General features: G+C 32.7%; 55 protein-coding genes and 1 pseudogene (1 of these 56 cut by a window edge). 42 read left to right on the plus strand and 14 right to left on the minus strand.

Going from position 1 to position 50520, the window contains the following annotated elements; all coding sequences use genetic code 11:
• The 30 genes from EKQ63_RS00670 to EKQ63_RS00815 all read left to right on the plus strand — a co-directional run.
• Positions 1-1471, plus strand: partial view of a pLS20_p028 family conjugation system transmembrane protein gene (locus EKQ63_RS00670; protein ID WP_143880548.1) — the end only. Its footprint begins 1799 nt before the window's first position; the window shows 1471 of its 3270 coding nt (coding positions 1800-3270); its start codon lies off the left edge, out of view; its stop codon occupies positions 1469-1471.
• Positions 1472-1488: 17 nt separating this feature from the next.
• Positions 1489-1749: a hypothetical protein gene (locus EKQ63_RS00675; protein WP_000862939.1), complete on the plus strand. Its 261-nt coding sequence runs from the start codon at positions 1489-1491 to the stop codon at positions 1747-1749.
• A 4-nt stretch (positions 1750-1753) separates the two neighbouring features.
• Entirely contained in the window at positions 1754-1951 is a 198-nt protein-coding gene (locus EKQ63_RS00680; RefSeq protein WP_143880549.1) for a hypothetical protein, read from the plus strand.
• On the plus strand, positions 1948-2319 hold the full coding sequence (locus EKQ63_RS00685; RefSeq protein WP_143880550.1) for a hypothetical protein: 372 nt from the start codon (positions 1948-1950) through the stop codon (positions 2317-2319). Before EKQ63_RS00680 ends, EKQ63_RS00685 begins: the two co-directional genes overlap by 4 nt.
• Positions 2320-2321: 2 nt before the next feature.
• Complete coding sequence (locus tag EKQ63_RS00690; protein WP_000425580.1) at positions 2322-2636, plus strand: DUF5592 family protein; 315 nt, start codon at positions 2322-2324, stop codon at positions 2634-2636.
• Between the two features lie 62 nt (positions 2637-2698).
• The gene (locus tag EKQ63_RS00695; protein ID WP_142303208.1) at positions 2699-3367 is read left to right on the plus strand and encodes a TraC-like domain-containing protein; all 669 of its coding nucleotides are present in this window, start codon (positions 2699-2701) and stop codon (positions 3365-3367) included.
• A 14-nt stretch (positions 3368-3381) separates the two neighbouring features.
• Complete coding sequence (locus tag EKQ63_RS00700) at positions 3382-5319, plus strand: VirB4 family type IV secretion system protein (RefSeq protein ID WP_000239785.1); 1938 nt, start codon at positions 3382-3384, stop codon at positions 5317-5319.
• Between the two features lies 1 nt (position 5320).
• On the plus strand, positions 5321-6460 hold the full coding sequence (locus EKQ63_RS00705; RefSeq protein WP_143880551.1) for a bifunctional lytic transglycosylase/C40 family peptidase: 1140 nt from the start codon (positions 5321-5323) through the stop codon (positions 6458-6460).
• Between the two features lie 24 nt (positions 6461-6484).
• On the plus strand, positions 6485-7093 hold the full coding sequence (locus tag EKQ63_RS00710; protein ID WP_001057071.1) for a hypothetical protein: 609 nt from the start codon (positions 6485-6487) through the stop codon (positions 7091-7093).
• A 76-nt stretch (positions 7094-7169) separates the two neighbouring features.
• Entirely contained in the window at positions 7170-7412 is a 243-nt protein-coding gene (locus EKQ63_RS00715) for a hypothetical protein (protein ID WP_000664690.1), read from the plus strand.
• 56 nt (positions 7413-7468) lie between these two features.
• Entirely contained in the window at positions 7469-7747 is a 279-nt protein-coding gene (locus tag EKQ63_RS00720) for a DUF5513 family protein (RefSeq protein WP_000926961.1), read from the plus strand.
• The gene (locus tag EKQ63_RS00725; protein ID WP_001237286.1) at positions 7738-8595 is read left to right on the plus strand and encodes a hypothetical protein; all 858 of its coding nucleotides are present in this window, start codon (positions 7738-7740) and stop codon (positions 8593-8595) included. Before EKQ63_RS00720 ends, EKQ63_RS00725 begins: the two co-directional genes overlap by 10 nt.
• A 320-nt stretch (positions 8596-8915) precedes the next feature.
• Positions 8916-9203 (plus strand): hypothetical protein, encoded by a 288-nt coding sequence (locus EKQ63_RS00730; RefSeq protein WP_143880552.1) that lies wholly within the window; start codon positions 8916-8918, stop codon positions 9201-9203.
• Positions 9204-9220: 17 nt separating this feature from the next.
• Positions 9221-9829, plus strand: a complete 609-nt coding sequence (locus tag EKQ63_RS00735) for a hypothetical protein (protein ID WP_000312930.1) — start codon at positions 9221-9223, stop codon at positions 9827-9829.
• A 19-nt stretch (positions 9830-9848) separates the two neighbouring features.
• Entirely contained in the window at positions 9849-11405 is a 1557-nt protein-coding gene (gene mobP2, locus EKQ63_RS00740; protein ID WP_143880553.1) for a MobP2 family relaxase, read from the plus strand.
• Between the two features lie 35 nt (positions 11406-11440).
• Positions 11441-11869 carry a DUF5514 family protein gene (locus EKQ63_RS00745; RefSeq protein WP_143880554.1) on the plus strand — a complete coding sequence of 143 codons (429 nt, stop codon included), beginning with the start codon at positions 11441-11443 and terminating at the stop codon, positions 11867-11869.
• Positions 11870-11891: 22 nt separating this feature from the next.
• A complete protein-coding gene (locus EKQ63_RS00750; RefSeq protein WP_143880555.1) occupies positions 11892-12098 on the plus strand; it encodes a DUF5511 family protein in 207 nt (68 codons plus the stop codon).
• Complete coding sequence (locus EKQ63_RS00755) at positions 12098-13867, plus strand: LPD25 domain-containing protein (RefSeq protein WP_143880556.1); 1770 nt, start codon at positions 12098-12100, stop codon at positions 13865-13867. Before EKQ63_RS00750 ends, EKQ63_RS00755 begins: the two co-directional genes overlap by 1 nt.
• A 65-nt stretch (positions 13868-13932) precedes the next feature.
• Entirely contained in the window at positions 13933-14913 is a 981-nt protein-coding gene (locus EKQ63_RS00760) for a hypothetical protein (protein WP_143880557.1), read from the plus strand.
• Positions 14914-14938: 25 nt separating this feature from the next.
• Positions 14939-15490: a metal-dependent hydrolase gene (locus EKQ63_RS00765; RefSeq protein ID WP_143880558.1), complete on the plus strand. Its 552-nt coding sequence runs from the start codon at positions 14939-14941 to the stop codon at positions 15488-15490.
• Positions 15491-15647: 157 nt separating this feature from the next.
• Positions 15648-16673 (plus strand): DUF3991 and TOPRIM domain-containing protein, encoded by a 1026-nt coding sequence (locus EKQ63_RS00770; RefSeq protein WP_143880559.1) that lies wholly within the window; start codon positions 15648-15650, stop codon positions 16671-16673.
• Between the two features lie 248 nt (positions 16674-16921).
• Positions 16922-17518, plus strand: a complete 597-nt coding sequence (locus tag EKQ63_RS00775; protein WP_143880560.1) for a type III toxin-antitoxin system ToxN/AbiQ family toxin — start codon at positions 16922-16924, stop codon at positions 17516-17518.
• 193 nt (positions 17519-17711) lie between these two features.
• Positions 17712-19019, plus strand: coding sequence for a hypothetical protein (locus EKQ63_RS00780; RefSeq protein WP_143880561.1), 1308 nt, complete (start codon positions 17712-17714; stop codon positions 19017-19019).
• Between the two features lie 202 nt (positions 19020-19221).
• Positions 19222-21369, plus strand: coding sequence for a type IA DNA topoisomerase (locus EKQ63_RS00785; RefSeq protein ID WP_143880562.1), 2148 nt, complete (start codon positions 19222-19224; stop codon positions 21367-21369).
• Between the two features lie 53 nt (positions 21370-21422).
• Positions 21423-21761 carry a hypothetical protein gene (locus EKQ63_RS00790; RefSeq protein ID WP_143880563.1) on the plus strand — a complete coding sequence of 113 codons (339 nt, stop codon included), beginning with the start codon at positions 21423-21425 and terminating at the stop codon, positions 21759-21761.
• A 451-nt stretch (positions 21762-22212) separates the two neighbouring features.
• Positions 22213-22665, plus strand: coding sequence for a CPBP family intramembrane glutamic endopeptidase (locus EKQ63_RS00795; RefSeq protein ID WP_143880564.1), 453 nt, complete (start codon positions 22213-22215; stop codon positions 22663-22665).
• Between the two features lie 49 nt (positions 22666-22714).
• The gene (locus tag EKQ63_RS00800; protein WP_000809480.1) at positions 22715-23464 is read left to right on the plus strand and encodes a S1 family serine peptidase; all 750 of its coding nucleotides are present in this window, start codon (positions 22715-22717) and stop codon (positions 23462-23464) included.
• Positions 23465-23998: 534 nt separating this feature from the next.
• Complete coding sequence (locus EKQ63_RS00805; protein WP_143880565.1) at positions 23999-24364, plus strand: hypothetical protein; 366 nt, start codon at positions 23999-24001, stop codon at positions 24362-24364.
• A gap of 51 nt (positions 24365-24415) precedes the next feature.
• A complete protein-coding gene (locus EKQ63_RS00810) occupies positions 24416-24688 on the plus strand; it encodes a hypothetical protein (RefSeq protein WP_143880566.1) in 273 nt (90 codons plus the stop codon).
• A 287-nt stretch (positions 24689-24975) separates the two neighbouring features.
• Positions 24976-25845 carry a hypothetical protein gene (locus EKQ63_RS00815; protein WP_000401886.1) on the plus strand — a complete coding sequence of 290 codons (870 nt, stop codon included), beginning with the start codon at positions 24976-24978 and terminating at the stop codon, positions 25843-25845.
• Between the two features lie 410 nt (positions 25846-26255).
• Here the strand turns inward: EKQ63_RS00815 and EKQ63_RS00820 are convergent, their stop codons facing one another.
• The 3 genes from EKQ63_RS00820 to EKQ63_RS00830 form a co-directional block, all read right to left on the minus strand.
• Complete coding sequence (locus tag EKQ63_RS00820) at positions 26256-27236, minus strand: tyrosine-type recombinase/integrase (protein ID WP_143880567.1); 981 nt, start codon at positions 27234-27236, stop codon at positions 26256-26258.
• A gap of 17 nt (positions 27237-27253) precedes the next feature.
• Entirely contained in the window at positions 27254-27865 is a 612-nt protein-coding gene (locus EKQ63_RS00825; protein WP_000023351.1) for a recombinase family protein, read from the minus strand.
• A 675-nt stretch (positions 27866-28540) separates the two neighbouring features.
• Positions 28541-30304 carry an SIR2 family protein gene (locus EKQ63_RS00830; RefSeq protein ID WP_143880568.1) on the minus strand — a complete coding sequence of 588 codons (1764 nt, stop codon included), beginning with the start codon at positions 30302-30304 and terminating at the stop codon, positions 28541-28543.
• A 132-nt stretch (positions 30305-30436) separates the two neighbouring features.
• On the opposite strand from EKQ63_RS00830, the gene EKQ63_RS00835 reads away from it, so the two are divergent.
• Complete coding sequence (locus EKQ63_RS00835) at positions 30437-30694, plus strand: helix-turn-helix domain-containing protein (protein WP_143880569.1); 258 nt, start codon at positions 30437-30439, stop codon at positions 30692-30694.
• 22 nt (positions 30695-30716) lie between these two features.
• On the opposite strand, the gene EKQ63_RS00840 is transcribed toward EKQ63_RS00835, so the two are convergent.
• Positions 30717-31058, minus strand: coding sequence for a YolD-like family protein (locus EKQ63_RS00840; protein ID WP_143880570.1), 342 nt, complete (start codon positions 31056-31058; stop codon positions 30717-30719).
• On the minus strand, positions 31055-32320 hold the full coding sequence (locus EKQ63_RS00845) for a Y-family DNA polymerase (RefSeq protein ID WP_143880571.1): 1266 nt from the start codon (positions 32318-32320) through the stop codon (positions 31055-31057). Before EKQ63_RS00845 ends, EKQ63_RS00840 begins: the two co-directional genes overlap by 4 nt.
• A 275-nt stretch (positions 32321-32595) precedes the next feature.
• Here EKQ63_RS00845 and EKQ63_RS00850 point away from each other — a divergent pair, with 275 nt between their 5' ends.
• Positions 32596-33231: a GIY-YIG nuclease family protein gene (locus EKQ63_RS00850; protein ID WP_143880572.1), complete on the plus strand. Its 636-nt coding sequence runs from the start codon at positions 32596-32598 to the stop codon at positions 33229-33231.
• Between the two features lie 140 nt (positions 33232-33371).
• Here the strand turns inward: EKQ63_RS00850 and EKQ63_RS00855 are convergent, their stop codons facing one another.
• On the minus strand, positions 33372-33743 hold the full coding sequence (locus tag EKQ63_RS00855; RefSeq protein ID WP_143880573.1) for a DUF2538 family protein: 372 nt from the start codon (positions 33741-33743) through the stop codon (positions 33372-33374).
• Between the two features lie 244 nt (positions 33744-33987).
• Between EKQ63_RS00855 and EKQ63_RS00860 the strand changes: the two genes are divergently transcribed.
• Positions 33988-34623 carry a DUF3967 domain-containing protein gene (locus EKQ63_RS00860; RefSeq protein ID WP_143880574.1) on the plus strand — a complete coding sequence of 212 codons (636 nt, stop codon included), beginning with the start codon at positions 33988-33990 and terminating at the stop codon, positions 34621-34623.
• A 76-nt stretch (positions 34624-34699) separates the two neighbouring features.
• Here EKQ63_RS00860 and EKQ63_RS00865 read toward each other — a convergent pair whose 3' ends face one another.
• Positions 34700-35530, minus strand: coding sequence for a hypothetical protein (locus tag EKQ63_RS00865; RefSeq protein ID WP_143880575.1), 831 nt, complete (start codon positions 35528-35530; stop codon positions 34700-34702).
• A gap of 384 nt (positions 35531-35914) precedes the next feature.
• On the opposite strand from EKQ63_RS00865, the gene EKQ63_RS00870 reads away from it, so the two are divergent.
• The 3 genes from EKQ63_RS00870 to EKQ63_RS00880 all read left to right on the plus strand — a co-directional run bounded on the left by EKQ63_RS00870 (position 35915) and on the right by EKQ63_RS00880 (position 39485).
• Positions 35915-37561 carry a peptide ABC transporter substrate-binding protein gene (locus EKQ63_RS00870; protein WP_143880576.1) on the plus strand — a complete coding sequence of 549 codons (1647 nt, stop codon included), beginning with the start codon at positions 35915-35917 and terminating at the stop codon, positions 37559-37561.
• Between the two features lie 383 nt (positions 37562-37944).
• Positions 37945-38907 (plus strand): hypothetical protein, encoded by a 963-nt coding sequence (locus EKQ63_RS00875; protein WP_223290747.1) that lies wholly within the window; start codon positions 37945-37947, stop codon positions 38905-38907.
• Between the two features lie 263 nt (positions 38908-39170).
• Positions 39171-39485 carry a hypothetical protein gene (locus EKQ63_RS00880; RefSeq protein ID WP_223290748.1) on the plus strand — a complete coding sequence of 105 codons (315 nt, stop codon included), beginning with the start codon at positions 39171-39173 and terminating at the stop codon, positions 39483-39485.
• A 128-nt stretch (positions 39486-39613) separates the two neighbouring features.
• On the opposite strand, the gene EKQ63_RS00885 is transcribed toward EKQ63_RS00880, so the two are convergent.
• The 6 genes from EKQ63_RS00885 to EKQ63_RS00915 all read right to left on the minus strand — a co-directional run bounded on the left by EKQ63_RS00885 (position 39614) and on the right by EKQ63_RS00915 (position 42437).
• Entirely contained in the window at positions 39614-39943 is a 330-nt protein-coding gene (locus EKQ63_RS00885) for a hypothetical protein (RefSeq protein ID WP_001089595.1), read from the minus strand.
• Between the two features lie 26 nt (positions 39944-39969).
• Positions 39970-40257, minus strand: a complete 288-nt coding sequence (locus EKQ63_RS00890) for an ArsR/SmtB family transcription factor (RefSeq protein ID WP_001109992.1) — start codon at positions 40255-40257, stop codon at positions 39970-39972.
• Positions 40244-40474 (minus strand): hypothetical protein, encoded by a 231-nt coding sequence (locus EKQ63_RS00895; RefSeq protein WP_000154974.1) that lies wholly within the window; start codon positions 40472-40474, stop codon positions 40244-40246. The genes EKQ63_RS00890 and EKQ63_RS00895 overlap by 14 nt, the downstream gene beginning before the upstream one ends.
• A gap of 283 nt (positions 40475-40757) precedes the next feature.
• Positions 40758-40985: a hypothetical protein gene (locus EKQ63_RS30090; protein WP_001259506.1), complete on the minus strand. Its 228-nt coding sequence runs from the start codon at positions 40983-40985 to the stop codon at positions 40758-40760.
• 197 nt (positions 40986-41182) lie between these two features.
• A complete protein-coding gene (locus tag EKQ63_RS00910; RefSeq protein WP_143880579.1) occupies positions 41183-41578 on the minus strand; it encodes a hypothetical protein in 396 nt (131 codons plus the stop codon).
• Positions 41571-42437, minus strand: coding sequence for a ParA family protein (locus tag EKQ63_RS00915; protein ID WP_000769532.1), 867 nt, complete (start codon positions 42435-42437; stop codon positions 41571-41573). Before EKQ63_RS00915 ends, EKQ63_RS00910 begins: the two co-directional genes overlap by 8 nt.
• An 893-nt stretch (positions 42438-43330) precedes the next feature.
• Between EKQ63_RS00915 and EKQ63_RS00920 the strand changes: the two genes are divergently transcribed.
• Positions 43331-44887: a replication initiation protein RepS gene (locus EKQ63_RS00920; RefSeq protein WP_143880580.1), complete on the plus strand. Its 1557-nt coding sequence runs from the start codon at positions 43331-43333 to the stop codon at positions 44885-44887.
• A gap of 201 nt (positions 44888-45088) precedes the next feature.
• Positions 45089-45841 (plus strand): hypothetical protein, encoded by a 753-nt coding sequence (locus tag EKQ63_RS00925; RefSeq protein ID WP_143880581.1) that lies wholly within the window; start codon positions 45089-45091, stop codon positions 45839-45841.
• A gap of 176 nt (positions 45842-46017) precedes the next feature.
• On the opposite strand, the pseudogene EKQ63_RS00930 reads toward EKQ63_RS00925, so the two are convergent.
• Positions 46018-46755, minus strand: a pseudogene (locus EKQ63_RS00930) (transposase); the annotation flags it as partial.
• A 636-nt stretch (positions 46756-47391) separates the two neighbouring features.
• Between EKQ63_RS00930 and EKQ63_RS00935 the strand changes: the two are divergent.
• The 4 genes from EKQ63_RS00935 (at position 47392) to EKQ63_RS00960 (ending at position 50383) form a co-directional block, all read left to right on the plus strand.
• The gene (locus EKQ63_RS00935) at positions 47392-48042 is read left to right on the plus strand and encodes a CPBP family glutamic-type intramembrane protease (protein WP_000008261.1); all 651 of its coding nucleotides are present in this window, start codon (positions 47392-47394) and stop codon (positions 48040-48042) included.
• A gap of 63 nt (positions 48043-48105) precedes the next feature.
• Complete coding sequence (locus tag EKQ63_RS00940) at positions 48106-48417, plus strand: YbjQ family protein (RefSeq protein WP_000637511.1); 312 nt, start codon at positions 48106-48108, stop codon at positions 48415-48417.
• 531 nt (positions 48418-48948) lie between these two features.
• On the plus strand, positions 48949-49413 hold the full coding sequence (locus EKQ63_RS00955; RefSeq protein ID WP_000604767.1) for a 2-thiouracil desulfurase family protein: 465 nt from the start codon (positions 48949-48951) through the stop codon (positions 49411-49413).
• 379 nt (positions 49414-49792) lie between these two features.
• Positions 49793-50383 (plus strand): TetR/AcrR family transcriptional regulator, encoded by a 591-nt coding sequence (locus EKQ63_RS00960; RefSeq protein ID WP_143880582.1) that lies wholly within the window; start codon positions 49793-49795, stop codon positions 50381-50383.
• Positions 50384-50520: the final 137 nt, after the last annotated feature.

The raw sequence follows: 50520 nt of genomic DNA on the forward strand, positions 1-50520 counted from the left end.
GAATTCAGGTACAGAACAAAGCGCTAATCCAAAAGTGGAAGATGTTTCTGTAGGAAATAAACAGCAAGTAGAACGAGAATTGGAAGTAGCTAATCGAATAAATAACCCAGGAAGAAATGAAGTGCCAAACGATCAGGCAAAAGGTGATCGTCAGCAAGTAGAACGAGAATTGGAAGTAGCTAATCGAATAAATAACCCAGGAAGAAATGAAGTGCCAAACGATCAAGCAAAAGGTGAACGTCAGCAAGTAGAACGAGAATTGGAAGTAGCTAATCGAATAAATAACCCAGGAAGAAATGAAGTGCCAAACGATCAAGCAAAAGGTGAACGTCAGCAAGTAGAACGAGAATTAGAAGTAGCAAACCGAATAAATAACCCAGGAAGAAATGAAGTGCCAAATGATCAAGCAAAAGGTGAACGTCAGCAAGTAGAACGCCAAGTTGAAGTGGCGAATCGATTAAATAATACAGGAAGTAAAGAAGTACCAAACACTCAAGCAAAAGGCGAGAATCAACGGGTGGAACGCCAGGTTGAGGTAGTGAATCGATTAAATAATACAGGAAGCAACGAAGTACCGAACACTCAAGCAAAAGTTGAGAATCAACAAGTAGAACGCCAAGTTAATGTAGCAGATCGTTTAAATAGTGTAGGGGCTTCTTCTGTATCACAAAATAATATTAAACCTGAAGCAAGTACAGTTCAAAGGGAAGTGAACATCCAGGACAATGTGAAGAGTCAAGGATCAGTAAATAGCGGAAATGTGGGCGTAAATGGAACGACAGTTCAACGAGAAGTGAACGTACAGGATAATGTGAAGAATCAAGGGTCAGTAAATAGCGGAAATGTGGGCGTAAATGGAACGACAGTTCAACGAGAAGTGAACGTACAGGATAATGTGAAGAATCAAGGGTCAGTAAATAGCGGAAACGTGAGCGTAAATGGAACGACAGTTCAACGAGAAGTGAACGTACAGGACAATGTGAAGAATCAAGGATCAGTAAATAGCGGAAACGTGAGCGTAAATGGAACAACAGTTCAACGAGAAGTGAACGTACAGGACAATGTGAAGAATCAAGGATCAGTAAATAGCGGAAACGTGAGCGTAAATGGAACGACAGTTCAACGAGAAGTGAACGTACAGGACAATGTGAGAAGTCAAGGAACAGTAAGTAGTGGGAATGTGAGTGTAAATGGAACGACAGTTCAACGAGAAGTAAACGTACAGGACAATGTGAGAAGTCAAGGAACAGTAAGTAGTGGAAATGTGAGTGTAAATGGAACGACAGTTCAACGAGAAGTAAACGTACAGGATAATGTGAAGGATCAAGGAACAGTAAGTAGTAGAAATGTGGGCGTAAATGGAGCGACAGTTCAACGAGAAGTGCATGTTCAAGAAAAAGAAGTAAGAGCATCTGGTTTAAGACAAAGGGGTATTAAGCGGAATCGAACAGATCAATTACGAAGAAACTAATATTAGGAGGGATTAGGTTGAAAGTAATTGATATTGCCGACAGAAGAAGAGTTTATTTTGAAATGAAACAAAGAGAATTACAATGTAGTATTTTAATAACTTTAGCTGGATTTGTAGCGGCAGTAGTTTTATTGGTTTTTCAAATTAGATTTGAATGGGGGCAGCTATATCATTACATTTGCATTATGTTCCTTTTAGTATATTTTTCTTTTAATCTGTATTCGAATAATAAATTATCAAAAGAATGCTCAAAAATAAATAGATATCGGCAGGGATAACAATATGAGTAATTGGTTGTTTGCTATCTGCATGTTAGGAGTTGCGATTGTGATAAGCATGATCGCAACTTTTTTTAAACAGATTTTTAGATTATTAAAGCGAAAAAAGAAGAAAGAACCTGAATGGGTTACGGTAATGAGTGCGGAGTATATTGATAAAGACTTTTTAGGTAGAACTTTTAGGGAGGGGGATGATAAATGAATTTAAACGGTGAGAAACAAGAGGTTTTTGATTTAGGCATTGAGTTGTATGAATTTTATGCGGCGGAAGAATTGAAAAATACAGATCCATTTTTTGCTGCAGCAAGGATGAAATTATACAAATCAGTATTAGCATTGGCTGTTAATCATGACGATTTGAATGAAGAAGAAATGACAAAGATTGAAAGCCTTGAGGATTATGAAAAGATATTGAGCACATTGCCAAATAATCATCTTGCTAGAAGATACTATCAGGGATTTCAAAATGTTACACCTATAATCAAATCATGTGTCATGGCTGATTTTAGAGTGAGCATGCAGCAGTTTTGGAGCTTAATTGAAAAAGTACTTGAGAAGGACAGTGATTAATAATGGAAATGCTACGTAATCCCAAAAATACAAAACAAGAAATTAAAATAGCATTCTTTTATCTGATTGATGCTGGGATTGTTGGTCTGATGCTGCTTTTAGCAAGTTACATGCCTAAATTTATTCCAGTTGGCGGCTTTGCGAGAATTATGTTTTATGTGTTATTTGGAGCTTTTGGACTATTTTTATGTATTAAGCCAGCTAATAGTCCTACAAATCGAAACATGATGGTTATCATAGATATGTTGAAACAAGATAATAAAAATTATCATCCAATTGAAGTAAAGAGAATAAGCAGTGAAACGGAAAATAAATAAAAAGCTTAAGAGAGTGCTTAAATAGTACTCTCTTTTTATATTTCTTGAAAGGGAAGATGAATATGAAGGTTGCAACAGTTGAACCGAAAAAAATGAAGCAGAAAAAACAGGTTGATTCAGCGGAGAATAATGAAAAACAAGGCTTTATATCAACAATTTTTGCATCGTTTAAAAATGCGGATGTACCAATACTTGATGTGTCCCCCTATAAACGAATTGATAAAGATTCCGGTATTTTAATAGATTGTAGGGACAATTTACAAGTGTATCTGAAGGTGAGAACAACAGACTTGTATTCTATGAATGATGATGATTTGAGACGTTTTATGAACCAATTAACTAATCTATGTAAAGTTTATCATGAGCCATTTAAAGTCTTATCCTTAACATACTCTACGGAAACAACGGAACAGCAAGTTTATTGGAAGCGTATGGCGTTACGATTTCAAGCAAAAATGAATCGGGAGGAGGTGACAAATGAAGAAGCTCGTGTGTGTTATCAGAGATATTCGTTAGCGGTTGAAAACCTAAATCGGGCGCTTTGGGTAGAAAAAAACTTAAAGGAACTAGCATTCTTTATCGTTGTTTATGGAGCAAACGAAAAAGAGTTGGTAAAGAACGTAAAAGACATGAAGCGCTATGGTGGTAGACAATTTGACTTACAGAACATGAAAGCAAAAGAAGTTGAAAAACTAATCTTTAAAATGCAAAACATGAACTCGGAAATGTAAAAGGAGTGATAATAATGGTGAAACTAGGAAGAAAAGAACAGCAAAAATATCAAAAAAAGGGTTATGATTTAGAGTTCATACAGAGAGTGCAGCCGCAAGGTGGGATAAAGTTTAACGAGAAATATATAGCGCAGGGAGATTGCTATGTTGCTTGTTTACATGTTTATTCTTTGGCCGAAGATATACCTCCATTATGGTTAACATCTCTTATGAATAATAAGGATACACTTTCAAGTTTGGATATAGCAACTGCAAATAAGGAAGAAGTAATTAAAGATATTAACCGTTCCATTTCTGAATTAAGAGATCGTTCAGAAACGGAACGTCGTGCAACTGATCGTGATGATGCAAACTGGGAATTACAAAACTTAAAGCTATTTGCAAATGCAATTACTCAACAAGGGGAGATTGTAAAACTTGTAGCACTAAGAATTTTTATTTACGATCCAGTTTTAGAACAACTAGAAAAACGGATTGGTGATTTGAAAAAAGAGATTGCAGGACAAAATTATAAAGCGCAGGTGTATGTATTTAAGCAAAAAGAAGAGTGGCAATCTTTGTTTGCAAGTTACGATCAGCAAATTGAATACTTGGGAACAAAAGCAGGTATTCCGCTACCATCTACAAATATTGGGCATGGATTACCGTTTCATCATCAAGATTTAAAAGATCCTAGAGGGATTTATTTGGGTCAAACAAGTACTGGTGGAGCATTTATTTTAGATCCATTTTATTCTACGAGCACAAGAACATCATTTAGTGGATTCGTATTTGGTAAGATGGGTGCAGGTAAGTCTACTTTCTTAAAACAACTTTTAGAAGGTTTATTAGCAAAAGATTGTTTTATTAGGGGCTTTGATAAAGCAAAAGATTATTACACAATCGTACAACAACAAGGTGGTAAGATTATTGATTTAAGTGGTGCAAAAAGTAATGGCATTGTTGAAACTGGAATGATTAATCCTCTTGAAGTATTTGCAACAATTATCAATGAGACATCAGGGGAAGTTGATGAAAAAGGATCATTCTTGCAGCATTTATCTAAATTAACAAACATGCTTAGGTTTTTAAGTGTAGATATTTCGGAAACGGTTGTAAAAGAATTCCGTAATTATCTCTTAGAATTTTATATTCAGTATGGGCTAATCCCGAAAAGAGGGGAAAATAAACCGTTTAAAATTACAGGTCTACCACCTAAAGAATATCCAATCATGGAAGAGTTTCTTAAGTATTTGAACGAGGTAGAACTTGAAAAAGGTTCAACAGCACAAAGACTTCGAGATTTAGAAACTTTAAGAGTACAGGTACGTGATATGGTTATCGTATATGGCGATATTTTTAATGGGCATACAACATTAAGAAATTTTGAAGATGAAAAAATTGTTTTCTTTGATATAGATGGAATTTCAAAAATAGATAAACCAATTTTCAACTGTCAATTGTTCACTGCATTAACGCTTATTTGGAGTCATGCATTAAAGAATGGACGCAGAATGAAATACTTGCGAGAAGAAAAGAAATATCCATTTGAGGATCTTACTTACTTTATGGTGTTGTTGGATGAGTGCCATAACGTTATAAATTCTGAGAATAAATTTGCGAACAGATATATTTTGGAGTTTGAGAGAGAGATGCGTAAATTCTTTGCTGGTATCTTCTTTGCAACTCAATCACCACAAGAAATGTTACCGCCACCAGGTAGTAATGTAGATGTATCAGATATGAAAGCAATTTTTGAATTAACTCAGTACAAGATGTTTTTAAACATGGATAACTCTGTACTAGAAACCTTAAAAAGTGTTTTGGGTGAGAGTTTAACAGAGTCAGAGTTTCGTATTTTACCAGAATTAAAACGAGGGGAAGCAATTGTACAGGTTAGCTCTACTGAAACATATAACGTTATGTTTGATCCTGATGAGAAGCAATTAGAACGCTTTAAAGGTGGTCAGTAATATGCAAACTGCACAAAAAACACAAGGAACGGTAGTAGATAAATATAAAAAAATTAAACGATTGAAAAAGTTATATAGCTTATTAGGTTCTTCAGGAATACTAGTTATTGGAGCGATTATTCTTTCCTTAGTTGTATTAATAGCGGTACTTGGTGGTGGAGATTCAAAAAAATCAGGTAGTGGTAGCCTTATTAGTGGAACTGCATCAGTAAATAATTTACCACCAGAAGTAATGCGTTGGAAGGACATGGTTGAAAAGGAATGTGCAGCACAAGGAGTGCCTGAGCTAGTTCCTTATGTGTTAGCGATCATCATGGTTGAAAGTAATGGTATTTCAGAAAAACTGCCTGATATTATGCAGTCAAGTGAGTCACAGGGTTGGCAAATGAACACCATTTCTAACCCGAAAGATTCTATTTATTATGGTGTTATGCATTTAAAGGGAGCTTTTGATGACGCAAAAATGCTAGGGATTAATGATTTATTAGCCATTGTACAAACGTATAACTTTGGTCGTAATTATGTACATTGGTTAGCAGCAAATAATAAAAAGCATTCCTTAGAAACTGCTGATAACTATTCCTTAACGGTTGTTGCACCTGCTGGTGGTAATAAAAATGGAACAAGAATTGGATATAGTCAAGCTGTAGCAGTTGCTTACAATGGTGGTTATCGCTATATAAATGGCGGTAACTTTTTTTATGCAGAAATGGTTAAACAGTATTTGAGTTTTGATAATGGAACTGCACCAGTTAATGGATCAGAAACTTTTAAGGCAATAATGAATGAAGCTTTGAAATATAACGGAAATCCTTATGTTTGGGGCGGTAAAACTCCCGCACAAGGATTTGATTGTAGTGGATTAACTTCGTGGGCATTTAGGGCAGCAGGGGTTAATCTAAATGGTTCAGCAGCAGAACAATACGCTGCTACTGTTCCAGTTGATCCGAAAGATGCACAACCTGGCGATTTGGTTTTCTTTAAAGGTACATATGGTGGGCCAGATCATGTAAGTCATGTAGGGATATACGTTGATGCAAATACAATGTATGATTCTGAAAATGCAGGGATTGGTTATCACCAATTTACCTCACCAGGATGGCAAAAATACTATGCAGGAATTAGAAGAGTTGCAAGATAAAAATAGAAATGGAGTGCGGAATATATGAATATGCCAACAAAAATTTTAACGGGATTACTAAGTATATCATTAGTTTTTAATGGGATTGTTATTTATAGCACCATAAAAGAGTTTGATAAGAAAGATAAAAAACATCAAGTTGATATTGCCAAAAAGGATAAGGCTATAGGTGAATTGAAAGCGAAAATGGATCACTTAAATTCAAAAGCTATGACGAATAATGCTGATTCAAATAAAGAAAATACGAATCCTGTAGTGGATTTACAAAAACAGTATAAAGAAGTATCTAATCAATTTATTCAAGCTTATTTAAACTATTCAGTGAAAAATAAAGGGGAAAGAAGAAACAATCTATTAAAAATGACAGATAAAAAAGTAGTGGATATGGTAGCGCCTGAAACAGAAGATATTGGAGATCCGAATTTTAAATCTACTGTTAATCAAATGGCAATGTTTGTGGATTCAGCGGATGATATTTCTAATAAGTGTAACGTCTTAATAGATGTTGATTACACAATTGAAGGATTGGAAAATAAACATACAAAGATTAAAAGTTTATTGAGAGTGACATTAGAGAAGAAGGGAAATGAAATTAAAGTAGTAGATTATAGTCCGTATAGATTAAGTCGATAACTTAAAAGTGAAAAATCCCCCGCATGAAAGAATGTATCAAGCGGGGGATTTTATTTTAGAGGGGGGAGATATCAAAATGAAAGAACGTGTATTAGAAATGCAACCGTTACGGGAAAATTTCAAGTTAATAGGAAAAGAAAAAGATTATATTTTTCAAGCACTTACTTACATGGGAGAAGCTAGTGCTCAAATAAGTTGGGCAAATACGGTGCTAGAAGATGTCGATAAAGTTCCGAGAGAATTAAAAGATGCAATGATACAAGTGAACCAAGTAATACATGATTTGCAAGAAAAATTAAGAAAAATAAACGCTGGATAAGGAATTTTTCCGTTGGAAAACAATTTTCACATTCTAACAGAAAGGGGTTATATGTCATGCTTTTGAGTGAATTAAAACCAAGTCATGATTATTCGAAAGAAGGAAAATATATAGTTATTAAACTTTGGAAACGCAAAAATGATTATCAAGAAATTATAATAGATTGGTTTGATTACAACCCAGGTAATAAATTTGAGTGGTTGATTGTACGTGAATGTCAACTTAATCATGGAGGAAAAAAGAAGTACACAAATTACAAATTGAAAAATATCCATCCAATAGTTAAGGTGCAAGTTCAGGTTTTTAGAAAGGGAGGAAAAGAAATATGCGTTTAAAATTTTGGGAGAATAAAGATGTGCGAAAGCCAGCTAATGCAAAAAGAAAAGCATATTTATTAACCCTGGGAAGCTTTGTGACAATGTTTTTTGTACTTTGTATTTCGCCAGTATTTAGCGGTGCAACATATAAATTTGAGGAAATGAAACCAGGTGAGTATAAAAGTATCACAACATTAGTGAAAATATCAGTTGCAAGAAAAGAGTATAATCCAGCTAATAAAACACTTCGCATTGATTATGAATTAAGGTCTGATAACGATCCTCAACTTTTAAGTAATATGAAATATAAAGTAGAAACTAAATACATTAATCAAAAGGATAATAACGTGAAAACGAAAGTATATCGTGCAAGCGATAACTACATTGTTGTAATTAGTGAGAATGTACCGGAAGGGTTTGGTGCACTTTCATCTATCGTTAAGCCAGAATACATACACCCTGAATTACAAACAGATCCAAATGATTTAAAAGATAGAAGCATAAAAACGTATGTCTTAGAGGGAAATAAGATAATTAATAAAGATTTAAAAGTAGAATCAAAAGACTTCTATGAAAAAGATTATCTTACTTTCTCACAAAAAGGGCTTAATAAAGAGATTAAAGATATGAAGCAAAAAATTGAGAATAAGAATTTTGCTATTGAACAATTAAAGATTAAGAATGACAAGCTAACAAAAGAAATGAACTTCCAAACTGAAGCTGAAAAAACAAAAACAAAAAACATAATAAACTCAAATATATCAACAATTAATAGAAATGAAAAAGAAATCAATGAGTTAAAAGAAGAAATAAAAATGAAAGAAAAGAAAATTCAATTGTTGAATGAAAAGAAAAAAACGGTCTAAAAAAGCGAGTTTTAGACACATACAAAACGCATACAAGCACATACAAAACACATAAAAAATACCGAAAAACGCATACGAAACGCATACAATTCAAAAAAAGACGTACCAGTTAAAGAGCTTTAGAAACCCAATAGGCACAGCCTATTTCACCACTTTGACCTCAAAGTGGGATGGGGTTTCCTTATGCTCTTTCTTTTATTTAGTTTCTTGTCATTGGAAGTGTGATCTTACTGTACTATTTAAATAGTAGTTTGAGGTAACTTGTTCACCTTTAGCGTTTAGGTATGTGTATTAATTAGTCTAATAAAAGTGGTGAGTATATGGATATTCATGTTCGTAATACCAATCCGAATCATATAGCTGAAATTGATAAAAGATGTAAAGAAATTGGTAAGAAATTAGGGAGACGTTATTATCGTTGGGAATATATCAATATGATATTCGAAGAGCACTTTGATCGAGAATATAGAAGGAATAAAGAAGGTAAATTTGATGAAGCGGTAACAAATGTTTCTGTAACATTGGATAGACAGAGTGATAAATTACAAGAATATATCGATGCAACGAATGAGCTTGTTGCTTCTATGATGAAGTTACATGAGGGATAAGAATGGCGGTGTTTTAAGTGGCATATGAAAAGTTATTTCAATTTAGGGGAAATAAGATTCATGTTGATATCGTACAAGATTTTCAAAAACAGTACCCTGAGTATTCAAGAGAAGCGGATGTACTACGACATGCAGTAGTACTATTGGATGAAGAGATGCGTGAAAAAAAGGGTGAGGATGATCTATCACTTTTGAAAAAAGAGGTGAAAAATTTAACGCAATCAGTTAATGCCATGAAGCAACAAATGGATGTGCTAATTAAATTGAATATGGAACTTATTTCACGATCAGGAAGTGATTTTAGTATAGAAGAAATGCAGCAAGAAGTTAAAAAGAAAATCGGAGCTGCTGTTACAAAAAAATCGGAAGGGAAGTTCTCTCGAACTTCAAAGCGTGTACCTATGGAAGTAGAGAAAGAAGAAACGGTGCAGCAACAAATGGAAGTGCAAAATGAAATTAAATCATCATATAAAACAGTGAGAAACTTACCAATGATTAAAGATGATGAAGAAATATTAATGATAAATGATAAGCCACATAAAAAGATTTGGAAGTTCGGAAGTCAGTTAAATGAAGAGATAAAGTGGGAACAAATACCTGAACATAGACTTGATGAATTGAAATAATCTGAAGGAGAGATAAATCATGGGGAAGTCACCAGGTATTATTTTAACGTCTCAATATACGATTCCAAAACAAAAAAGTTTTACAACATACATTGATTATTGCACAAGAAAAAAAGCGCTTTTGCAGGATGGACACACTTTAACAAGTACAGAATTACAAGAGTTAAATCGTCTTGAATTCGCTTTAGATTCTTTTGAAATGGAGATCGATAGTACATCTTCTAGTAAAGGTAAAAAAGATATTTCAAATAAAGAAGGTGAAGCGAAAGCTATTTTGACTTCACCTGAAAAATTCAATACGGAATCGGATTTTGTGAAATATGTTAGTTATATGGGGAGAAGGTATGCGTTAGAAAGTAAAAAGAAAATGACGAAAACTGAAGAAGAGGAATTGAATCTACTGAACAAACATATTGAAGATCTATCTCCAGAAAAAAATAAAGATGATCAGGAGATTGAAACTGAAGAAGAGGAAATATTACCTGGTGTTTTTTCAAAAGAAAAAAATATAATTACACAAAATGATTTAATAGATATTAAAAAGTTGATGGAGAAATCCCAAAATAGCGGTTCAGTTTACTATCAAGATGTTATCTCTTTTGATACAGATTTTTTAGTGAAGAATAAACTTTATGATCCTAAAACGGATACTTTAGATGAAAATCGCATCCGAATTGCTAGTCATAAAATGATGCAGCAGTTATTTAAAGACGAACAAATTGAAGAAAGTAATGGTTTTTGGTTTGCATCGATACATAGGAACACTGATCATATTCACATTCATTTTGGGACTGTGGAAAAAGAAAATAGAAGGAAAGTTGTAAAGAAAGAAGTGAACGGAAAAACGTATTATGAACCGAAAGGTAAACGAAAGCAAAGAACGTTGGATCATATGAAAACCACTTTTGCAAATTCCTTAGTAGATCGGACGAGTGAATTGAGTCGGATTTCAAATTTAAGAAATGATTTAGTACAAGAAGTTAAAGAACAGTTCCAACAATCAAAAGAAAAGAAACAAGATAGAAAGCTAGTTTTATTACAGGAGATATACGATGGGTTACCAAGTAACAAAAAAGATTGGACGTATGGCAGTAAGAAAATGCCGAAAACGACTAGGGATAAAATTGACGAACTAACAGAATTGTTAATGAAAGATAACCCTGTTTTAAAAGAATATAAAGAAGCGGTGGAGAAAGAATCTAATTTCCAAAAAGAGTTATATGGGGAATCAGGTCGGGAAGATAAGGATTATGCTAAGAATCAAATGAAAGATATGTATAAACGTATGGGTAATTCCTTACTAAAAGAATTGAAGAAAAAGAAACCTTATGAAGAGAATCCATTGTATAAATTTCAGCAAAAAAATGAACAGATAAAAAAGAAATATGAAAGGGGGCGATCAGAAAAAGGGGGGGAATATAGCAAATACTCTAAGTACAAACCACCGTTAATACGTAAGAAAGATGTTCGAAACATTGAAGCAGCATTGAATGATGATTTAACGAAATGGCGTGCAGAAAGGGAATATGAAATTGTACAACAACGTATTGCAAGACAACAAGAAATGGATTATTAGATTTTAAAAATAGATGTACCAAAGGAGTGTTTTGAATGAGTGAAAAAATTTATTATTCGATTGTCTCAAGTGTAAGATTTAGTCGGAATGAGGAGAATAGAAAATTAATAGAAGAATATATACAAAAGGGTGAAATTCATTTTCTAACAAGAGAAGATGATTATGGTGATTGTTTCGAAGTTGATTTTGAAAAAGTAGTAACTGAAGAAGTAAATGAGGATTGGATACTGGAAACGGTTATTGATTTTGTTAAAAAATATAAAATTACAGAGTTTGAATTGTGGAAAAAACATGAGAGTGAATCTACTTATAACAAAGGTTTTGGAATTGCAATTGAGGGATTTATGGAGAATCCAATTATAAAATTTAAAGAAGTTTATTCAGGATCATTAGAAGATTGGAACTTATCCTGGAGCAAAGGGAAACAAACTTATGAAAAGATATATTTTAAATTAGCGCTTTAATATTAGAAAGGTAGTGTAGAAAATGTACCAACAAACTCTATATATGATTAACCATGTGGATCAAGTGAAGAATGAGATTCATCTAAAAAAGTATTTATTTAATAAACAAGTAATCGTAAATGTTTCTAGAGAAGAAGTGGCAGCATATGTCCAATCCTTAAATGAAGCAGTTGAACATGGAAGTGTACCATTTGTTGAATATGATGAGGAACGAGGGGTAATTTGTTAATGGCTTACACAAAAAAGAAATATACACCTAAGACAAAAGAGCAAATAAAAGAAGAAACAAAAGAAATTATGGATAAGGTTCTAACTGATATAACTAAGTATTATAGATCCCCTGAGGACATGTTAGAGTTAGCAAACTTTATGGCGAAGTTTAGTAATTATTCTCCTAAAAACATGCAGTTAATTAGATCGCAATTTGAGAGTGCGTATGCATGTGCGAATTTTAAAGCTTTTAAAGATGCTGGATTTCATGTAAATAAGGGTGAAACAGCAATGAAAGTTTTTCATCCTTATGTAAAAGAATATGTGAGAGATCCTAAAACAAAATTAGCAATTCCTTTAGGGAAATTAACGGAAGAACAAAAGAAGCAAGTAAAGAATGGAGAATTAAAAGTAGAAAAACAAACAAATTATTACTTGAAAGCTACAGCGTTTGATATTTCGCAAACGAATGCCAAACCTGACGATTTGCCGAAAATATTCCCAAATCGTCAGTTCAACTTTGAAATTAATGACGAAAATAAAGAACTATTAAAGATCGGTATCCAAGCATTAGCCGAAAAAGAAAACATCAAAATTAAAACAATGGGACAAGGTGCATTGGTGAAAGAATTAGGAAATGTTCATGGTGCATATGTTCAAGTTTTGGATTCATCTTATTCTCAAATTGTGATGAATCCAAGAAATACCGAGACGAATGAATTATCTGTCGCTATACATGAATTAGCTCATGCGAAGTTACATGGCAACAAGATAGATCCTTTAGAACATACACCGACTAAAGAATTTGAAGCAGAATTAACATCCTATATTGTGTGTAAGCATTATGGAATGGATACAAGCGAATCAGCAGTACCTTATATCGCCCAATGGACAAAAAATGGACAAGATATAGAAGAGAAAGATAAATCCATTATGCGTGTTCATGAGACAGCAAGTAGCTTCATAAACACGATTGATAAGAAAATTTCTGAATTACAAAGGGAGATGGAAAAGAATATGGAAAAGAGCAAAGGAGAAATAGAGGATGTGTATTTAGTGCGCTATGGCGCTTTAACAAGTACTGAAGAAGAAATTGTAACTGTGCGTGAATTACGTGAAAGAGCAGGTAGAGACAAGTCTTATAATGATGTGGAAAATGCTAACACTTTAAACGATAGAAAGTACATTGAAGAGTTCAATAATAACAATAAAGTAAATTGTATTGCACTAGATCATAAAGAAATTGATAAACCTATGGTTGTTATCCAGTGGTCTGAAGCCGATTTAGAAACAAATAAAGCAATTCCTTTTGGTGAAGCGAATGCAATGATGAGTAAACGAATTGCAGAAATAGATATTGAGTCTGAAAAGGCAAAAGAGAAAGGAGAATATATTCCTTATGAGAAAACTCGCTATCATTTAATTCTTCCAAAAGAAATGGACAAGGTTTTTAATCGAATGGAAGTCATTACGATGGATCGATTAGATTTAGGTGATGGAGGATATAAGTCTCCATATGAGCAAATATTAGATGAAAAAAGATATTTATCGGATGAAGTAAAACAAGCGTTGCATCAAGAAATAAATGAATATGAACAAACAAAAGGTCAATCTAATCCTGAAAAACTAAGAGCAGTAAATCCTACTGTAATTGGTGAGATTCAACAGGATAAGGTTGACCATTTTTCTTCTAAAGAAACAGAACAAGATGAAGATACAGCAGCTGCTAATAAACAAGAAGCTAGAAGAATGGCACGTATGGTTTACATGCAGCAGATGGAAAGATAAAAAGGACACTTTAACCGGTGTTCTTTTTTTATTGAAATATTAATTGATAAGGAGAAGAGAAAATAATGGATAACTTTGAAGTAGTAACCGATATACAGCAGAAAACAAACCAGGAGATATATGAAAAAGTAGGAATAGATCTAGAAAGACATTGGGAGGGGTATGAAATTCAATTATCTGAAGATAATCGAGTCATAGAAGAAATTCATCCTAATATGCGTTTAAATCTTGGTGAATTATATGCTGTTGTTAATAGATATGGGACAGAAAAAGAACAGAAAAATATAGATGATATTGACAAGTACCTTGAACCATATTATCAGGCAGATCTTATTAAAACAGAATTTTATGAGACACCTATTGTAAAAGTTTCAACAGACAAGCAGCAGAATATGAAAGTGGAGTGTATTTCTGAGTACATATCAGATAGTGATATTGACTTTGATTTTAATCAATCTGTATTTGAAGCGGTGAATCAGATAAATCACTCTATTAACGAAGCACATAAAGAAACAATGCAAGGTGATGTCGAATATAAAGGGCTTTATCCTGTAGATGAAAATGAAGTGGTCTATTGTGAAACAACAGGGAAACCGCTACAACAAGATGAAGAAGTGTTTTATAAAGAAGGGCATGGTTATATTGTACCCGAAAAGGTAGATCCAAAAGATATTGAAAATGGAAATGTGTATTTTACAACGATTGGCTATGAAGATGTTGAAGAGAAACGAATTGCACCGATTCAATATATAGAAGAGAAGACATATCAAGATGGAGATATTTCTTTTAATCCATTAGATGGGATATCCAATGATTATGAAGATGAAACAGAAGTTTATCGAATGGAGTCCACTAAAACTGTTGGATCGGTAAAGAAAGGATATGGCGCTATGCAGGTAAAAGAAGCAAAAAGCAACTCTAGTGCTGGGAAACGGTATATTGGAAAAGATACAGTCCATCATGAGGAGCATCCACATGTTTCTCCGGAAAGGGAACAAGCAAAAAGACAACATATGATGCGACAAATGAATGGTCGAGATTATTAACTAATAAAAGGGGTGTAAAGTACAAATGAAGTATAAAACTCACCTTACAACGAGCCTAGCGGTCGCTCTGCCTGTTTTAGCTTCAACAGGTAACCTTACGGTTGGAAATGTTATAGCGGTTAGTTTTGGGGCATTATTGCCTGATATAGATGAACAGCATTCTTGGATCGGCCGAAGAACTCGTGGAGTATCAGATCTTATGAATACTGTATTTGGTCATAGAGGAATCACACATTCGCTATTTGGATTAGTGCTTGTGCTGATTCCTATTTTATTTGCAGTAGGAATGACACCTCTATCATTTACAAACGGTATGTGCATATTTGCTGGCTATTTTCTACATTTGGTGGAAGATAGTTTCTCTAAAAAAGGTATTAAGTGGTTGCTGCCATTATCAAATAAAAATTTTCAAAGTGGCTTTAATGTCTTTTATTACAGCTATAACGGTATAGCTGAGAAGCTAATTTTAATGATTAGCACAATTGTGGTTGTATATGAGCTTTATTCATATGGAATAGCAAGCTTCCAACCTGGGAATTCAGAAATCTTAGGAGCTGTTAAATCATTATTTGATTGAGTGGTGAAATTTATTCTTTAGAACTGAAAAGGAGGTGATGTTTAGTTTTAGCCAGCAATTATTGAAAATGATTTAACAAACGTTTTAGAGCAGACAAAAAATATTTAGAAAAGACCTTGTGAATGATACAAGGTCTTTTTTTATTGGAGGAATCGCTTTGGAAAATCAAACGAAAAATACAAAAAAATATACAAAAGAAGATATTGAAAAAGCCGCAGCACTTGATATTGTTGATTATTGTATGCAAAATGATATTCCTGTAAAGAGCGACAGCGAGCGTTATTATCGTCTTGTAGATCATGACAGCCTAATCATTGATAGAAAGAAAAATCAATTCTACTGGAACAGCAGAGGTGTTAACGGTAATGTTATTAATTTCGTTCAGGAAGTAGAAGGAGCATCCTTCCCAGGAGCTATGCAGCGTTTACTTGAAGGAGAAAAAGATTATGAGAAGGCTTCAGAGGTTAAATACGTAAGTGAGCCGTATGACTATGAACATTTTTCTAATAAAGAGGTATCTCATTTTGACCGAGCAAAAGAATACTTGGTGAATGATAGGAAAATTGATCCTCAAGTAGTAGATGCATTGCATAATAAAGGCTTGATTAAGCAAGATAAGTACAATAATGTCTTGTTTTTATGGAAAGATCGTGAAACGGGAGCGGTAATGGGTGGATCAGAGCAAGGTGTGGTTAAATCAGATAAATATAAACGTGGAGCGTGGAAAAATATCCAAAAAAACTCTACAGCGAACTACGGCTTTAATGTACTAAATGGTGAACCTCGAAATTTAAAGTTTTTTGAATCATCAATTGATTTATTAAGTTATGCATCACTACATAAACGTGACCTTAAAGATACACATTTAGTGAGTATGGAAGGGCTAAAACCACAAGTAGTATTCAATTACTATATGAAATCTCGTGAGAGACTTGGTGATGAACCTGATAGTGTGTCACTATGTGTAGACAATGATAATGCAGGTAGAGCCTTTGTGGACAGATTAATACATTTACGTTATGAGAAAAATGATGGCAGCGTTGTTTTAATAAAACCTGAATATCCTAAAGCTCCGGAGGGAGAGAAAAAATGGGATTGGAATGATGAATGTAAACATGTTATTAAACAGCAAGAACTAGGAAGAAAGGCTGCTTATTTACAACAAGTCAGTAGAGAAAGATAAAATCATAAATTATGGAAAGTTTATAAAAAACAAGCTTGAAATATTGAATTGTTTTCATGTATTATGTATAATCTAAGTAAGAAAGATAGGAGCAGTTTTTCGGAGTACGCTCGGCTAAATAAAAAAACCGATACTTGATAGGAGCAGTTTTTCGGGGTACGCTCGGCTAAATAAAAAACCGATAATGATGTATGCGAAGACACTTACAAATTAGTAAGTGTCTTTTTTGCGTTTAAGGGGCGAGAATGATGAAGACAGGGGATTATGTCCAAATAAGAGATACTTATTTTACAGATCATGAGGAATTGAAAGAATTTCTTATCAATAAAGAAGAAAGAAGATTATATATTGGGGTTATTGTGAAGATTGATGATCAAAATGCATGTATTCCCTTCCGCTCAAAGACACCCAATAATGGTCGGGTAGCTGCAAGAGGGACATTTCCAATCCCTTCTAGTACAAGACCTGAAGCGTGTTTAGATTTAACTAAGACTTTAATTATTAAAGAAGAATCTTATTTGAAAATCCTGGATGAAAAAACAATTAAAATACCTGAGACACAAAAGAAAAGAATTAATGAAAATATAGATGAGATACAAAAAAAACTTGATAAGTACCTGGAAGGATATAAAAAAGCAGAAAAGTCTGGTCGTATATCAAGGGATGCATTATTTAAATTTAGTACTCTTCAAAATTACCATGAAGAATTAGGGATAAAAAAAGAATTTAAAGTAGAAAACGAGAAAGAAAAAGATAGAAATGATTCCAAAGTAGAGAATGTGCAGAAGGATCAGGAGAGACAAAGAAGATTAGCGTACATGCGGCAAATGGGGCGTGAGAGATAAAAAGGACAACATAGCGCTATGTTGTCCTTTTAAGTCCGATGTGTAAATGTACACAAATACACAAATACACAAATACACAAATACACAAATACACAAATACACATTTACACATGTTCACAATGTTATTAGGAGTAGCATAATCAATGCTGCTCCTTTTTTAATTTGAAATTTTAATAATGAGAGGAAGAAGAAAATGAAATATCAATTAGAGTACGATAAAGTTTTAATAACGAATGAAGATTTTGTTTTAGAGAAAACAGGGGAAATTATTTCGAGCGTCTCAATGTGGATTCGTTTCGGTAAAGTTTTTGAAGGAAATCCTTCAGATGGTTTATATACATACATTGAAGAAGCAGATTCAACGTTGTTAGGACTATTAAGAGTTTCTTATGACTCTGAAACAAAAAAGTTTAGTTATCATCCACATGAAGTTCTAGGTGATAATTATGAAGTTGTTAGATATACGAAGGATGTTGGAGTAGGGGTAGGGTTTGCTGAGGAACATATTATTAGTAAAGAAGAATTTGATGAGATTATTGAGAAATACGGTCATTTCTTTGCTACTGATAAATCCTTGCAAAACTGTGCGTATTGGGTTCATAAAATTGAAGAGAATGATAATCAAAATAATGAAGTAGAAACAATCGAGGAATATTTTTCTATGGCTTTGGGAGTATCTAAATCAGAGACGTATGGATATATTGCAAGATATAGTGAGGAAGTTCCAGTTTGGTGTTTCCTTTTAAAACGTGATGGTGCTAAAGGGGAAAAATATTATGGTGAGCACTGTCCTTTAAATAATATAAATCTAGAAGATTTAATAAAAGTGTTTTCTTTGTTTTCTAAGCAAAATAGAAAAATATTTGTAGATACAGAAGGTTATTTATACAAAGACAGGGACTACTTATTCAAAAATGAATTTGTATTAAATCCAAAACCATTAGAAAAGAATGCTCTGAATTTGGACAACTGTACACTAGAAGAATTTATTATTGAGGAGAATTTGTATGACTCTGATAAAGAGGCTTATGGATATATTGCAAGAGCCAGCGAGGAACAACCAGTTTGGTGCTTATTCTTAAGTAGTGAGGATTCTGAAGGGGAGAAATATTGCAGTGGTCACTACCCTTTGCATATTACGGATATGGAAGATCTGATCAAAGTTTTTTCCTGGTACTCAAAACATGAGAAAAGTTTAATCGTAAATACAGAGGACTACTTTTTTGCAAGAGAAATAAAGGAAATGAAATATCCAAATCGTGTAGAAAATAATCTTTCAAATTCAACTAACTATTTAATTGAAAAAGAGTATGATAATCGTTTTTTAATTCATCGAGAATTAGAAGATAAAGAAATTAGTCAGTATTCAGAAGATGAAATATGTGTATACAATGGCAAACGATACTTAGGATCAATTATAATTTGCTCTTCAGAAGAGGAAGCGATAGCTGTTGTAAAGAGTTATTGGAGAGCAATTGATATTTTAACTGAAGGTGATTGAAGATAGAGCAGTAATACAAAGCAAAGAATCAATAACAATAGTAAGAGCAGCATAACTATATGTTATCTTTACGTAAAATGTGAACATGTGTAAATATACACAAATACACATGTTCACGTGTTCACGATGTTTTCAAGGAGTAGCATAATCAATGCTGCTCCTTTTTTAATATAAAATTTTAATAATGAGAGGAAGTAAAAACATGTCCGTATTAATCCTAGCAGAGAAACCGAATCAAGCGAAAGCCTATGCTGAAGCATTCCCGAAAGTTGAAAAGAGGGATGGTCATTTTTATGTTCCACCATGTTCTTTATTACCAAGTGGAGGAAATATCACTTGGGCTTATGGTCATCTTGTAGAATTGAAATCCCCTCAAGATTATAAAAAGGAATGGGAAAAATGGGATTTATCACAATTACCTATTTTACCTTCACGTTATGAATATAAAGTGTCGGTTGATAAGAAAAAGCAATTTAATATTATTAAGAAATTAATGAAGGAAGCGGAAATAATACAAATTTCGACAGATATCGACAGGGAAGGGGAAGCGATTGCAAGGTTGATAATCCAGGAAGCTGGATGTACACATAAAAAGATTAAACGCTTATGGATCAACAGCTTAGAAGTAGATGAAATTAAAAAGGGTTTTCAAAACTTGAAACCAGGAGAAGATTTTGAAAGCATGTTTGAGGAAGCACAAGCACGTCAACTCAGTGACTGGATTGTTGGGATGAATGCTAGTAGGTTGTATACGCTCCTTTTACGTAAGAAAGGCGTTCAAGGGGTCTACAGTGTGGGACGATGCCAAACGCCAGCATTATGCTTAATAAATAAGCGACAACAGGAAATCAAAAACTTTAAGCCAACTCCTTTCTTTGAATTAGAAGCACAATTTACTTCTCCAAACGGTGTATACATGGGACGTTATAAAGAGAGATTTTCCACTAAAGGAGAATTAATGAGCTTGCTGCAGCAACATAGTCTTTCTGAAAATAACAATCAACAAGGCATGATTAAATCTGTAGAAGTAAAACCAAAACAACAAGAAGCACCCAAATTATTCTCTCTTTCTTCTATACAAGCTTTGGCCAACAAAAAATATAAGTATTCACCAGCTGGTGTTTTAAAAGGGATTCAGGAGTTGTATGAAGCGAAATTAGTAACATATCCTCGTACAGACTGTAATTACATTACAGAGGGTGAATTTGAGTATCTAAAGAATAATTTAAACGGTTATCAATCCATTGTAGGTGTAAATTTTCAACCATATTCATTAACTGCAAACAAGCGCTATGTCGATAATAAAAAAGTCCAGGAACACTATGCAATTGTATTAACTAAAAATGTACCTTCAAAAGAAACGATCGCAAAGTTGACGGATGTACAAAGAAATTTATATATGGAAGTTTTAAAAAGTGTATTAAGCATGTTCCATTCGCCTTATATGTATGAAGAGACAGTTATAACAAGCGATTTGAATGGTCTGTTGTTTATCACAAAAGGAAAAGCAGAAAAGTCCTTAGGTTGGAAAGAGTTATATGTGACGGATAAAATTGAGGAAGAGGATGGTCAAGAAAAAGCATCCATGTTACCTGTAGTAACACAAGGTGAATTTGTCCAGGGATTAGTAAAATCAAAAGAAGGTGTGACTACGCCACCTAAACCATATACAGAGGGTCAATTGATTACTATGATGAAAACGTGTGGTTCTTCAGTAGAAGATGAGGAAAGCAAAGATATTCTTAAAGAAGTAGAAGGATTGGGTACTGAAGCAACTCGTGCCGGTATTATAGAAACACTAAAAAATCAAGGGTATATAGAAGTGAAGCGTAATAAGGTAAATGTTACAGCGAAGGGAGAAATACTTTGCCAATCTGTTCAGGGGACGTTATTAGCAAAACCTGAAATGACAGCGAAGTGGGAAGGGTATTTGCGTAAAATCGGTAAAAAACAAGGTTCTAAGGATGTGTTTGTTAGTCAAACTAGTAAGTTTGCAAAGGATTTAATTGAAGGGGCTACAAAGTCCATTGCTGGGTTGGAAATAGATAATAAAATTCAAGAAATGAAATCAAAAGATACGGTTGGTAAATGCCCGAAATGTGGGAAGGACGTTGTAAATCGTAAAACTTTCTATGGGTGCAGCGGTTATAAAGAAGGATGTAAATTCTCAATTCCAGGAGAATATTTAACTAAGAAAATTTCAGAAGCAAATGCAAAGAAATTATTAGAAGGAAAGAAAACAGGATTAATTAAGAAAATGAAAGGGAAATCAGGGAAAGAGTTCGATGGTCACTTGAAACTTACAGCATCAGGGAGACTGGATCTTGAATTTGCAAGTAAGGGTAAATAAATAAGATAGTTCTTTACTCATTCAAAAATACAATGATGGAAATGAGAATCTGCATGTTTGTAAAAATTAATTTAAAAAACATTGAGAACGGTGATATAAGTATAAATTTAGGGAGCGCAAACCATGATTTAAAACATGTCATAGAATGTTTTAAAGGAGAGGGCTTTGACCTTTCAAACTGGCATTTAACTGAAATAGCTGCTATTGAAAGCACAAGGGTTTATTGCTTCAAAGATTGGGATGGCTATTATGTAGATATGCTAATTGATGTAAATAATCAGGTGACTCCAAATTATTTTAAAAATCATAACGTGGATCAATATAGTTTGTTTCAAGCCAAATCAATACGAGAAGCAATGCGATTATATGAAGTTATTTACAATCCAATTTAATATAAAGACAATAAAAAATAAGTAGATTAGAAATAGCAAAAAGCTGCAACAATTGTTGCAGCTTTTTATTTAAAATAATTTAAAAAATGCTTTTACTAATGTAGAAATTATTTTTTCGAAGTCGCATGAAAAATCAAATTCTATATTATCTTTACTTTTTTTAAAACAAAGTTTTAGCATTTTTTCTCCTTTCCACTACTTTACAATTAAGAGTAGGGTAAAGGTATAATGTTTTCGCAAAAGAACCTAATAAACCATAAAACACATATAACGTCATACTACTAAACTAATTCATATTAGTCAATAAAATCTAATGATTTTTTCGATATATTGATTGTTAATAGGTTATTGAATCTATATATTGTTAATGAAAAGGTTGCTAGCAAAAAACTTTTTAGACAAGGACACAAAAAATAAACAAAAATCAAAGTAGGTAAGGGGAGAAGAAAAAGTGAATATGAAAGCTGTCTTACAAAAAGGTAAATGGGTGTTAATAGCAACTGTACTAGCTATTTTATCCAGTATGCTTTTTTCTTACATAAAAGCCAGTCTATCAATTGGAACTGGAAATGTGGCGAATGTAAATCAAAAGATAGAAATTAATCTCTTATATGTATTGATACCTGTATTGGTTGCTCCTGTAATAGAAGAATTCTTATTTAGAAAGATTTTGCCACTTGGATTAGAGAAAATATTGGATCGAATCAACCGAACAACAGCGATTATTATAGCTAACGGTATCTTTGCAGCAGTTCATTTTGACTGGTTTTTCTTCCCTTACTTTGTAAATGGTTGTTTATATGCATGGAGTTACGAAAAGACCAAAGATTTGAAAGTACCAATGTTAGCTCATATTTTGTATAATTTATTTGTCTTTCTCACTACAAGTTTTATAGTAGGTTAGAATGATGCAAATTATCTGTATACAAAAAATATAAAAGAGGGTTGGAAATATGAAGCAAATCAAAATAGAACAAGAAGAGTTGTTAAAACAATTTACAGAATTTATACCGTGGTCTGGTAGACATTTAGTAAAGCTATTTGAATTGAAATCTGGCTTGCACCCACTAGGATCAGGAGGTTTACTGAAATATAAAGACAGATATTTTGTGCTAACTAATGCCCACGTTATTAAGGATGTAGAAGATAAAAATGATATAAGAATTCCGTATATGATAAACGACAGTCAAACTCATAGTATGAACATTATAGATATAAAGTTTAATATACCAGATGATATTGCTATATTAGAAGTTAACCTTGATGATAATTTAAATAGAAGTAACTACAGATTTTTGGATTCGAGTTTTATAGATATAAATTTAAAAGAGTACACTGATAACACAAATATTTTATATTTACATGGTTATCCATCAGGTAGAACGAATATTGATGAGAAAAATAAAGAAGTGGATATGGAAACATTACCGTATTGTACGTTTGTAGCTAAATATGATGATAGTATCGGCTCTTTATTAGCTATTATAGATGATGAAGTTATTGATGAACATCAAACGACTATATTAACACCCGTGGTTAGTGGCATGAGCGGTTCATTTGTATATGGTTACTATTTAGAAGAACCAAAATTCAAATTGATTGGCGTGTTAACTAATTGGTATATCACAGATAAAAGGTTAGAGATTTATCCTATTCAAGAATTTATAGATTATATCGATCAGAATTGTTTTAGTAACAATTAAGCTGAAAAGTAGATTTTAACTTAAATGATTTATTAGTATTTTTGACACTGACGTTCTAGTTAATTAGAGCATAGCATTATGGAAAGTATTACTTTTAAAGACCTCACATCGATGTGAGGTCTTTTTCATTCAACCAATTTTATGTGTAAATGTGTAATTGTGTAAATTTACACATGTGTAAATTTAATGTTGATATATAAATTTGATAGCTATATAATAACATTAACGGACAAAAAAATGTGTAAATGTGCAAATGTGTAAATGTGCAAATGTGCAAATGTGCAAATGTGCAAATGTGCAAATGTCCACATTTACACAAGGTGGAGGAATATGAAGTTGGATACGAAGAACTATATGCATGTGAGTATTGTGGAGCTGGGTTTATGGAAGGTGCGTATAACAATGAGATTTGTGATAACTGTGCGATAGAACAAGGTCATTTAGACTAAATAAGATACATAAAATTTCAAACGGTACTATAGTCTGATGGTAAAGAAATTAGGCTATAGTATTTAAAGTAAAGGAGTGGGTGAAATGAGTACGCAATATCATTTTGATAATATGATTTATACATCGAGAGAAGATCTGAAGAAGGCAATGGAAAATGATTGGTATAAAAAGTATAACAAATATATGATTAGAGAATTTTTCTACATAGGAAGGCAATTTGAATTTGATGGGATTACATATGAGGTCTTAAATAACAATGCCCAAGAATCACATGTAGAAGGATGGTTATATCTTAAAGCGATAGGAGAAAACTCATATAAATGTTGGATAAGTCCTAGAAAAATATTGTTAGATGAACCTATTTTTAGAAAAGAACTAGATGAAAGTTTGGAAAGAGCGGATATATCTTTAGAAATAAACAAAAATCATGTGCAAATGCAATTGTTTTAATTGAATTTTATTTAGGATATATCTATTAAAATAGAGGAGAAATTGAAGTTATTGAGAGAAAACCTTTTGCTTAATAATTATGAAGGTCATATAGAAGCCACTGAAATAGAAACCTCACATGAATTGATTTACTTTTTATGTTGGGAATCTTTAGAAATATTTAATGGTTATATAATTATTAGTGAACATGGTAAATGTGGTGGGAGTATGGATGTATATCAAGTAGCTGAAAGGATTCCTGTCGATGAATTTAAAAAGTTAGCAGTATTGAAGCTATTGAAATTAGAATATCTAATAGACCTCAAAAATAGTAATTGTTCATAGAAAGATCACTTGTCTTGGAAACAGGTGATCTTTTTATTAGATAAATTGCTACTTGCCAAAAGTAGGTAGTTGTTATCCTATTCATATGTTCTGTAAATATTATAACATAATTATTTTGGATAAAGTGACAACATAGCGCTATGTTTTTGCTCTTTTATTAGTCATAGAAGTTAATTTTTAGGGGAGAAGTTTGTATTGTTAGTGAGTGCTAAAGTTTATATACTAGGAAAGATTAAAGGATTAATAGTAAAATAGAAATATAAAGTATAGACAAAAGGGGATTATTCATGGAGATTGATTGGACAATTATACTCTCAATTGGAGGAGCGTTTGGTGCAGCATCAACAGCACAATATGTTTCACATCATTTAACTGGCAAAAGAGAGGATCGGAAATATAAAAAAGAGAAATATCAAAAGTTTTATTCGCCGCTAGTGTTTAAAATAATCAAGTATATTGAAGCTGAGGGTTCTAAAATTAGTGAGATTAATCGGAGTCTTAATCCCGATCCAGATCTTATTTTTGCTAGTATTATTGCCTCAGTAGAAGAAAATATTCAGTATGCAAATTCCGATTTTATCAGAATTTATGAAGAAACTAAAACGTTAGAGATGATTCTTAATTCAGATGATGATGATAATGAAAGAAGAGACTTTATAGATTTTAGGAAATTCGATAGTTATCTAAATGCCTTTGAACAATTTCTTACTGATTATTTAATAATAAGTAAAGATTTAAGGGTTTTGTCTAGTAAACTTGAGGGAGAAGTAAAGCAGTCAATTGCAATAATAAAACTTTATAAATTGTTTTATAAATATTGTTTTTGGGATATAGCTAAAATTTTATTCGCTTTTGGAAAATTTATTGTTCATCCAGTTAATACAAGTAACATAGATATTTTCATAAAAAATATAGATGATGTGGAAGAGATTACAGACAGTAATTTCAAACCATATGAACAAACCGGGGATAAAATTCATAACGATTGCTTCGATGAATTGTTTGTCTTGTTACAAAAAATAACGGAAATAAGACCGAATGTGTTTAATGGAACTAAATATTCAATTAAAGCTGCGTTGGAGGGGGATATCATATTCATGAATTGGAGGATGGGGACAAGAATTAATATGAGTAGAATAGAGGATTTTAACATCTGATATATACCTAATGAATTTGTAGCTATGTGCGTGGAGTTATGAAAAACAGTAAACCTAATAGTGTCAATTATGGGACATATTCTGTTGGTGTGATAGAGGGTTATAATGCTTAAAAGAGCTTCTGTTTGAAGCTCTTTTCTATTTTGTCCATTGTTATAAGAAAAGTAACATAGTGCTATGTTACTTTTTGTTTGGTTCTATCTCTATCATTTGAATTTGAAAGATGTCACTGTCTTTTATACCTAGGATTCGCATTTCTTCTTTTAGTGACCGCCAGGATTCAATTTTGATTGATTTAGTAGTTCTATCCAGTAAAGTGTATTGGTGGATATAATATGATTCCTCATTTTTCTTCATTATTAAACCTCTGTTTTTATTAAATTTATTGATCTTTTGTAGATGTGTAAAAATTATATATTAAGGGGAGAGTGTGAGTCTGTAATTGACTCGGTTCGTTTATAGTAATCGTAATATCTTTTTAAGGATAAATTAGATTTGAATCCTATTAGCTGCATGATTTGTTCAGGTGTGCTGTTCTCTTGAATTCTTCTTAAAATATAAGTGTTTCGAAAATGTTGAGAAGAAATTCCCTTTCGGAGATTAGCACGTTTCACTTCTAAACGAATCATTTTTTGTATTGATATTTCAGTTAGAAACTTTGGTGCATCATTATCATAACTCCAATGATAAGTCCCACGTGTAAAATCAAAAGCAATAAATAGTGGGTCATTGCTGTGATATTTAGGGCGTACAGGTTCAGGAATAGTTTTATAGTAATTGTATAAGTGTAATTTATCTTCTTCCTTCAAATGAATGGTTCTTTTTACTTTTGAGTCTTCAGGAATCGATAAAGTGTTATTTTCAAAATGAACATGTACCATTTGCAAAGAAACAAGTTCTTTTAAGGATAATCCATAGTCCAGGAGTAATGTAACGATAGAAACGTTTCTTTCTAATATCATTGGGCGAGTTGATAGTTGTTTTTCTGTAAGTCCTTCTAGAGAAGAAATGACTTCTTTTAAGCGCCTTTCCTCCTGGAATGAAACAAAATCTTCTTTACGTAATGCCCGATCAGGTGGATCTATTTGAATAACTCCTTCAATGGGGCTTGGTAAATCTAAGTATTCGTACAACCTATTTAATACAATATATATACGGTGTACAGTTTTGTCAGAGTACTGCCGATCTTCTTTTAAGTATTTGAAAAAGGCTTCAAAATCTTTTTTATGAAGACATTCAAAAGTATTACTTTCACTGAATTTTTTTGAATGGTGCAGCCATTGAATGAAACTTTCTACATCATATATATATCGCTTAATTGTTGAGGGCTTCCTTCCCTTACTTAATAAATAAGAAGAGAAGCCTTGTATTATATCCTGGTTTCTTTGCATGAATATTATCCCCTCTATTATTTTTTAAATTGCCCCTCGTATTCCTTAACAACTTTATAAAAGTGAGTTTTTTTCATATTACACATCTGCATAGCTTGTACCGCTGTAATATTACAAGCTTTCCACAAACGGTATGCTTCATAAAATTCTTCTGGAATCTCCTTTGGTTTTCTCCCTAATGGTCTACCTTCTTTTTTTGCCAGTTCAATTCCTTGCCTTTGGCGTACTTTGTTTTTTGTTCGCTCTTCTTCTGCAAGCCAGGACAATATTTGTAGTACTAAATCAGTAATTAAATTCCCAAGACTATCTTTATATTTCGTTGTATCTAGCAATGGCATATCCAATACGATAATATGCGCCTTAATATCTTGCGTGATTTCTTTCCATTCTTTTAAAATTGCTTCTTTATTTCTTCCAAACCTATCTAATGAATGAATATATAAAATGTCGCCTTCTCTCAACATCCTTTTTACTAATTGATACTGATCTCTGTTATAATCTTTACCACTTTTTTTATCTATAAAAATATCACGTTCACTTTCAACATGTTTTTTAATATCTTCAATTTGTCTTCCCTCATTTTGGTCTTTGGTACTTACACGAACATAACCAAATTTCTTAATACTCATTATATTCTTACTCCTATCACTCTCTTTTTCATTAATTATATCATTTTACGTTCGTTAATTCCTATTAGAAAAAAGAACGTTCATTATTATAGGATGTAGGCTTTTATGAACGTTGTTTTTGTATGTATTAATACTGTACTTTAAAGTGTACCTTTTAGGAATGTTAAATTTTATATTTTTATGAACTTAATACCATATTATTGCGTTCATTCCTTTTTTAGGGGGGAGATTGATAGGCATAGGGTGATATTAAATATGTATAGGTGATAGTAGTTTATAGGGGTGATAATAGCTTGTAGGGGTGATAGTAGCTTGTAAGGGTGATAATAGTTTGTATAGGTGATAATGAATGTGCTCATGTGATAGTGGAGTAACATTAGATAGTAATCTATTACATTGAAAGATTAACGATCTTTACGATGTAATAGAAAGGGTTTTTAGGATGAATAAAAAATTCAAACAACAGAAGAGTAAGAAGAATACTAAAAATGTAAAAAAAACAAAAAAGACTTCTAAACTGGAGGTTTTGATTCAATGGGGGATGTTAGTGAAATTAGTAATTGAGATTATTAATATGTTTTTTTGAATTAGTGTAAGAGTCCTAATATAAGCAAAAAGAATGCAGATTAAAAGCTGCATTCTTTTTATTTAATATTAATTAATTTTTATTTACATTTATTGTATTATAATTGATTGATAAGATTCTAGTAATTTTACCATACCAGAATGATTCCTATAGCCATCTATAGAACTAACTAACACACCTAATATGCTGTTGAATTTCTCTACACTATTATCAAAGAGTTCTAGTACCTGCCAATTCACATCCTCTTGCGCTCCTGATTTTAAGAAATGTGAAATATATGATTTATCATCTTTGTAGACAAAAATACCACTGTAATAATAACTAGATCCAATGTATCGATGTTTTAAAGCCAATAGAAACTCAAGAATATCATAATGCTCAATCAATTCTTGTTCATCAAATGTAAGTTTACTATCGGCAAAGATTTTACACATGTAAGGTAGTATAATCATTTCTTGTAACGGCATATTGTAATTCGTTTTTGGGTATAATTCTTTAAAATATGTATGTATTTCACCGCTAGTTCCGGTGAATTCTAGGAAGTTCTGTTGAGGGTATGTGTTAATCTTAACTCTTACCTCTGTTAAAACTTTGTTTAATAGTTTGTATTTTTTCTTCATAATTGCAGATATACCGATGCTATATAGCCCGATTATTGTTGGTAATTTTGAGCCGTAACGATAAAATCTTGTCCCGGTTATGTTTGTTGCAGTAGTGAGTCTTTCTAAGGTCTCGCAAATAAGTGACTCATGAGTTTCTTTGTTTGAATAATAAGTAAGGATCGTTAACATTGTAGTTAATGTACTTGCTTTTTCTTTTATGGTTTCTATATGTTCTTGTGTGTCTTTGGAAGTTATTTCTTCGGGTATCCTGTATGATTTTATAAATTGAACTAAATTTTGAGTTTCTTCTGTTATCATCTCACGTAATTCAATTTCTAAATCATTTGTAATATACTTTTTTAATTTGTTTATCTTAACTTGAATGTTTTCTTGATTAGTTTTTTTAAGTTTAGAGATGCTTTCCACATTTTCAGCAAGTGAACTAAAAAAGCTGTCTGCTCCATTACTGTCTATTATTTTAATTCCATCCCTAATCTTTAGTATTTCTTCTGCTGGTTCACTTAATTTTTCATTAAAAGCATGCCAATACCAAGAATAGCGGCGTCCTTTTACAGAATTTATAGTGTTTCTTAATGCGATATCCCATTCCGCAGACCAACCAGATGTAATGATTCCATATTCGTCAAATACTCGTATTAATAAATTTGATAAGTCTTTATGGTAGACTTCTAATTCATGGGTAACATTTTTGAATCTCATGTCTTTATAGTCACCATGAACTTTTATAATTGTGCAGTTTGCATGAACTATTGGTTTTATACCATTTATATTAGACACATCGTGTAAAGTTTGAAAATCAACATTCAGCTCTTCTAGGGCTTGTTCCATTAATCGATCAAAGTTTGTAGTTACTATTACTTTGATGTATCCGCTTTTAACTAACTTCGCTATTGCTCTGTGTGCTTTTGTTGGTTTTTTTATATGTTCTTCATCTTCTTGTTTTGGTTCAAGGAATTCTGTTAATAAACCTAGTCTATCAGCAGGAGTTTTAGCTAGTCCTTCAATTACTTTGTCGTATGAGGGTTCTTGTCCATAATGCTCTTGATACCACTGTGTTGGATTATTATGGTCTTCGTTTTCTAATACCATTATTCTTCTGCATAATTCTTCAACGATTTCCCAGCCAGTAGGGATATTAGCGGCACGTGATATTCCAGATCCTAATAACAAAGCATATACACCTTTATTTGCTTCCATAGAAAAAGATAGTGACATTAAGTGGTTATCCATGTGTTTCTCCTTTGATTATATATTCTATAAATAATCGTACCATATTTTAACTTATTCTGGTTGAATGTTACTTATAGGTAACTTATAATTTTACTTGATGTTACTTGTAAGTAATGAGATGAGGTGATAGTTATGTTGTTTATGCTAGATGAAGTCATGACACCAAGAGAAGCATGCGATCGTTGGGGGATAACACAAGATGCGTTGAGAATGAAAATAAAGAGATATAAAAAGGAAGGGATGATGAATAAACTAATTGAAGATGGAAAAATAAAATACTATAAACCTGAGGGGAAACAAAGGGGAGAGTGGATTTTAACGGTTGAAGCAATGAATCTACTTTTCCCTAAAAATATAATAGAAGAAAAACAAAAAAGCCATTTCCTTTAGAGAATTGGCTTTTTTAAATGAATTATTTGACGTCTATTATATTTTGGAATTGCAGTTTCATCTTGTTATAAAAAGCATCGGTACATATGACAGCGCTGTTTTGCTGATCAATACCAATAACAGTCATATAGCTAGAGAGTATATAACCATCTTCGTAATATGTAATCAGTATTTCTTCTTCAGCTAATAAGGAGCATAATAACATGTTCTCAATTAGTTCTTTTTCTTCTGCGGTTAAGATCGGCCGAGTTACTTTATTTTTCTCCTTGATGATTTCACGAATACCAGCAAACTGTTCAGGCATTGCTGCGAACGGAGACCATTTGACCATACCTCTTCCTTTCGGCATATTAGCGTTATTCATGATCTGTGTCCTCCTATTAGTGTGTTTCTATGTCTAGCTGTAGCGCTATGCGTGTAGGAAATCCCTCGTAATATACTGTTCCTCCCAAACTTTGTTCGTATTTCATCCATTACTTTTGTTAACTTCACTTCTTGTTCTCGTTTCGTGACATTATCAAAAAGAGAAATCTGTTCTTCCCCTTCTTGAATTAGGTTTGTTAAGGATATGTTTATGCTGCGAATGGGTTCGCCAGTATATTGTTGATGTAAAAAGTATGTACAGATATGATAAATATCCATTGTTAAATTTGTCGGGCGGTTTAAAGTATGTGTTTTTCTAATGCCACCGGTATAACTCTTGCTATAACCGACAGAAAAATGAACGGTTTGGGCAAGTTTATTTTGTCTTCTAAGCCGATAACAAACCTCTTCTATATGTTCCAATAGAATAATTGGAAATTCTTCTATTGTGTAGTCACGCATTAAAATTTGGCTTTTCCCAACAGAAGTTGTGGCAGGAACATATTTTTCTGAAATGCGACTAAAGTCGATTCCGTGGCTATGTAAGTGTAATTCTTCTCCAATCTTGCCAAAGCTCTGTTTTAAGTATTTAAGGGGATAATTGGCTAAATCTCCAATAGAGTATATTCCCTTTCTATTTAACTTTTCTTCTGTTTTATATGATATACCCCAAAATTTATTAAGGGGTCGTATGCTCCATAGTTTGGTAGGTATATCCTCGTACTGCCAAAAAGCAATTCCATCTTTGTTCTTCTTAGCTTCAATGTCTAGGGCAACCTTACTCATGATTGGGTTAGGAGCAATTCCGATGGTACATTCAATTCGTGTATGATCGTATATTTCACGCTTAAATTTCATTGCGAATTCATGAGGATCTTGGGCAAATAAATGAATACTGTCCGTAATATCCATGAAGAATTCATCAATGGAATATTGGTGGAAATCCTCAATAGGAACGTATTGCAAAGCTAATTTTGTTATGTAATTGGAGCATTTAATGTAAGTGCTCATAATTGGATTTACAACAAGAATATCTTTTCTGCGAGGAATTTCGTATAATCTTGCCATCTTCTTTACACCTAATGCTTTTAATGGTGGGGTTGCAGCTAGAACGATTGAACCATTTCTATTCACATCACCTACTACAGCCAATTTTGTATGCATAGGATCTAATCCCATTTTGATGCAACTAACAGAAGCGTAAAAACTTCGTAGATCTACACATAAGATGATTCTATTCGGTAGGATTGAATAGTCATACACTGTGATTCCTCCTTAAGTAAAGAACGTCTGTTCTTATTATACACGAACTTACGTTCCTTTATGAAGAGGTATTGATTATTAAATTGTATTTTTTCTGCCTTGTTGTGGAAAAAAAGCTTTTATTTAGTAAGGGTAATGTATTCTGAGAAAATCTGAATTGAATTATTTAATATAGTGTTTGTATATAATTGAATTAATATATAGTGTTAAAATTATAAAAAAGATATAAAATAATATTTAAGCTAGAATTTTTTGGGAAAAGGGAGGAAGATTACATGTCAACACCTAATATTGAGATTGAATTAAATGATTATCCTGATGCTAAATCACTTAAAATACAATTTGGTATTAATATAGACAAAGGGCCAGATGTATATATACTTCACCAGAGAAAGGCACATCCTTCTGAAAAAGGTGTATATGTTATTTTTAAAGCTGATATAACAGATTTTAGTCAAGTTGGGAATGGGTGTTTATATGTTGGTCAAGGTAATTTAAAAGAACGATTATCTTCTCATAAAAATAGTCAACGATTTGGTAAGAAAGAGGATGGATTTATTGTAGTCTTTTATCAGATAGAGAATGATATAGACCGTAAGTTAGTTGAACGTATATTAATTAAACACCATAAACCCGCCTATAACAAAGAAGGAGTATCAAATACAGATAGATTAAGGAAAGAGTCTGATTTCACCCGGAATTTAAGTGAGACTATTCAGAATGTTAAGGAAATTTTTACTGGACTGAGAGATTTCGATGGAGATTTATACGAGAAGAAATATGATTTTACTGCTGTTGTAGTGACTCACTTGCAAGATGGTTATTCTTTAGAGGATATAGATATTGAAATAGCAAAAAATCAAAGTGGAGAGAATGGAATAGAGAAACTGTCTGAGTTTTTATATAAATAGAGTGGTTATTATCCTGTTAAGTAAAGGGTTCATTTTGAAAAAACAAATGAACTCTTTTTTTATTGCATGGGTGATTAGATTTTGTGACTTAAAAAAAGACTCTTCCGTTTCGAAAAGTCCTTGTTACTTGGTATATTATTTTAAATAGTAACACGCCACCTTATTTTACATGCCTGGAAAAATACTTGGAAAAATTCTTCGTTATATAAAGGTAAGTCCGATAGATCTACTTTATATCCATTAAATAATGACTGTCCAGCCTTGACGAGTGGTAGTGTTGTGCCAGTAAGTGCACCAGGATTTACTCCCTTAACATCCTCGTCAGGAGAGATTAATTCACCTAATGGGGAGTATTCTATCTTACACAATGTCCAATCAAAACACTTATGTATATCAGGATGTGCAGTTATATAGAATGCTGTTTCATATTCAGGATCATCACCAGGTTCAATTCCCCTTGCATCTAGTAATCTAATGTAATTCCGTTCATGTTCTTCATTTACAAAATACATTATTCTATCCCCTTTGTTATAAGAATCTTTTTCATTATTTTCAATGAAACGTGGATTTGTCTATATTAATATTTTCGGTATCCTTAACAATTATCCTTTTTAAAGATTTTGAATGGGTTATAGCGCTATGAATATCTATAAAACCGACAAATCATTACAAAGACCGTGCGAGCTTCGTCGATGGATTTTAAAAGGGATTATTCCTTCAATATGGAATTCCCCTTATAGGAGGTGGCGTAGCGCTATGTCAGAAGCGGAGATAGTATATACCAGCAGTGAGGTTTATAGTCGTTTAGGAGTAAGCGGCAGCACACTTAGAAAGTATTCGGATGTTCTTGAGCGTGAAGGTTATGATGTAAGAAAGAATAGTAGAGGGAGAAGAGAATATACAGAGTTTGATGTTGTACTTATTGAACAGTTAGTAGAATTGAGTAAGCAAGATGGCATGACTTTAGAAAAAGCTGCGAAAATGATTGCAAAGCAGTTTGGAATCGCTAATAAGAAAGAGGAATCCCAGGGTACAGATCCAGTTCCTTATCAAATGCAATATCAATTTCAACAACAATATAGCGCTATGATTGAAGAAATTAATAAGGTGCAGCAAGCAAATTTATTAGAGATGGAAAAGAGACTAGGTGATCGTATAGATCAAAAGAACAAATTAATTGAAGAGGATATAAAAGAAAGAAATAAATTAATAATGGAAGATATGAAGGATCGGAAGGAACGTGAAGAAAGAATAGAAAAGAGGTTAGAATTAAGGGACGATAACCTTATGAAGATGGTCAGAGAGATCCAAGAAGCAAAACGTACTATTGTATTAGCCCAGGAAGAAATAGCGGCAGCAAAAAAGAAAAACTGGTGGAAATTTTGGAAATGAGTACATTCATTTATGAGTGTACTCATTTTTGATATGCAAAATACATCACTATATTATATTATTTAGGTTGAAGAAATCAATTTGGATGAAAATGGGGAATAAGAACCGTCTTAACTCCAATAGCAATTGCTTCTATTTTAGCTGGGCTTGTTATATTATGGTCTTTCCCTGCAACGTTCCATGTTTGTATAGGGTTAGTCGGGTCTGATATATCCATTAACGGAAAACTAGCAGTAAGAAGGTTTCCAGGTTCACTCCCATAAGCAATCTCTGCACCACCTCCAGTGAGATTCCACGCTTTAGGTACAGATACGACCTTTGAAGGATGCGATTCATCCCTCGAAAACCCACTCAAAAATAGTTTGTTGGTTAGCTTTAGGATTGGAGAATTTAATTTAAGACCAATAGCAAATATCTCTAAGGTAGCTCTTTCCTCTACTTCATGGTCTTTACAGCTTGCTTCCCAGGTGTTTGAATCTTTAGCGGTCGATTCAGTTAAAAAATTACCCGCATTATCATTTATTGGGATAGTTCGTGCACCCCCACATGTGAGAGTATAGTCTGCATCTGTTATTGTTACACTACCGCGAATATGTTGATCGGGTTGTTTTGGGACAGTGTTTTTAAACAACTTAACCTCAAATTCGTTGTCGGGATCTTTTAAACCGATGGCGAAAGCCTTAACTACATTAGCGCTTGGTGTCATACTATCCCTTGCTTTAACGATCCATTTTGTTAAATCGTCATTAGGGTACGATGCGGTAAGAAGACATCCAGGTTGGTCAGGAGTATAGATTACTTGTGCACCACCCCCGATGAGTTTAAAACCTGGATCAACACCGACTTCCACATGTGGGTGTTCAACCATGTCACTATCCAATTCAAATACTTGAACTTCAAGATCCATTTTACCAGTCCTTTTTTGTTTTTTTTACTACCTTATATAAATTACCAAATGTGCTGGATTTATATTCTGAGTTTAACAAGGATGGGATAAATTGGGATTACTTAATCGAATATCATTTCTAAGCTACAGTTGGAAATGATATTCATATTTATAATTTCACATACCTTACTAAAAATAAATTTTAGTGATTGACACAATAATCTCAAGAATGCTACGTTTTTAGTGTTAAAGTAATATGAGGTTTATTATTTAGATGCTACATATAGGAGAAAAGGTGCTGGAATACGTTTAGAGAATGAATAACTTTCTTCTAATATTCTGTAAAATCCGATATATAGATAATTTAATAAGATGAACCGTACATGTAGAGAGGAAGAAAGTAAGATGTTTAAAAAGGTTACATCGGTTGTTGCTTCTGTTTTATGTGCTAGTTTTTTACTAACAGCTTGTAGTAGTGGAGAGAAAGAAACTAAAAATACAGCAAAGGCAACTGACAAGAAAGAAACAAAACAATCCATTAATTTACCGTATATAGCGGAGATCCCAACAATGGATGTAACAAAGGCAACTGATAATGAATCAATGAATGTAATGCGGAATGTGTTTGAAGGTCTGTATATACTAGGGAAAGACAATAAATTAATACCTGGTGTGGCGAAATCTTATGATGTAAGTGAAGATAAAAAAACGTATACATTCCACTTGAGAGAATCGAAATGGTCAAACGGAACGTCAGTAACAGCTGAAGACTTTGTTTTTGCTTGGAAAAGAGCTGTGAGTCCTGATACAGCTGCAGAATACTCGTTTTTATTTTTTGACATAAAGAATGCAAAGAAAATAAATAGTAAAGAGCTACCTGTAGATCAGCTAGGAGTAAAAGCAGTAGATAATAAAACATTAGAAGTACAACTAGAACAACCTGTCCCTTACTTTATAAATTTGACAACGTTTCCAACGTTTTTACCAATAAACGAGAAGTATTTTAAATCAAAAGGGAATCAATATGGTCTAGAAGCAGATCAGTTAATTTATAATGGGGCATTTACGCTGGATAGTTGGAAGCATGAGCAAGGTTTTCAATTTAAGAAGAATAAAAGTTATTGGGATGCAAATACAGTTAAATTAGACGAAATTAACTTTGATATTATAAAAGATAAATCAACTGAAGTGAATTTGTACGAATCAGGTCAAATAGATCGTGTAGGACTAACAGGAGATTTTGTAGACAAATATAGAAACAGTCCTGACTTCAAGGAGCGTCCTGAAGTAACTATGCAGTTTTTACGTTTAAACCAAAAGAATGAAGTGTTAAAAAATAAATATGCTAGATTAGCAATCAGTAAATCGTTTGATAAAAAGGCATTTACAGAAACTGTTCTAAGCAATGGATCGCTTCCAGCGGAAGGGATTGTGCCGCTTAATTTTGCTAAAGGAACCGACGGAAAAGACTTCCGGAAAGAGAGTGGGAACTTAGCGAAATATGATGTAGATACAGCGAAGGAAGATTGGAAAAAAGCCAAGCAAGAATTAGAAAAAGAAGAAGTAACATTAGAATTGCTAACGAGTGACAATGCATTAGCAAAGAGAAATGCAGAGTATTTAAAAGGTGAACTTGAAAAGAATTTAAGTGGATTAACTGTAAATATTAAATCGCAGCCACGTAAACAACAAATTGAATTGTTATTAAGTAGCGATTATGAAATTGGTGTAGATGTTTGGGCGCCGGATATTCCTGATCCAATCACTTTCTTAGATTTATTTACAACTGATAGCACATACAATTTTGATAAGTATTCAAATAAGGAATATGATGAACTTATTCATAAAGTTAAAGGTGATTTAGCTGGAGATGAAAAGGCACGTTGGGAAGCAATGAAAAAAGCCGAAAAAATCTTGTTAGATGATGGAGCGGTTGCTCCTTTCTATCAACAAGGTAGATCATACTTACAACGTTCTTCTGTCAAAGGAATTGTTACAAATGATTTTGGTGCAGAATTTAATTATAAATGGGCTGAAATTGATAACAAATAGATTGAATACTGCTTATTATTTTTTAAGAAAAGGGCGCTCCATTGGGAGTGCCCTTTTAGTGATGTATGAAATGAAATCTCATTATATTACTAGGAATCACCGTAGTTGGATTGCATGTGTTGATTTAAAATAAAATTTAATAAAAGATCTATTTTGTTGAGTACAAGAAACGGATTTAGTAAGTAACCGAGATTCTTTATATCGTAGACACAGAATTTGATTCGGTGTAATAATTACTTTAATGAGGGGGGATGAAGAGGATATTATTGAAAATCAATATAAATTAACTATGGAACAAGTTGAACTAGATATATCTAAGGTCTCTTTACTTAATGGGACTTTTTATCAGGAAATATACTATAACTTAGGTGAGGAAGTTGAGAATGGATGCTAAAACTTTTTGGAAAAACTTCAGTTTAGGGAAGGAATTGAATGTTGCTGGGTGTTTCATATTTAATGGTTTAAAAGCTTTTGATTCCCTGGAAAATTTCAAGCAAGAGGATGAAATTTTCGAGTTCCTTTATAATACTTCTGTAGGTATAGAAAGGTTATTAAAAGTAGTAGTTATATTAATTGAACATAATGATACTCTTAATCAAGAGGAGTTTGAAAAAAATTTAATAACACATAATCATTTAGAACTTTTAAGAAGAATTTCGAAGAAACACAATTGTGGCCTTAGTAATCTGCATAATGAATTCCTTGGACTTCTAAGTAATTTTTACAGAACGATGAGGTATGATAGGTACAATTTGAATAGTATTGAATGTCATGATAAGGAGAGAGTAAGTCTAGTTACTTTTCTTGAAAAACATTTGAAAACCAAGATTGATTATAAGAATATGTTTGTAACATCTAATGAATGGAAATTCAAGAAATTCATTGGAAAAGTTGTAGGGAAGATTAGCGAAGCATTATACGATCTTGTAGAGAGTGAAGCTAGCGCGCAAAATATCTATACATATGAATTACCATACGAGTCTAAGGCAAGCATAATATTCCTAGATAAGAAATACAATTTTTTTGATGATGACATTGTTTGGAAGGAGTTAATAATATATCTAATAAATACTAATGATCGTTCTGATATGTTGGATTTGATTAGGCAAATAAAACCTCTTAATTTTGAACCAGAGTTAGTGAACGAATATCTTAATGTTTTTAAATCTGATTTAGAGAAACACAGATATATTGATGAGGTTGATGAGTATTATCAAGATATTAATGATAAGAAGGAACGTATTGAGATTCTAAATTTGTTAAGCAATCCTAATGTGTCTTTTAATTATGATGAAGTTGATATCGAAGAAGAAGTTGAAGATGATTATCCAGGTGAGGAAAATTAAGATGCAGTCAGTGAGAATTAATGAAGTGAGATGGTAGTACTGTTCAAAGATGGAATTGACAGCGGATAATACTACTTGCATATTTAAAACAATACCGCAATCGGGCGCTGTGATGGAAGAAGGATCATAGAAATAATTAAAATTCATACAAAAACTACAGCACGAACATAAATTATCACTTTAGCCTTTATATTCGTCCTTAACATCGATTATAATTATTTATACAATTCATTACAGCCAGTAGGGAACAGGAGATGGAGTACATGGAAGAATATAATGCAATAGTAGAAAAGTTTAAAGAACTTGAAAGTGCAGAGCGAAGCTTGGTTCAAATTTCCCGAGATTATGGTTTTACTGAAGAGAAAGTGGATAAAGACGATAATGACGTTATCGCCGGAAACAGATATGAATTATTTAAAGCATCTAAGCAGGTAGGGAAGCATAAATTAGTTATTAAGGTTGAAACCAGGGATAAATATAGTTCCTTTGGGAATGATGATGAACCTTACTTTAATACTATAGAGCTTTGGGAAGGCGTAAAGCTCGTTGAGAGCAAAGGATACACATACTTCAAATAAATAATATAAAAAAGCTGTGATGTATAATTCACAGCTTTTTTAAGTGGTAAATTATACTCTTTTACACAATTAGTATAAAAGGGTATAATGAAGTGGGTATATTGCGCTGAAGAATACTTGTGTACTCTTTAGTTCAAGTTATAGATGGATTGTAAGGGTAGGATCTTACAATCCATTTTTTTATATCTTCCTACAAGCCTTCTTATGTAATCAGATGCAATTTGCATTAAACAAATTCTTAGGTCTTGATTTAAGTAGTTGTAAAGTAGCAGCTGTCTTCTAATGTATTCCTGATCTTCTTTTGTGAAATTTTTAATCATATCTATAATAGTATCGTGTTCAAAAAAGAAATATCTTTCATTTGCTTCAATAACAAAAACATCATTTTCTATAGGGTGATTTTCAAAAAATAAATCAAAGAAAGAGAGCGACTTTTGATTGTCTTTTACACTGTTCATATTTAGATTCCCCTTTTACTTTAATTTCACTTAATATTAGGTGATAAAATTTCAATAATCATTGGAACTTTAGGGTTATTTATGTAGTAATACACCTCTAAACCTCTTCTGTCGTATCCTAATATCTTTCCTTTCATTTTAGATAGATGCTGTGAAACTGTTGCTTGCGGCATTTGTAGAATATCAACAAGTTCTGAAACATTTAATATGTTGTGCTTCATAAGAATGGTTATGATTTGAATACGGGCTGGATGGGATAGTGTTTTTAACATATCAATATTTTCTTCAGTTATTTCAGTTTTAGTGTAGTTCATTTTGAAATTCTCCTTTTATATGTGTGTTTTGATTTGTCCATAAACTTTTATAGTTATTGCATACTTCTAAAGCCCAATTCACATCCTTTTCGTGTTTTGTACCTTTAGCCATTATTCGTAGGGTTTCATTGATCCATTCTTGGCAGTCTTGATAGTTTTGAGATACCTGGGCATTAATAGTGGCTTCTAGAATTTGTTTTTTCTTTGGTATTGTCATTCGTATTCTCCTTTTTCAAGAGCTATGGCGCTATATAGTCATGGAATACACCCACTTATTTACTTTAAGTTGATAAGTATCCAATGAATCGTCTATTCGATAATAACGTGTCTCGTTATATGGTGAAGTGATGGCGAAGTACATATATCTATGACCGTTACGAACGAATTCAATTTTTTCACCTCCTCCAATTGAATAAGCTTCAGATAATAACTGTTTACATCTAAGAATGGTCTTTAATTCTTCATTAAGATTCATATTGATCCTCCAGGAGTTAGATATATTAGATTAGAAAGGCATAAGATATTAAGGAAATAACCATGATAGTTCCAACGATAGTAGTGAATAGTGCCAGGAAGCTAATAACAACATAATATAAGAAGTAAGCACCAAATAAGAGCGCTATTAATAGTCCTATTATGAGAGCTAATGTTCCGAGTGTATGTAGAGAAATCACATTAAAAAATACTAAAGCTATGACAACTAATCCTATAATACCGAGGGTTCGCATGGTATCGCTCCTTTCGTTTTGTGTAAATGTGTACATTTACACATTTACACATTTACACAAATTTCAGTCCAAAAAAATATAATGACTAATCACTAACACGATGATATAGAGGGTTTATATGACTCTATATGTTTTATGTAGTTATAACATGTGTAAATGTGTAAAAGACCACATGTACACATTTACACATGTTATTGTTATTTCTTTTGCTGTTTCTTAGCTTCTTTAAGAGCAGCTTTACGTTTAATGTTTTCAAGTTGTGCATGGAATAACCTTAGTTGTTCAGGTGACAATTTTTGCATGTATAAGTCATGCATTTCACCTAGTAGTTCATAAGTATATTGATACTCTGAAATCTCAAGTAAAGCATCAAATTCGTGTTTAGTTTCTAAAGGCATTCGAATAGTACCACGCTTATCACCATTAACTAGTGTTGCCTTAGCAGGTAAGCTAGGATTTGCAGGTATGCTAGGATCATAAGGGGTAGAGGGAGTGACATCAGCTTTATAGCCAACATCTATTTTCCCTCCTTTATTATTGCCAGGGGTCTCCCCGCCCTCCTTTTTATTGAAAAAGCCCATATCTTTACTCATTTCTCAATTCCTCCATTTTATCAATTCGTTCTAAAAATTCATCTGCAAATGGTTCGAAGACTTCATTAAATAACTTCTTGTCCCAATATTGATCTTTATTCAAGCCAATACGTGGAATGCTTTGAATTCTTTTAGCGTATGGTATTAAATTTCTAAATAAATTGTTTTCTCCAAAGATGTCTTTCGCATCTTGTAATACTGTAGCATCAATTTTACCGGCACTATGCAATTGATTTGGTAGTATGCCAATTACATCAAGTGGAGCATTAAATTCTTCAACTAATTTTCTTAGGAATCGACTGATGTAATCATTTGCACCATCTAAACTATCACTTTGTGTTTGGAATGCTACAAGCACATAGTCGCTTGCCATTGCAGAGCTTTTTGTATAATAAGATGCTGTAGGTGGACTGTCAATAATAACAAAGTCATAATTTTGTTTTAAAGGTTCTAATAAATGTCTAAAGTAATTAATCTTATTAGCTTCTACTTGATGATAGTTAGGATCTGAAGGTTCTGTATGACCAAATCTTGATGTTAGTAACGTTTCAAAGTTTTCGAAATCACTATGAGAAGGTAGTAAATCTAAATTCTCCATTATATTTAACTGCATGTCTTCTAAACTACCATCTTGTACAGCTCTCATTAATGTTTTGTCGAAAGCAAAGTATTCATCGTTTATTCTTTTTCTTGTTAAAATCATCGTTTTTGTTGTATTTGCTTGCGGGTCCATATCGACTGTTAGTACTTTATATCCTTTTAAAGCTAGATGATAAGATAAGTGTCTTACAATAGTAGATTTACCAACGCCACCTTTACTGTTTGCTACAGTGATAGTTAACGGTCTTTTCAATTTCATATGTATCCCTCCAAAAAAACTTTTCTCTTTTTACACATTTACACATTTACACGATTTCACATGTGTAAAAACTTCTTAATCCAATTATAATACTCCACCTCAAAAATATCAATATAAATTTACACATTTACACATTTACACATTTACACAAGTTCACAAATGAAAGGAAAACGTTGATACAATAGGGTTTCCCTAGTCTCATAGGGTTATAGATTTACACATTTACACTTGTGGACATTTACACAAGTGTAAAAACGAGTTTAATATTTTTCGTCTATTTAATAGAATGAAAGTGAAAAAATAGATATTTACACATTTACACATTTACACTTGTGAAAATGTGTAAATGAAAAGGGTTTTGTTGAAATTCTTTGTTTACAAACAAAAAAACTTGTTGTAACGTTATAGACAACAAGTTTTCTCAACGCAATTCAATTTAGTTTGATAATATACATAAAAAATTCGGAAGAATTTGTAGGATATATAAGACACATAAACACAAAAACAAATAAAAAAAGAACGGCTGTCTATGAGACTGGAAATCTCAAGGACAGAGGAAGTAGATCTGCTGGAAACATTTCTACTTCTTGGTGAATACAATTTGCTGGAAACATCTTGTATTCCATTTACGTAACTGCTCACTCAGTTCGTAAACTTCCCAAACCGTTCTAATTAACTATGCTATTGAGATATGAAATATCTCCTATTAGTATAGTTAATTAGTGTAGATTTGTAAAGATAGAAACCCTTATTTAAGTGCATCTATAAGCGTATTTAGTTATGGTTTTTTCTACCTTTTTCTACAATTCGGGAAGTCTATTTATTTAGGTGAGCAGTGATATAACTGCTCACCTTTTTTTGTTGTCTTAAATCTAGTAGAAAGGAGATCCAACATGAATACAGTACAGAAAGCAATTAATCTTATACTTCATAAAGGTTTACGAAAATATAAATCTAAAAACTCAAAAGCTGCTCTAGTATCAATTACAAAACAAGAGAAATTTGAAGACAAAATGCTGAATGGTAAGAAGAATAAAAAAGGATCTATTTTTATCACTCGTAAAAAAGCTGATTTAAGTGCACCGTTTGGTACAAGAGGAGTAGTGTTAACATCTGAGGAAGCTGCACTGGATCATGTTGGACAAGCTTCTCACTGGACTCCTAATGTATATAATTTTGGTACATATAGTGAAAATGGTCTTCGTACAATCGTTGGGCATACGGAAAAGAACTTACAGCAAATTAATTGCTTCGTAATTGATATTGATTCAAAGTCATTCCCAATGACAGCAATCAATGATGTTGCGTTAAATGCTGGTTTTGGTGTGCCGACTATGATCCTTCAAACTACAAAGGGTTACCAAGTATATTATGTGTTAGATAAAGCTGTATATGTAACAAATAAAAAGAACTATATTGCTATTAAATCAGCAAAAAGAATCTCTCAAAACTTGAGAGAAATGTTTGCTGAAAGCCTACCACAAGTAGATTTAACGTGTAATCATTTTGGCTTCTTCAGAATGCCTTCGGAAGAGAATATTATTATGTTCTTTGAGGAAAATGTATATTCTTTCAAGGAGCTGCAGGATTGGAGTAAGAGACAAGATGATAACAAAGGCAAAGAATTTTTCACAATTCCAAGTGAAAACAACGTTATTGAAACTCCATTTTCTAAGAACAAACCTGTAGAGCAGCCAAAACAGGTAGAAGAAGCTTGGTTTAAGCAAATTATAAATTGTACGAATATAGCGCCACAACAAACAAAAGCAGGGCGTAATAATGCGATTTTCACTCTTTCATTAGCTTGTTTCCAAAGTGAAATATCAATTAAGGAAACACTAGATATGATGGATCAGTTTAATAGTAACCTGGAACAACCTTTGGATCATGCTGAGGTTAGAGGAATTGTCATGTCTGCATATTCAGGAAAATACCAGGCTGCACACAAAGACTACATTGATCGTCTACTTCAAACATATGGGACACCTGGACAAGTTAATTCATTTAGATCACCAGCTGCATTTTGGAGAAAACACAAAAAGCAACGTGAGGATCGAGTACGTTCTCATTGGCATGAGTGGGAAGCGGATATTATTGCGTTCCTGTCGATGAATTCGAACAACAAACCTGTGCTATACTTTACACAAAAAGAATTATGTGAAGCGATTAATATTCCTAGAAGTACCCTAAACACTGTTCTGAAAAAGAGCAATAAAATATATAAGACTGTTGAAGGGAAAGGAAAAACTGCAAAAACAGGTTTTTCAACAATTGGCATGTTAATTTCATTTGCGTTACGTGAAAAAGGACAAAAAAGAGAGAGTTATTTAAGCTATTTAAACGAGCTGTTCCCCCAAATGGGTAATATCTTACTACAAGCAAAAAACAATAGCGCTATGGCAGAAGAAACAGTACCATACAGCCTAATCGAAGGGCTACCAGCTGGTTAATTTTTAATTGTCCACTGTGCCAATACATAATTATATCTACGATACATCTTTCTGACGGTTAGCTATAGCGCTATATGATTAATACATATATTTCTAGTTCTTGTTAGGGGATGTTTTAAGTTATTTAAGTTTCTATACTCTTTATGGTATGTGAAATTATATAGACAGTTTTAGAAATCTATTCTATTGGTGGTGTATTATATGGGTAAAAATTATTCTGTAGATCGTGATAAAAAGGGACGTTTTAGACATTCTTATGTGTTCATGAGGGGGGCTGATGTAGAGATTAAGTTACTTGGCCATGAAGCTTTGTTAAAAGGGAAAGTTACAACAATTGAGGAATATTATTGTGTTTTAGATGTGAAGGGGGATGGTGATCCTTACCAGGTAACTGTTAACTTTGCAGAAGTAAAATATATAAGGCATGAAGAGTTTGTGCCAGTTGAGGAAAGATCACCTAATTATAAGCCTGAAGATAAAAAGACTTCTTTTGTGTTTGAGATAGGGGAAAAGATAGCTTGTGCATTTAAAGATGGTAAGCGTATTAAAGGATCTGTTATATCTGAGGGAGCTTATTATCTGTATATCAAAACAGATAAGGGCAATTTCTGTACGATTATGAAGAGTGCTTTATCATATATTGCACATGGTAAACATATTCCAGTATTAGAGACGAATGATTTTTATACAGAGGAAATGAAAGCAGCTGGTTATGAAAAACCAACGGAGTATGTCTTTGCTGTAGGGGATCAAATTACAGTATTTTTTGCTAATGGTAAGAGCGTGACCGGTTTAGTTCTTGATGAAAGTAAGTATTGGGTATTATTACAGTCTGAGAAGGTTCAAATTACTGTTTTAAAAGGCAGTTATTCTTATTTCAAGCATCAAATCTATGAGAATAAACCATTCTTGTACCAGGCTAATAAGCGGTTAAAAAAGGAATTGAAGAAGTAGGATTTTAATTTCTTTTTTCTTGAAATGTAACACTTTATGGGGTACCGCCACATGTCCATCAAGCTAAACAAGTAACTTACTAGATATGAAACGATTCTTGGTTCAAAACTAGTAATTGATAGAAAAGTAGGCATGCTAAAGAAGCCTATTAAAACGTGATTTTTTCGCTAGGCAACTTATCTATGCTTCACTGTCGTTTTATACACAATCCCTAGAATATCAAAGACGGTCATCTTCTTATACCTATGACATTTACGACCGTTCTTTTTGAGCAGCTGATAAAGGCGATGCAAAATTTTTAAAAGTTTTTCTGTGCCAACGGCTATCGCTTGAAACAGTAATGGAAAGTAATCTTTAATCATATAAATCGCTTTGTATTCACTCAGCTCTTGTTTTTTCTTTTCAAGCAGAAACTGACGCATTTGAAACATCGTAGAAGAACAGAGGAGAATGCCGATGAGTTGTCCATATAAATGGCACTCTAGGCGTTCTCTTTTTATATTTTGACATTCATCAATTTTAAAGAGCGACTTCCACGTTTTAAACAAAATTTCAATCTGCCAACGAAGTGAATATAATGGATGCACGTAGTTCATCGGTACTTCTTCTAGCGACGTGTTCGTGATATATACATTCATGCCCATTAAACGTTTACTTTTATCCTTCATGACAATGCCTTTCTTCTTTTCACGTATCGCTTGGTTTTTCAGACGTGTTTGCGTTTGATCATCGGTTAAACGATGGATAATAACACGTGCTGGAAGTTTCTGATTTTGACCAATGTATGCCTCGGGGATTTCCATCGTTTCACCAGGGATTAGACCAGACAGCATTTGTGTCATATCAAGCTGGATGTATTCTGTTTGCTTTTTTAACGTACCATTGTTGAAATATTCTGGTTCAGGGTTCTTGATCATCTTAATATTTTTGCTTTTATTATATAGGATAAAAAGAGAAGTTGGCATGAAAATTCCTTCATATCATGTTCTTAAACGAAAATTTTATCAAACTTAATTACAAATTATCAATCTTTTTTATAAAGATACAGAATTTTCCATCAAAAATACATGACCAATTGTTTAATTCAGTCATATTATACAACTAATTTTATCTAAAATCGTAGAGCTGTAAAAATATATAGTTAATTTTAACGTATAGACATATGATTATTATATATAATTTTTATTAATACGTTTAGCTAAAGCGTTTGAACTACTCCCACTTTCACTTCGTATATTAGGATATTTCCCGCAGTCCTTGCGGTTAAAAGTCTTATTAATTCATTCTATAAAAAGCTAATTGTCAAAAATGAATGAGTACTGAAATTTGTTTGTAAATAAGCAACTGAGATATAAATATATTTGTTGTTTACCATTTTTATTTTATTAATAATTTATAAAAGGGGTTTAAAAAACTAGAAACTTATAGTATCATTAGTTTTTGAACCGAACCGTCCGGTTTGGTATTTATATAATTATATTTTAAAAGGAGAACCTAATGCAACAAGAAAAATCAAAGATTCTAAGTAATTTCATTATGGAGGTAATAAAGTGAGCTTTATAAAAACGAATACAAAAGAACTGGTTATGCTAATAATTTATATACTGTTTGCACTACTTCAAATTGGCTTGTTCATATTATTTGGCATATCCCTTTTAACTAACAGCAACTTAGTTGAATCAGAATTTGCTCTTAGTGCCATCGGTTTGACTGTACCTGCTATTGTAGGAATCATTTTCTTTAGGAAAGAAATTATTGAAAGTTTTACTTATTTTAAAGAGAAAACAATTTTGAAAATAGTAAGCATTCCTATGGTAGTTTTACTTATGATAATTGTGGAAAATTCTATTATGCATTTTCTAAATACAGGTCAGCCAGAGAACCAAGAACAGATCCTTACAAATGGCGCAGAGATGCCTATTATATTCACATTACTTGTATTTGGGATTATAGGACCAATAATTGAAGAAATTATATTTCGTCATATATTAGTAAATCGTTTTTCGGAATATGTTGGTACTGCTATTGCATCCATCGTTTCGATTATAATTTTTACACTTCTTCACACGAACCAACTTTCGGATATTGCTATTTATTTACCTGGCACGGTGATGCTTACTGCGGCGTATCTTATTTCTAATAGATCCCTTGCATATGTTATAGCGATACATATGTTAAACAATTTTATTCCTTTTATTTAATTGCATATGTCATAGAGAGACACATGCAATTGAATATTATAAAAAATTAGGAGGGTGTCAAACATGATTGTAACAACAACGTCTGGAATTCAAGGTAAAGAAATTATTGAGTATATTGATATTGTAAATGGTGAAGCTATTATGGGGGCCAACATTGTACGCGATTTATTCGCTTCTGTTCGTGATGTTGTCGGTGGTCGTGCTGGTTCTTATGAAAGTAAGCTAAAAGAAGCTCGTGATATCGCAATGGATGAAATGAAAGAACTTGCAAAACAAAAAGGTGCGAACGCTATCGTTGGTGTTGACGTAGATTACGAAGTAGTTCGTGATGGAATGTTAATGGTTGCTGTAAGTGGTACAGCTGTACGTATATAAGTAAATAAAAAAAACGGATCCCCTCCTTAAGATTTATACTTTGAGGGGGGATCCTGGTTCTGTTGCAGATTTTAAAGACTAAAAACAGAAGTTGATAAATCATTGTACGTCGAAAACCCACAGTTTGAGTGTAAACTGTGGGTTTTTTATAGAGGCCCCATTCCATCACTATCAGGCAAAATTTTTTCAGTACCTCCAGAACGAAATTTTGTGTTAATTTGTAACAAAAAGTTCTTTTTTTCATTTTGGGGTAATTCTGAATTCTTAAGTTGATGGGCATGGGGTACCGCCAGCATTTCGGAAAAAAACCACGCTAAGCAAAAAATAAAATAAGCTGTCCATATGGACAGCTTATTTACATAATTCACGAAGTCGGAAGTAACTTATGATTTTACGTGAGGTCTCTTCTTTCTCTTCAGTAATACAGCTCCTATTATCAGGAGTATCCCAACTCCCAAAAGTCCATAGGATACAGGAGGGTCAGCCATCACAGCTGTAATAATTGAATATGGATTTGAAAGGATGTACATCATGATTTTAGTTAGTTCTTGCTTAGCTGGAAAACCAGTAAGATATAATGGTACTGCATGTTTAAACGATACAATTCAAAAATTAATTGATGAAAAGAAAGCGATACCTGTTTGCCCGGAGTTATTAGGTGGTTTTGTTACACCGAGAGAACCAGCTGAAATCTTGGGCGGAGATGGATATGATGTTTTAGAGGGCAAAGCAAAAGTAATGGAACGTTCCGGTAATGATGTGACGGAATTATATATAAATGGTGCTATGAAGACTTTAAATTTAGCACAAGAAATGCAAGCTAGCCATGTAGTTTTAAAAGAATATAGCCCTTCTTGTGGCAGTAAAGAAATTTATAGTGGTGAGTTTGTTGGAAAAAAGGTAACAGGAGTCGGCGTAACCACTGCTCTATTAGAAAGTAAGGGCATTAAAGTTATATCTGAATTAGAATTAGATAAATTAATTAATAAAATATAATATTAGAGGGCAAATTTTAACAATTCGCTTACCGAAATTATCAAACTTTATTATAAAAATAAATAGCTTGTAAAATTTCAACTCACGCATTTTAATCAAATTTTGTTCAAAATGCGTGAGATTTTTTTGTGATGAAATCAATGGTTTCGCTTAAATTTTAATCAAACTTAATTTCAAACCAACAAATTCACTTATTTTACATGGATAATATAATTTGATTAACTTCTTTTCAAACTGTATTGTTTGAGATTTTCATAAGATAGGGATTGATAAGATATTTCTGTTCCGAACTTATTTATACTTACAAAAAAATCAAGAAAATAGAGGGTAAACATTACCTAGAATATTAGGATCGTTTTCATTAGGAGGATTACAAAGCATGGCTAAAGTTGATAAGGTAAAAGAAAAAATTATTGAAACATCTTTATATTTATTTAATACTAATGGGATAACTCGCACATCCATCCAGGATATAATGACAGCTACTGAACTATCTAAAGGAGCTATTTATCGTAGATTCAAAAATAAAGAAGAAATTGTCCTTGCTGCCTACGACAAAAGTGGTGAAATTATGTGGAACCATTTTCATAAAGCGATGGAAAATAAAAAGACAGCAATCGATAAAATCCTTGCAATTTTCCTTGTATATCAAGATGCAGCTAATAATCCTCCTATTGCTGGAGGCTGTCCATTACTTAATAGCGCCATTGAAAGTACTGGAGTATTTCCAGAATTACAAAAAGCAGCAGCAAAAGGCTATGATGATACAGTAATGTTAATGGCCTCTCTCATAAAGGAAGGAATAGAGAAACAAGAACTTAAAGAAGATATAGACATTATATCGCTCGCTTCTTTTCTTGCCTCTTCAATGGAGGGAGCTATTATGGCAAGTCGAGTATCTAACGATAATATACACCATCAATATTTCATTGAACAAATAAAGCATCATCTTTACTCTTATTCTAAATAAGTGAGAACTTGCATCGCCTTCATTCAATTTTTATAAACTTAAATTCAATAAATACTCCTCATAAAAAGTATCTTCTGTTTATGAGGGGGAGATATTTTTTTAGCAGAGGTAGCTTACAGAAGAAATAGGGTTGTTTA

Source organism: Bacillus sp. BD59S (assembly GCF_007363175.1).
Classification (GTDB): Bacteria; Bacillota; Bacilli; order Bacillales; family Bacillaceae_G; genus Bacillus_A; species Bacillus_A pacificus.

Coding starts and splice junctions, on each gene's coding strand:
- EKQ63_RS00680 (WP_143880549.1), top strand. CDS start 1,754: ATGAGTAATTGGTTGTTTGCTATCTGCATGTTAGGAGTTGCGATTGTG.
- EKQ63_RS00685 (WP_143880550.1), top strand. CDS start 1,948: ATGAATTTAAACGGTGAGAAACAAGAGGTTTTTGATTTAGGCATTGAG.
- EKQ63_RS00690 (WP_000425580.1), top strand. CDS start 2,322: ATGGAAATGCTACGTAATCCCAAAAATACAAAACAAGAAATTAAAATA.
- EKQ63_RS00695 (WP_142303208.1), top strand. CDS start 2,699: ATGAAGGTTGCAACAGTTGAACCGAAAAAAATGAAGCAGAAAAAACAG.
- EKQ63_RS00700 (WP_000239785.1), top strand. CDS start 3,382: ATGGTGAAACTAGGAAGAAAAGAACAGCAAAAATATCAAAAAAAGGGT.
- EKQ63_RS00705 (WP_143880551.1), top strand. CDS start 5,321: ATGCAAACTGCACAAAAAACACAAGGAACGGTAGTAGATAAATATAAA.
- EKQ63_RS00710 (WP_001057071.1), top strand. CDS start 6,485: ATGAATATGCCAACAAAAATTTTAACGGGATTACTAAGTATATCATTA.
- EKQ63_RS00715 (WP_000664690.1), top strand. CDS start 7,170: ATGAAAGAACGTGTATTAGAAATGCAACCGTTACGGGAAAATTTCAAG.
- EKQ63_RS00720 (WP_000926961.1), top strand. CDS start 7,469: ATGCTTTTGAGTGAATTAAAACCAAGTCATGATTATTCGAAAGAAGGA.
- EKQ63_RS00725 (WP_001237286.1), top strand. CDS start 7,738: ATGCGTTTAAAATTTTGGGAGAATAAAGATGTGCGAAAGCCAGCTAAT.
- EKQ63_RS00730 (WP_143880552.1), top strand. CDS start 8,916: ATGGATATTCATGTTCGTAATACCAATCCGAATCATATAGCTGAAATT.
- mobP2 (WP_143880553.1), top strand. CDS start 9,849: ATGGGGAAGTCACCAGGTATTATTTTAACGTCTCAATATACGATTCCA.
- EKQ63_RS00745 (WP_143880554.1), top strand. CDS start 11,441: ATGAGTGAAAAAATTTATTATTCGATTGTCTCAAGTGTAAGATTTAGT.
- EKQ63_RS00750 (WP_143880555.1), top strand. CDS start 11,892: ATGTACCAACAAACTCTATATATGATTAACCATGTGGATCAAGTGAAG.
- EKQ63_RS00755 (WP_143880556.1), top strand. CDS start 12,098: ATGGCTTACACAAAAAAGAAATATACACCTAAGACAAAAGAGCAAATA.
- EKQ63_RS00760 (WP_143880557.1), top strand. CDS start 13,933: ATGGATAACTTTGAAGTAGTAACCGATATACAGCAGAAAACAAACCAG.
- EKQ63_RS00765 (WP_143880558.1), top strand. CDS start 14,939: ATGAAGTATAAAACTCACCTTACAACGAGCCTAGCGGTCGCTCTGCCT.
- EKQ63_RS00775 (WP_143880560.1), top strand. CDS start 16,922: ATGAAGACAGGGGATTATGTCCAAATAAGAGATACTTATTTTACAGAT.
- EKQ63_RS00780 (WP_143880561.1), top strand. CDS start 17,712: ATGAAATATCAATTAGAGTACGATAAAGTTTTAATAACGAATGAAGAT.
- EKQ63_RS00785 (WP_143880562.1), top strand. CDS start 19,222: ATGTCCGTATTAATCCTAGCAGAGAAACCGAATCAAGCGAAAGCCTAT.
- EKQ63_RS00790 (WP_143880563.1), top strand. CDS start 21,423: ATGTTTGTAAAAATTAATTTAAAAAACATTGAGAACGGTGATATAAGT.
- EKQ63_RS00800 (WP_000809480.1), top strand. CDS start 22,715: ATGAAGCAAATCAAAATAGAACAAGAAGAGTTGTTAAAACAATTTACA.
- EKQ63_RS00805 (WP_143880565.1), top strand. CDS start 23,999: ATGAGTACGCAATATCATTTTGATAATATGATTTATACATCGAGAGAA.
- EKQ63_RS00815 (WP_000401886.1), top strand. CDS start 24,976: ATGGAGATTGATTGGACAATTATACTCTCAATTGGAGGAGCGTTTGGT.
- EKQ63_RS00820 (WP_143880567.1), bottom strand. CDS start 27,236: ATGCAAAGAAACCAGGATATAATACAAGGCTTCTCTTCTTATTTATTA.
- EKQ63_RS00825 (WP_000023351.1), bottom strand. CDS start 27,865: ATGAGTATTAAGAAATTTGGTTATGTTCGTGTAAGTACCAAAGACCAA.
- EKQ63_RS00830 (WP_143880568.1), bottom strand. CDS start 30,304: ATGGATAACCACTTAATGTCACTATCTTTTTCTATGGAAGCAAATAAA.
- EKQ63_RS00835 (WP_143880569.1), top strand. CDS start 30,437: ATGTTGTTTATGCTAGATGAAGTCATGACACCAAGAGAAGCATGCGAT.
- EKQ63_RS00840 (WP_143880570.1), bottom strand. CDS start 31,058: ATGAATAACGCTAATATGCCGAAAGGAAGAGGTATGGTCAAATGGTCT.
- EKQ63_RS00850 (WP_143880572.1), top strand. CDS start 32,596: ATGTCAACACCTAATATTGAGATTGAATTAAATGATTATCCTGATGCT.
- EKQ63_RS00855 (WP_143880573.1), bottom strand. CDS start 33,743: ATGTATTTTGTAAATGAAGAACATGAACGGAATTACATTAGATTACTA.
- EKQ63_RS00860 (WP_143880574.1), top strand. CDS start 33,988: ATGTCAGAAGCGGAGATAGTATATACCAGCAGTGAGGTTTATAGTCGT.
- EKQ63_RS00865 (WP_143880575.1), bottom strand. CDS start 35,530: ATGGATCTTGAAGTTCAAGTATTTGAATTGGATAGTGACATGGTTGAA.
- EKQ63_RS00870 (WP_143880576.1), top strand. CDS start 35,915: ATGTTTAAAAAGGTTACATCGGTTGTTGCTTCTGTTTTATGTGCTAGT.
- EKQ63_RS00875 (WP_223290747.1), top strand. CDS start 37,945: ATGGATGCTAAAACTTTTTGGAAAAACTTCAGTTTAGGGAAGGAATTG.
- EKQ63_RS00880 (WP_223290748.1), top strand. CDS start 39,171: ATGGAAGAATATAATGCAATAGTAGAAAAGTTTAAAGAACTTGAAAGT.
- EKQ63_RS00885 (WP_001089595.1), bottom strand. CDS start 39,943: ATGAACAGTGTAAAAGACAATCAAAAGTCGCTCTCTTTCTTTGATTTA.
- EKQ63_RS00890 (WP_001109992.1), bottom strand. CDS start 40,257: ATGAACTACACTAAAACTGAAATAACTGAAGAAAATATTGATATGTTA.
- EKQ63_RS00895 (WP_000154974.1), bottom strand. CDS start 40,474: ATGACAATACCAAAGAAAAAACAAATTCTAGAAGCCACTATTAATGCC.
- EKQ63_RS30090 (WP_001259506.1), bottom strand. CDS start 40,985: ATGCGAACCCTCGGTATTATAGGATTAGTTGTCATAGCTTTAGTATTT.
- EKQ63_RS00910 (WP_143880579.1), bottom strand. CDS start 41,578: ATGAGTAAAGATATGGGCTTTTTCAATAAAAAGGAGGGCGGGGAGACC.
- EKQ63_RS00915 (WP_000769532.1), bottom strand. CDS start 42,437: ATGAAATTGAAAAGACCGTTAACTATCACTGTAGCAAACAGTAAAGGT.
- EKQ63_RS00920 (WP_143880580.1), top strand. CDS start 43,331: ATGAATACAGTACAGAAAGCAATTAATCTTATACTTCATAAAGGTTTA.
- EKQ63_RS00925 (WP_143880581.1), top strand. CDS start 45,089: ATGGGTAAAAATTATTCTGTAGATCGTGATAAAAAGGGACGTTTTAGA.
- EKQ63_RS00940 (WP_000637511.1), top strand. CDS start 48,106: ATGATTGTAACAACAACGTCTGGAATTCAAGGTAAAGAAATTATTGAG.
- EKQ63_RS00955 (WP_000604767.1), top strand. CDS start 48,949: ATGATTTTAGTTAGTTCTTGCTTAGCTGGAAAACCAGTAAGATATAAT.
- EKQ63_RS00960 (WP_143880582.1), top strand. CDS start 49,793: ATGGCTAAAGTTGATAAGGTAAAAGAAAAAATTATTGAAACATCTTTA.